Genomic DNA, 53843 nt, shown 5'->3' with positions numbered 1-53843 from the left:
GGGAGCCGGCAAGGGCACCCAGGCAAAGCGTCTCGAGAGCGAGCGCGGCATGGTGCAGCTCTCGACCGGCGACATGCTGCGCGCCGCGGTCAAGGCGGGCACGCCCACCGGGCTCCAGGCCAAGGCGGTCATGGACGCGGGCGAGCTCGTGTCGGACGCGATCGTCTCGGGCATCATCGGCGAGCGGCTCGACATGGAAGATACGCTGAAGGGCGCGATCTTCGACGGCTATCCGCGCACCGTGGCCCAGGCCGAATCGCTGGATACGCTGCTTTCGGAGCGCGGCCGCCGGCTCGACTATGTGATCGAGCTCGAAGTGGACGAGGATGCGCTGGTCGAGCGCGTCGAGGGCCGCTTCACCTGCGCGAATTGCGGCGAGGGCTATCACGACAAGTTCAAGCAGCCCAAGGTTGCGGGCACGTGCGACGTGTGCGGCCATCACGAGTTCAAGCGCCGCCCGGACGACAATGCCGAGACGGTGCGCACCCGTATGGCCGAGTATCGCGCCAAGACCGCGCCGATCCTGCCCTTCTACGAGGCCAAGGGCCTGGTGCGGAAGGTCGACGGCATGGCCGACATCGCCGAGGTCGGCGCGCAGATCGACGCGATCCTCGACGGCAAGGAGTAGGCCGGGGCCATGGGCCCCGATCGAGGTTCCGATTTCCTTCGCCGTCCCCGCGAAGGCGGGGATCCGGGGCCGGGGGTGGAATGCGTGCGGCAGGTCCGCCCCTCTCCGCAGGCGGTTCGCCCGATGGCGTGGATATCCCGCGCTACCCTGGATCCCCGCCTTCGCGGGGAATGAGGTGGTATGTTGATCGTGCCGAGGCCCCGATGCCTCCGCTTCCTCAAGGGGAGGCGCGCGAGATTCCGCCTTTGTAATATATTGTTGCCCTAACCCCCGCTTAAGCCGAGGCTGGGACGATCCCGCCTTGCTCCGGCATTCCGGCCGGGCGGGGGATCGGTCCGTCAATGCTGCCCAAGCGCGCCCTGTTGCGAGCCGCCCGGTGGACCGGCCTCTCGATGCTCGCCCGCCGCGCGACCGGCGCCCAGCTGCGCATCCTGTGCTATCACGGCCTCTGGCTGGCGCCCGGCGCCCCGTTCGGCAGCTGCCTGTTCATGACGCCCGACCGGTTCGCGGCGCGCATGGCCCGGCTCGCGCGCTCGGGCTTGCCGGTGCTGCCGCTGGGCGAGGCGGTCGAGCGGCTCGCCGCCAATCGCCTGCCGCGCGCCGCGGTGGTGATCACGATCGACGATGGCTGGGCCTCGACTCACAGCCATATGCTGCCGGTGCTCGAGCGGCATCGCCTGCCGGCGACGCTCTATGCGACCACCTGGTATGCGGGGCGCGACTTGCCGGTGGTCAATGTCGCGCTCGACTATCTCATCGCCGCCTCGGGCCGGGCCGCCGAGGATCGCGGCGCGGTGGTCCGCCGGATCGAGGCGCTGCCCGAGCCCGAGCGGCTCGACGCGCTGCGCGCCTATGGCCGGGCGCTCGGCGTGGGCGAGGCCTGGCTCGAATGCCGGCAATTCCACCTCATGCGCCCGGCGGAGCTCGCCGATGCGCATGGCCGGGGGCTCGACATCCAGCTGCACACCCATCGGCACATCGACGTCGCCGGCCGCATCGGCCAGCTCGTGCCCGAGATCGCGGCGAATCGCGCGGCGCTGGTCGCCGCGACCGGTGGCGGCGCGCCCGAGCATTTCTGCTATCCGAGCGGCACCTTCCACCCGTCCGCGCCCGCGCTGCTCGCGGCGAGCGGCATCCGCTCCGCCACCCTGGTGACCGAGGGGCTCAACCCGCCCGGCGCCAGCCCCTATGCGCTGCGCCGGTTCGTCGATGGGCAGCATGTGCGGGCCAGCGCCTTCGATGCCTATCTCGACGGCACGCTCCACTATCTTTCCCGGGCGCGCATGGCGGCGGCCCGGATCGAGATCGAGGTGCCGCGCCGCGTCGCCGCCGCTTCTGGAATGCTGCTCTGCGCGCTATGATCGCCCTGCCTCGATGGGAGGAGGGAAGATGAACGCCCATTTGCCGATCGTGCTGGCGCTTGCCGCCGCCGTGCCGGTTGCCGGCCCCGCTATTGCCGGTGAAGTCACCGCTTCGACGGAAACCAGCTTCACCGTCACCGAAAAGGCCGTGATCGCCGCGCCGCCCGCCAGGGTGTGGACGGTGCTGATCGCGCCATCGGCCTGGTGGAGCGGCGAGCATAGCTGGTCGGGCAGCGCCGCCAATCTCTCGCTCGACCCGCGCCCCGGCGGCTGCTGGTGCGAGAAGCTGCCGGACGGCGGCGGCGTCGAGCATATGCGGGTGATCCTGGTCCGGCCCGGCAGGATGCTCCGCCTCAGCGGCGGGCTGGGGCCGCTACAGGCCTTTCCGGCCGGGGCGGTGATGACGGTCACGCTCGATCCCGCGGCGGACGGCAAGTCGACGACGGTCAGCGTCGAATATGCCGTGGCCGGGGCACCGGGCCTGGGCCGGATCGCCGCGCCGGTCGATGGTGTGCTCGCGGCCCAGGTCATCCGGCTGAAGGCCGCGGCCGAGCGCTGAGCCTCGCAACATTACGATTTTGTCATGCCCCGGTCACCGCCCAGGGCAGTGCCGGCGACTATCAGGGGGCCATGGCCGGCACGCCCCCGCCGGTCATGCATCAGAGGTCAACCGCATGCGGTTTGCCCCGATGCTCTTCCCGGCGCCGGCCTGGTCGTTCCTCCCCCTGCGACCCACGCCGTGCCATGGTCCGGATCAGCCCCCTTCCGGACCGGGCTCGCCGGGAAGAGCGCCTGGGACACCGGTGCGCCCTGAAGTCGCCGATGCTGCCCTGGCATCGACGCTCGGCCGGCGGACGCCCCCTTGTCCGTCGGCCACCCCTGATGCCGGGTCGGGCGGAGGACGGACGTGACGCACCATATCCTGATCGTCGAGGATGACGCTGCCGCCGTGGACTTCGTGACCCAGGGGCTCGCCGATGCCGGTTTCGAAGTGGAAGCGTGCGGCGATGGCGAGGCCGGCCTTTCCCGCGCCGCCGAGGGCGATTTCGACCTCTGGATCTTCGATCGCATGCTTCCCGGCATGGACGGCCTGTCGATGCTCGGCGTGCTGCGCGAGCGGGGGCTGCGGACGCCGGCGATCATGCTTTCCGCGCTGGGCACGGTCGACGACAAGGTCGGCGGGCTCGCGGCGGGCGCCGACGACTATCTCGCCAAGCCTTTCTCCTTCGCCGAGCTGCGGGCGCGCATCGCCGCGCTGCTGCGCCGGGCCGACCGGGCCGAGGCGGATGCCAAGGCGACGCGGATCGTGGTGGGCGATCTCGAGATCGACCTGCTCAGCCGCACCGTCGCCCGCGCCGGCCGCGCCGTGCCGCTGGTGGCCCGCGAGTTCCACCTGCTCGAATATCTCGCCCGCCATGCCGGCGAGGTCGTCACTCGCACCATGATGCTGGAGCATGTGTGGAACTGCCGCTTCGATCCCGGTTCGAACGTGGTCGATGTCCATATCGGCCGCCTGCGCCGCAAGCTGGAGGAAGGGGAGGCCCCGATCCTCCACACCGTTCGCGGCGCGGGGTATCGCCTGGCCGCGGAAGGATAGGGGGATCCTCCTCCCGGTGCATGGCGGGGGCGGCGCATCCGGCTTGCAATGTTGGATTCCGCCTGTTCTGCTGCGCCCGCCTGGCGCGGTGGGTTCGGCCGGTCGGCCGGCGCTGCCGCGTGCATGCGGGATAGACAAGAGAGTCAACAAAAGCTTCAACCATCCGGTTGAACATGACGCCCGCAAGGCGGGCCGGGGCATCGGCTTGGCGGAAGCGTCGGATTCGTGTATGACTCCATTTCCGGCGAAAGCCTTTCCCACAGCGCTTGACTCTGCGCTGGTGGACGCATATGTCGCGCATCTTCCGAAACACCGGTGTCCGGCGGCGTGCTTGTGCGCTCGTCGTGCCGCCGCATTTCGGGATCAACGCTACGAGATGGGGTGCGAGCTGCCATGCGGCGCCCCGTGGAGCTGGGAGAACAAATTTCATGGCTCGTATTGCGGGTGTCAACATCCCGACCAACAAGCGCGTCGTCATCGCGCTGCAGTACATCCACGGCATTGGCGCGACCAAGGCCAAGGAGATCACCGCCAAGCTGAACATCGCGCCGGAGCGCCGCGTTCAGGACCTGTCGGACCAGGAAGTGCTGCAGATCCGCGAGGCGATCGACGCCGGCTACACCGTGGAAGGCGACCTGCGTCGCGAAACCGCGATGAACATCAAGCGCCTGATGGACCTGGCCTGCTATCGCGGCCTGCGTCACCGCAAGGGTCTGCCGGTCCGTGGCCAGCGCACGCACACCAATGCGCGCACCCGCAAGGGCAAGGCCAAGCCGATCGCCGGCAAGAAGAAGTAAGCGCTAGGTCGGAAGGGACAAGAAAATGGCACGTGAACCGCAGCGCCTTCGCCGTCGCGAGCGCAAGAACATCACCGCCGGCGTCGCCCATGTGAACGCCAGCTTCAACAACACGATGATCACCATCACCGACGCGCAGGGCAATGCCATCTCGTGGTCGTCGGCCGGCATGATGGGCTTCAAGGGCTCGCGCAAGTCGACCCCGTACGCCGCCCAGGTCGCCGCCGAGGACGCGGGCCGCAAGGCCGCCGAGCACGGCGTGCGCACCCTCGAGGTGGAAGTGAAGGGCCCGGGTTCGGGCCGCGAGTCGGCGCTCCGCGCGCTGCAGGCGGTCGGCTTCCAGATCACGTCGATCCGTGACGTGACGCCGATCCCGCACAACGGCGTTCGTCCGTCGAAGCGCCGTCGCGTCTGATCGTTCCTGCTTGTCGCCGCGGGCCCAGAGGCGGGCTCGCGGTCCTGCAGTAATTACCTGGCGGGACGCGCCTCTGGTCCCGCCCAACATGAGGAAAGCCCGTGTCGGTCAACGCTAAGAACTGGCAGGAACTCAAGAAGCCCAACGGCCTCGAGAAGAAGCCCGGTGGCGATCCCAAGCGCAAGTCGACCTTCGTGGCGGAGCCGCTCGAGCGCGGTTTCGGCCTGACGCTCGGCAACGCGCTGCGCCGCGTGCTGCTCTCGTCGCTGCAGGGCGCCGCGGTCACTTCGATCAAGATCGAGAACGTCCTCCACGAGTTCAGCTCGCTGGCGGGCGTGCGCGAGGACGTGACGGACATCGTCCTCAACGTCAAGCAGATCGCGATCCGCATGCAGGGCGAAGGCCCGAAGCGCCTCCAGCTCTCGGCCACCGGCCCGGCTGAGGTGAAGGCCGGCGACATCGCCGTCTCGGGCGACATCGAGGTGATGAACCCCGATCTCGTCATCTGCCACCTGGACGATGGCGCGACGCTCAACATGGAGCTGACCGCCGACACCGGCAAGGGCTATGTCCCCGCCGCGTCGAACCGTCCGGCGGATGCGCCGATCGGCCTGATCCCGGTCGACGCGCTGTACAGCCCGGTCCGCCAGGTTTCGTACAAGGTCGAGAACACCCGCGTCGGCCAGGAGCTCGACTACGACAAGCTCACGCTGTCGATCGAGACCGACGGCACGATCACCCCGGAAGACGCCGTGGCCTATGCCGCGCGCATCCTCCAGGACCAGCTGGCGCTGTTCGTCCATTTCGACGATTCGGCGATCACCCGCTCGGCTCCGATCGGCATGGCGGCCGCGGCTCCGGCGGCGGAAGGCGCTGCGGGCGACGCTTCGCAGATCAACCGCTACCTGCTGAAGAAGGTCGACGAGCTGGAGCTTTCGGTCCGCTCGGCCAACTGCCTCAAGAACGACAACATCATCTATATCGGCGATCTGGTCCAGAAGACCGAGGCCGAGATGCTGCGCACGCCGAACTTCGGCCGCAAGTCGCTCAACGAGATCAAGGAAGTCCTGTCGTCGATGGGCCTGCGCCTCGGCATGGAAATCCCGGGCTGGCCGCCCGAGAACATCGAGGAAATGGCCAAGAAGCTCGAGCAGGAGATCATGGGCTAAGGCCTGGGATCCTTCGCAAGAACAGGGAAGGGCTCCGCGGCGACGCGGGGCCCTTCTCCGTCCGGCGGGTGCGTCTTGCCCTTTGCGCCGCATGGCCTATCCTCCAGCCATGGGCGGGCTCCGTATCTTCCTCTTGCTGGTTATCGCCGCTGTGCTGGTCGAGGCGCTGTACCGCTGGGGTACCGGGCTGGCGATGGATTTGCCCTGGCTCGTCTGGCGCGCGCTGTTCTTCTCGATGCTCTTCGCGGTGCAGATGTGGATCGGTCACCGCGAGGCCCGGCGCGAGCGCGCCGGGGGCAGGGCGCATCAGGGCCTCCTGCTGCCGATCTTCCTGCTGCTGCTCGGTGGCGCGGGAACCGTGGCTTCGGTCTGGCGGATGATCCTCACCGTCCGCACCGGCCGGGTTCTCCTCACCTCGGTGCCGGCGGATACCTATGCCAGCCTGTCGGACAATCCCTGGGGCTATTGGGTGGCAATGGGGGTCGGTATGTTGGGCATCGCGATGTTCCTGCTGCTTTTCCTGGGCGGCGTGGCTTTCGTCTGGCAGTTCTTCGCGCAGCGTCGCGGGCCAGCGGGTGCTTGACGAATCGGTCGAATTCGTCTCTTAGGCGCGACTTCACGCAAATCGTGACACGGGTTTTGGGCGGCGGCCCTTATCGCTGCCTGGCTTGGGGTACCTGAGACGGCCCCCAGACGAACGGAAGGAAGAAGACAATGCGTCATCGCGTTGGCGGCCGCAAGCTGCAGCGTACCTCGGCCCATCGCGCGGCCCTGTTCCGCAACATGAGCGCCGCGCTCATCAAGCACGAGCAGATCACCACTACCCTCGCCAAGGCGAAGGAGCTTCGTCCGTATGTGGAGAAGCTGATCACCCTCGCCAAGAAGGGTGGCCTGTCGAACCGCCGCCTGGCGCATGCCCGCCTGCTCGACGACGCCCAGCTGGTGAAGCTGTTCGACGTCCTGTCGGCCCGCTATGCGGACCGCAACGGCGGCTATACCCGCATCATCAAGACCGGCCCGCGCGCCTCGGACGCGTCGCCGATGGCGATCATCGAGTTCGTCGATCGCGACGTCTCGGCCAAGGGCCAGGATTCGGGCCCGGTGCTCGCCGACGAGGATTTCGACGCCGTCGCCTGATCGGCCTCGATATCGAGACAGGAAAGGGCGGTCGCACCCGGTGCGGCCGCCCTTTCTCGTTTCAGGCCCGAAAGTTTTCCTGCACTCCTTTCGGCCCATCCGGATTCCCATATCCGGGGCATGCGCAGGAACCCTTCCCGAACCAATATGGGCGCGTGGCTCTCGGCGGCCGCGGCGCTGGCGCCGGCCCTGGGCACCTTGATCTGGGCCGTTTCGGAGACTTCGAACCTCGGTTTCGCTTGAGTGCCGGCACCGGCGCGCTAGCCTGGGGTCTTTCCCATTCGGAGGCCCCATGCGCCGCGCCCTCATCCTGCCGCTGCTCCTCGCAGCCCCCGCATTCGCCCAGACAAAGCCGGAGACCAAAGTGACCAAGCTCGCCTATCCCGAAACCCGCCGCGTCGACGTGGCGGACGAACAGTTCGGGATAAAGGTCGCCGATCCCTATCGCTGGCTCGAGAACGACGTGCGCAACGACAAGGAAGTCGCCGCCTGGGTCGATGCCGAGAACAAGGTGACCAACGCCTATCTCGCGACGCTGCCGGGCCGGGAATGGTTCAAGGCGCGCATCAAGCAGCTCTTCGACTATGAGCGCTTCGGCGCGCCGCAGAAGAAGGGCGGCCGCTATTTCTACCTGCACAATTCGGGATTGCAGAATCAGGCGGTGCTGTTCGTCCGCGACAAGCTCGACGGGGCGGGCCGCGTGCTGATCGACCCCAATGGCTGGTCAAAGGACGGCGCGACCGCGCTTTCCGAATGGGCGCCCTCGGAGGACGGCAGGTATCTGCTCTATGCGATCCAGGACGGCGGTACCGACTGGCGCACCGCCAAGGTGCTCGACGTCGCCACCGGCAAGGAGACCGGCGACAGCGTCCATGGCATGAAGTTCACCTTGAGCGCGGTCTGGGCCAAGGACGGCAGCGGCTTCTATTATTCGCGCTATCCGGACGTCGCCGCCGACGCGAAATACCAGGCGCTGAACGAGAACCACAAGATCTACTTCCACAAGCTCGGCACGCCCGACAGCGCCGACACGCTGGTGTTCGAGACGCCCGATCATCCCAAGTGGAGCCACTACGCCCAGATCACCGACGATGGCCGCTGGATGGTGATCACCACCGGCGAAGGCACTGACGACCGCTACCAGATCACGCTGATCGACCTGAAGGACCCGGCGCGCAAGCCGCGGGTGATCGTGCCGGGGCTGGAGAACAGCTGGGGCCTGGCCGGCAATGTCGGCACGAAATTCTACTGGGTCACCAACAAGGGCGCGCCCAAGCTCAAGATCGTGACCATGGACGTGGCGGCGGCGAACCCGGCCGCGACCACCGCCGACCTGGTGCCCGAGGACGCCGCCACCCTCGAGGGCGCCGCGATCGTCGGCGGCACGCTGGTGGCGAGCTATCTGGTCGACGCCAAGACGGAAGTGCGCCGCTACAAGCTCGACGGCGGCGTGATCGGCCCGGTCAAGCTTCCCGGCGTCGGCACCGCCTCGGGCTTTGGCGGCGAGCCCGACGATCCCGAGACCTTCTATGCCTATACGAGCTTCAACGAGCCGACGACCATCTATCGCTACGACCTGGCGACCGGCACCAGCACGCCCTGGGCGCGCCCCAAGCTGCTGTTCAAGCCCGAGGACTATAAGGTCGAGCAGCGTTTCTTCGCGTCGAAGGACGGGACGAAGGTGCCGATGTTCATCGTCCGCAAGAAGAGCGTGACCGGCCCGGCGCCGACGCTGCTCTGGGGCTATGGCGGCTTCAACGTCTCCTATGGCCCCAGCTTCTCGTCGTCGCGCCTCGCCTGGCTGGAGCAGGGCGGCGTGTTCGTCCTCGCCAACATTCGGGGCGGCGGCGAATATGGCAAGGCGTGGCACGATGGCGGCCGGCTCGCCAACAAGCAGAACGTGTTCGACGACTTTATCGGCGCGGGCGAATATCTGATCCGGGAAGGCATCACCGGGAAGCACCAGCTGGCGATCCAGGGCGGCTCGAACGGCGGGTTGCTGGTGGGCGCGGTGGTGAACCAGCGGCCAGACCTGTTCGCTGCCGCGATGCCGGCGGTGGGCGTGATGGACATGCTGCGCTTCGACCGCTTCACGGCCGGGCGCTATTGGGTGGACGATTATGGCTATCCGTCGAAGGAGGCCGATTTCAAGACGCTCTACGCCTATTCGCCCTATCACAACATCAGGTCCGGCGTGGCCTATCCGGCGATCCTGGCGACCACCGCCGACACCGACGATCGCGTCGTGCCCGGGCACACTTTCAAATATACCGCGGCGATCCAGCATGCGGACATCGGCGACAAGCCGCATCTGGTCCGCATCGAGACGCGCGCTGGGCATGGCTCGGGCAAGCCGACCGACAAGATCATCGAGGAAGCCGCCGATCTCTGGGCCTTCACGGCCAAATGGACCGGGCTGGAGGTGAAGAGCAAATAGGGGCGAAAGTCGCGTTCGCGTTTTCCCCGGGCGGCAAATCGGTTCAGCCGCGCGACAGGCTGGCGCGCATAGTTCTCGTTTCGTGAAAGTAACGGAGGGCGGCATGGGTATTCTGAAGCTTGCGGGCGGCGGGATCGCTGCGGTGGCGATGATCGGGCTGGCGATGCCGGCTCAGGCGCAGGAGCGCTGGCGCCCGTCGCGCGAGAAGCACAAGGACAAGTTCGATGTGGGCGACGCGATCGTCGGCGGCCTGGTGGTCGGCGGCGTGCTCGCGCTGATCTCGAGCGGCAAGAAGAAGTCGCACGGCACCGAAGTGGCCGAGGAGCGGGTGCCGATCGATACCGGCCCGGTCGACGGCGGCCGTTATGGCGAGGCGCCGCCGCCCGCCGCCGGCCCGATCGCCGAGACGCCGGCGCCGAATTCCGCGCAATTCGACGGACTCTATGACGAGGACGCCGCCGCCGATCGCTGCGCGGTGGAAGCGGAAAGCCTGGGCGAGCGCTATGCCCGACTCGCGCAGGTCTCCACGGTCACCAGCACCGTCTGGAACGGCAAGAGCTGGGTGATCAAGGGACAGGTGGAGCTGGCCGACGGCTATCGCGACGCCACCCGGGAGAGCCATGGCTTCCGCTGCGCCCTGCGCCGCGGCAGCAGCCCGATCGTGACGATCGAGGGGCTGCAGTCGCTCTAGGGAGCCATCGCGGTTCGCTTGCTTCAAATGTCGATCCGCCCTGGCGGGGCAGGTGCCAGGTCATTCGGTGGAGGTGCAGGGGATGCTGTCGCGCGCGCTGCTGGGAATTTGGCTGGTGCTGGCCCCGGTGGCAGCGCAGGCGCAGGCATCGGGACAGGCGCTCGACGCCACGGCCCGTGCCGAGGGCGAGAAATTCCTCGCCGAGGAGAAGGGCGCCGGGCTGACGATCGGCGTGCTCCGTGACGGCAAGGCGCATTTCCACGGCTTCGGCGAAATGGCGAAGGGCAGTGGCGCGCCGGGCAAGGATACCGCGTTCGAGATCGGATCGATCGCCAAGACGATGAGCGGGCTGCTGCTCGCTCGCGCGGTGCTGGCGGGCAAGGCCGGCCTGGCCGACGATGTCCGCAAATATCTGGATGGCGCCTATCCGGGGCTGGCGTTCGAGGGCGAGCCGGTGCGGCTGGTGCACCTCGCCAACATGACCTCGGGCCTGCCCGACAATCTGCCCGACCTGTCGAAGCTCGACCCCGATCCCGGCCGCTTCAAGCATGCCGAGGCGCTGAAGGCCTATGGCCGCGCGCAGTTTCTCAAGGACTTGCGCACCGTCTCGCCGGCCAGCAGGCCGGGTGAGAATGTCGCCCATTCGAATGTCGCCGCGCAACTGCTCATCGTGGCGCTCGAGCGGATCTACGGCATGCCCTATGACCGGATCCTGGCCCGCGAGATCGAGGGGCCGCTCGGCTTTGGGGCGAAGGACGCCGCGACCGGCCATGATGCCGAGGGCAGGGTGGCCGCGGTGCTGCCGCGCGACCAGTTCGGCTATCGCTATTCGGCGGCGGACATGCTGCGCTATGCCGCGCTCCAGCTCGACGAGCGCGATCCCGCGGTGGCGCTCAGCCACAAGGGCAGCTGGTTCACGCTCGACAAGCAGACCTGGGTGGGCCTTGGCTGGATCGTCTCGCAGCTGCCCGAAGGCGGGCGCCAGCTGCGCTATTCGGGCGGCACCTGGGGCTTTGCCAGCGTGATGATGCTCTGGCCCGAGAAGAAGCTGGCGGTGATCCTGCTGGCGAACAAGGCCAGCGATACTGCCCAGGGCCGCCTTGGCGAGATCGGCGGCCGGCTCGCGGCCGGTGCCGGTATCGAGCACGAACCCTGAGGCGCATCGGCATTCAACCGATCCCCCCTTCGGGAGAGGAATGTGGACGACATCCCGCATCACGGAACGTCGACCCAACCCGGCGAATAAACTTATGCATAATCGCGCGCCGGCCTTTCCCCCGGCGCCGGTTCTGGCTAAGCGCGCTGGGCATGGACCAGCATGCAGATTCCATCCTCATCGTCGATTTCGGCAGCCAGGTTACCCAGCTGATCGCACGCCGCGTGCGCGAGGCGGGCGTCTATAGCGAGATCGCGCCCTTCACCACCGCCGCCGAGGCCTTTGCCCGGATGCAGCCCAAGGGGATCATCCTCTCCGGCTCGCCCGCCTCGGTGCTCGACGAAGGTAGCCCCCGGGTGCCGCAGGAGATTTTCGACAGCGGCCTGCCGGTGCTGGGCATCTGCTATGGCCAGCAGGTGATGATGCACCAGCTCGGCGGCACGGTGCAGCTCGGCGACAGCGGCGAGTTCGGCCGCGCCTTTATCGAGATCGACGATGGCTGCGTGCTGTTCGACGGCATGTGGCACGAGGGCGAGAACCATCAGGTGTGGATGAGCCATGGCGACAAGGTCACCAACCTTGCCCCCGGCTTCCGCCCGGTCGCGCACAGCACCGGGGCCCCGTTCGCGGTGATCGCCGACGACGCGCGGCGCTATTATGCGATGCAGTTCCACCCCGAGGTGGTCCATACCCCCGACGGCGCCAAGCTGCTGGCCAATTTCGTCCGCCATGTCTGCGGCTTGCAGGGCGACTGGACGATGGCCGAGTTCCGCCAGACCAAGATCGCCGAGATCCGCGCCCAGGTGGGCGGCGGCAAGGTGATCTGCGGGCTTTCGGGCGGCGTCGACAGCGCGGTGGCCGCGGTGCTGATCCACGAGGCGATCGGCGACCAGCTCACCTGCGTGTTCGTCGATCACGGGCTGATGCGCTCGGGCGAGGCCGAGCAGGTCGTCGGCCTGTTCCGCAACCATTACAACATCCCGCTCGTCCATGTGGACGCCGAGACGCTGTTCCTCACGGGCCTGGCCGGGGTCACCGATCCCGAGGCCAAGCGCAAGTTCATCGGCAAGACCTTCATCGACGTATTCGAGGAGGAGGCGCGGAAGATCGGCGGCGCCGATTTCCTGGCACAGGGCACGCTCTATCCGGATGTGATCGAGAGCGTGAGCTTCACCGGCGGGCCTTCGGTGACGATCAAGAGCCACCACAATGTCGGCGGCCTGCCCGAGCGGATGAACATGAAGCTCGTCGAGCCGCTGCGCGAGCTGTTCAAGGACGAAGTCCGCGCGCTGGGCCGGGAACTGGGGCTGCCCGAGCAGTTCGTCGGCCGCCATCCCTTTCCGGGGCCGGGCCTGGCGATCCGCATCCCGGGCGAAGTGACCCGGGAGCGCTGCGACATCCTGCGCAAGGCGGATGCCATCTATCTGGAGGAGATCCGCAACGCCGGGCTCTATGATGCGATCTGGCAGGCCTTTGCGGTGCTGACGCCGGTGCGCACGGTCGGCGTGATGGGCGATGGCCGCACCTATGATTCGGTGCTGGCGCTGCGCGCGGTGACTTCGATCGACGGCATGACCGCGGAGGCGTTCGAATTTCCGGGCGGCTTCCTCCCCCGCGTGGCGACGCGCATCGTCAACGAGGTGCGCGGCGTGAACCGGGTCGTGTACGACTATACTTCCAAGCCGCCGGGGACGATCGAGTGGGAGTGATTCCGGCTCGTCCAGATGCCGCTGCCCCCAATGTCGGAATGCGATACGGCCCTTGAAGTAAAGGGGTGAAATGCCGGTATTCCTCGCATCCGCCGGTGCGTGGCATACAGCCCCGGCGCGCCCGGGCCGTATGGCCTAGGCCGGATCGACATTTAGTGGGAAGGGGCCTGCCAGTCCCCCGGCGAAGGCCGGAAAAAGCCTCGATGCATCTGGCCAGGCACGAGAATCTCTCGAACGGCGTCGCAACCGGGCCCCGGCCTTTGCCGGGGAACGGCTTTTCCCCCGCCGGCAAGGCGCGCTCGATACGGATCCCAAATGCCGATCCGCCCTAACGCTGCACCAGCGCCGCGACGTACAGTCCGAGCGCGACGACGGAGCTCAGGGTGCGGACATGGTTCCACATCGTCCAGTCCCTGAGGTAGCGCGCCCAGGTGGCGGCCGAGCCGGGACCGTTGCCGGCCGCGGCCAGTGCGTCGTTGAACGGCACGTTGAAGAACATCGTCACGCCGAACATGCCGAGCAGGTAGATCGTGCCGCCCGCGATCATCGCCGGCGCCCCCGGCTCGCCCCAGCGCAGCGCCCCGGCCACCGCGATCAGGCCCGCCGCGACGGTGGTCGCGAGGAACAGCGGCAGGAAGGACGAGCGCACTATGTCGACATTGATCGCGTTCATCGCCGCCATACCTGAGGCCGGGGCAATCCGGCCGAGCGCCGCCATGACGAAGGTCGAGAAGGCAAAATAGACCCCCGCCATCAGCCCGGTGCCGATTGCCGAGAACCAGAGCAGTCCGGGAACGAGAAAGGTTCGCATGATCCAGGCCCTTTGATTGAATACGAGGATCTATCGTATTTGCTAAAACCGATAATATCTCGTATCTGATCCGTCAAGCGGGCATGACGGGAAGTGGAATGGGGCGAAGGCCGGCAGGGACGGAACGGGAGGCGGCACCGCCCGCGGCGCGGGCGCGAATGGTGCCCACGCAGAAGCGCAGCCGCGAACGGTTCGAGCGCATCCTGGAATGCGCCGCTGCGGTCATGGCGGAGAAGGGCAGCGAGGCCTTTCGGATGAGCGATATCGTCGAGCGCACCGGCATACCCTTCGGCTCGCTCTATCAGTATTTCCCGGACAAGGCGGCGATCATCGGCACGCTGGCCGAGCGCTGCAACGCGATCGGCCGCGCCTGCGTGGCGCGCGATCTCGCCACGGTGAAGACCATGGCTGACCTGCATCCGGCGCTGGGCGATATCGTCGACAGCTATTATCGCATGTTCATGGACGAACCGATGATGCGCGACATCTGGCAGGCGACTCAGGCCGATCGCGCCTTGCAGAAGCTCGACGAGGAGGATGGCGCCGTCCTCGCCGGCCTGCTCGCCGAGGCGGTGCGGCCGATCGCGGGCGGGGCGAGCCCGGCGGCGATCGCGCGTTATGCCCAGCTGGTGATGACGCTGATCGCCGCGGCGGTGCGCCATGCGATCACCTTGCCGCCTGCCGAGGGGAGGCGGGTGCTCGCCCTGTTCAAGCAGCTGTTGCCTGCCGACCTCGCGGCGCTCACTACGGCATGAGCATGGGGGAAACGCTTTCGCCGCAGCAGGTCCGCCGCATCTTCCTGGCGGCGCAGGGCTTCGGCGCGCGCCGGCCCGGCAGCGTGGGGGCCGCGCATCTCCGCCGCACCGTGGACCGGCTGGGTCTCCATCAGATCGACAGCGTCAACGTATTGACGCGGATGCACTATCTGCCCGCCTTTTCGCGGCTGGGCGGGTATGACCGGGCTCTGCTCGAGCGCGATGCCTGGGGGCCGCGGCGCGGGCGCAGGCTCTTTGAATATTGGGCGCACGAGGCGTCGCTGCTGCCGGTGGATCTCCATCCCTATTTCCGCTGGCGGATGGCCCGGGCCGAGCGCGGCGAGATCGGCTGGCGCCAGCTGCGCCTGTTCGCCCGCGAACGCAATGCCGAGGCCAGGGCGGTGCGCGATCGCATCGCCGGCGAAGGGCCGCTCGCCGCGTCCGAGTTCGAGAATGGCAGCTCGAAAAGCGGCTGGTGGGAATGGAGCGAGACCAAGCTCGCGCTGGAATGGCTGTTCTGGTCGGGCCAGATCACCACCGCCACGCGGCGCGGCAGCTTCGAGCGGGTCTATGACCTGAGCGAGCGCGTGATCCCGCGCGCGGTCTACGACTTGCCCGCGCCGGATGCCGCGACCGCCCAGCGCGTGCTGATCGAGCGTAGCGCCCGTGCGCTCGGCGTGGCGACCGCGACCGATCTGCGCGACTATTTCCGGCTCAAGCCCGAAGAGGCGAAGGGCGCCATCCCCGAGCTGGAGGAGGAAGGCACGCTGATCCCGGTCCAGGTGAAGGGCTGGACGCAAAAGGCCTGGCTGCACCGCGATGCGCGCGTGCCGCGCCGGGTGCGCGGCGACGCCCTGCTGGCCCCTTTCGATCCGCTGATCTGGGAACGCGCCCGCACCGAGCGCCTGTTCGACTTCCGCTACCGGATCGAGATCTACGTCCCGGCCGACAAGCGGACCCATGGCTATTTCGTGCTGCCCTTCCTGATGGACGAGGCGCTCACCGCGCGCGTTGACCTCAAGGCTGATCGCCAAGGCGGCCGGCTGCTCGCGCACCGAGTGACGCTGGAGCCGCACGCGCCGCGCGATACCGAGGAGCGGCTGGCGGTCGAACTCACCCGCATGGCGCACTGGCTCGGCCTGGGCGAAGTGCGTATCGGCGAGACGATCAGGGGAAGCCGATGACCGACGATCCGCCGCGTTGCGCCTGGGCGGTGAGCGATCCGCTCAACCGCGCCTATCACGATGCCGAATGGGGCGTGCCGATCCGCGATTCACGCGAATTGTGGGAGGCGCTGATGCTCGAGGGCTTCCAGGCCGGGCTCGCCTGGATCGTCATCCTGCGCAAGCGCGAAGCCTTTCGCGCGGCGTTCGCCGGCTTCGATCCGGTGAAGGTCGCCGCCTTCGGGCCCGAGGATGTCGAGCGGCTGATGGCGAATCCCGGCATCGTCCGCGCCCGGGCCAAGATCGAAGCGACGATCAAGGGCGCGCGGATCTGGTGCGAGATGCAGGCGCGCGGCGAGGATTTCGCCGCATTCTGCTGGGGCTTCACCGGCGGCGCGCCGATCCAGAGCCCGGGGCACGGCTTCGTCGCCACCACGCCGCTTTCCGAGGCGATCTCCAGGGAGCTGAAGCGCCGCGGCTTCAAGTTCGTCGGGCCGACGATCGTCCATGCCTGGATGCAGGCGGTGGGGCTGGTGAACGATCATCAACAGGGCTGTTTCCGCCGCGCTCCCGTCGCCGCGCTCGCCTGAGGCCATTGCGGGCACCGCGGGATAATGAGAAAATGCCCGCGAACCGGGTGGGGAAGAGACGATGACGACCAAGCCGCTGCCATGGACGCTCGTGGCGCTGGGCCTGCTCGCCGCCTGCGCGCCCGAGCCCGAAAAGCCGATGGAGAAGGATGCGGCGGCGAATGCGGCCGAGATCATCGTCCCGCCCGCAGGCAATGCCGAGGCCAATGCCGCGAGCGCGCGCGCGGAGGCGCCGGGCATCGGCGTTCGGCTGGCGCCCGAGGAACTGACGCTGGTGCAGCCCGACGGATCCTCCCGCCATGTGCGCTTCGGCATGGCCAGGGCCGATGCGGTGCGGATGCTCGCCGGCGCGCTGGGCAGCCCGATCGAGGAAGCGGGCAACCAGGATTGCGGCGCCGGCCCGCTCGGCTCCGCGGCCTTTCGCGACGGGCTCTCGCTCTATTTCCAGGACGGCAAGTTCGCCGGCTGGGACCTGGACGGGCGCGAGGCGGCCGGGTTCGCCACGGCCAAGGGCATCGGCATCGGCACCAGCCGCAAGGAGCTGGAGGCGGCCGGCACGGTGGATGTCGGCGAGACCTCGATCGGCAACGAGTTCATGATGGGCGCGCTTTCCGGCCTGCTCAGCTCGCCGGCGCCCGACGGCAAGGTGACCAATCTCTGGGCCGGCGTCACCTGCATCGCGCGATGAGCGTCGAGAGGCTGCTGATCGAGATCGTCGGCTGGACAGGGGCAGCATTGATCCTGGCCGCCTATCTGCTGCTCTCTTCCGGCAGGCTGACCGGCCGTTCGCGCGCCTATCAGTGGATGAACGTCGTCGGCGCGGGCTGTTTCGTGATCAACAGCGGCTGGAACGGCGCCATCCCCTCGGCGACCTTGAACGTGATCTGGATGCTGATCGGCGCGGTGACGCTGTGGCACATCGCGCGGCGGGCGGCATGATCCGGCGGGCAGGTGCCGAGGATGCGGGGGCGGTCATCGCGCTGTGGCGGGATTGCGGGCTCACGCGGCCGTGGAACGATCCCGGGCAGGATTTCGCCCGCGCGCTCGCGGCGGAATCCGCGGCGATCCTGGTCGCGCAGGAGGAGGGCGGCGAGATCATGGGTAGCGTGATGCTGGGCGACGACGGCCATCGCGGCTGGGTCTATTATCTCGCGGTCGCACCCGCCGCCCGCGGCATCGGGCTGGGCCGCGCGCTGATGGCGGAGGCGGAGGCCTGGCTGCGCGCGCGCGGCTGCCCGAAGATCCAGCTGATGGTGCGCGAAGGCAATGCGGAGGCGCTCGGCTTCTATGAAGCGCTCGGGCTGGAGCGGCAGGGCGTGGTCACGCTCGGTCGTTTCCTGAATGACCAGGCGGGGCGGCATTCCTCTCCCTCCGGGGCGGATTGGTCGGATCTCGATCCGTCCTAAAGCATCTCGCCGGGCAGGACGCTCGCCTGCCGGATCCACGCGGTCAGTCGCGCTTCGTCGATCGCGTCCTCCTCGCGGATGTCGAGATAGCGCACGTCCTGCTGTTTCGATGGACCGGGCGGCACCGGATCGAGCGCAGTGCCGCGGAAGAAGGTGAGCTTCACATATCGGTCGAAGCAGTGGAAGGCGAGGAACCAGCCTTCCCGATCGGGCGCGCCGTAGAAGGGCGTGTTCCATTTCACGGCCTTGCGCACGCCGGGCACGGCGCCCGCCACGAGATCGTCGATCGCGCGCCCGATCCGCTGCTTCCAGCCGGGCATCGCGGCGATATAGGCCTGCACCGGCGCATCGCCTTCGCCCTTGGGAATCTGGGGATTGCCGCCGGACAGGAGCTTCGGCGCGGTCATGCTCCCTGCTCGTTGGTCGGGCGCGGGCCTCTCGGCAGTGAGAGAAGCGCGGCGCAATAGATGCCAATGGCAATCAGGAACAGCAGGAAGGCGGCGACCACCGGCCCTCCGATGGTGTCGTCGAAGTTCGAAAACCCTGCCAGCGTGAGCAGGAACACGGCGCCCGCCCACAAGACCAGCAGCGCCACGGGAAGGAACAGCAGGTGCGGGAGCCAGGGCATGGACGTGCGCTTGGACCAGCGCCAGAACAGGGCCGCGACCGCGATCGGGCCATAGGTGACGATGAGTTCCCCCGCGATCCAGCCCGCCACCGTCGCGGGCGAGGCATGGGCGAGATAGAGGCTGGCCGCCGACATCGCATGCCGTGCGCACAGCAGCGTCGCAAGGATCGCCGCCGTCAGCGCCAGCTTGTCGAACCGATTCATCGCGCTGTTCTCTCGGCATCAATCCGGGCGACCAGCCTAGCGCATGCCCCCCGCGATCGAAAGCCAACTGTTTTCCGCCGCGAAGCGCGCTATCGCATGGCCGGAACCATGAGCAGGCGAGGGCGCGACGTGACGGTCACCATGTACGGCATCAAGAATTGCGACACGATCAAGAAGGCGCGCGCCTGGATGGACGAGCATGGCATCGCCTATGCCTTTCACGACTATAAGGCATCGGGGATCGACGCGGCCCGGCTCGCGCGCTGGAGCGGTATCGCCGGCTGGGAAGTGCTGCTCAACCGGGCGGGCACCACGTTCCGCAAGCTGCCCGATGCCGATCGCGAGGGCGTCGATGCCGGCAAGGCGGCGGCGCTGATGCTGGCCCAGCCCTCGATGATCAAGCGCCCCGTGCTCGAATATCCGGGCGGGATCCTGGTCGGCTTCAAGCCGGAGAACTACGCCCGGGCGCTGCTCTGACCGGCGCACGCGGGCCGCGCGCGTTCACGCCTCCCAGCTGAACACTTCCTCGAGCGGCTTGCCGAACACCTGGGCGATGCGGAACGCGGCTTCGAGCGACGGCGAATATTTGCCCTGCTCGATCGCCGCGATCGTCTGGCGCGTGAGGCCGATCTTCTCGCCCAGTTCGGCCTGGGTCATCTCTCCGGCGAGGAAGCGCAGGGTGCGCACCTGGTTGACGACGCGTCCCGGGGACATGGCTCAATACCCCCTGCGATAGCCGGCGATCTGCGCGGCATAATGGACGATCTCCGCGATCACGATCGCGCCCATGATGGCATAGGCCATGTCGATCCTGTCGAAGCCCAGATGCACGCTTCCCGCAACGCAGAACACCAGCGCGATCAGCACGGGATAGGCAAGGGCATAGGCGCGCCGGGAGATGTCGCGGTCACGCTCGTCGCTGCCGGCACTGGCATCGGCGGGAGCGAGCGCCGCGGTGACGATCGCCGCACCCGTGGCGAGGATCGTCTGGACGATCACCGCGGCAATGAAGCCGGTGAAATAGACGGCGCCGTGCAGCTTGCCGCCGGTCGCCAGCATGAAGCCGAAATAGCCGCCCCACACCAGCACGGTGGTGATCACCGAGATCCAGGCGATCTTTTCCTTGAATGGCATAATTCACCTCGAGTTCGAAATTAATACCTCAATGTTAGATATTATAGACATTGAGTCAAGTGATTCGAACTTTCACTTTTGCCATTGCCGCGCGGGCCGGGATGGGAGGGCGGCGACGGGAAATGAGGATGGCCGGGGGTGAAAAATCGCGAAGGGGGTGAGTGGGCGAGGCGGCTCGCCGGACGCCGTTACACTGGCGACCCTCGTCGCAACCCGCTAGACCCGCCGCCATGTCGCACGTCACCATGGATACGGCCACGAGCCGCGCAAACCCGACCCCCGCTCCGATGAAGCGGCTTACCGTCCCGGCGATTCGCGATCGCAAGGGCAAGGATCCGATCGTGATGCTCACTGCCTACACGACGCGGATGGCGCAGCTGCTCGACCCGCATTGCGATGTGCTGCTGGTGGGGGACAGCCTGGCCCAGGTGATCTACGGCCTGCCTTCCACCCTGCCGGTGACGCTGGAGATGATGATCGCGCATGGTGCCGCGGTGGTGCGCGGCAGCTGGCATTCGCTGGTCGTGGTCGATATGCCCTTCGGCAGCTATGAGCAGGGCCCGGAACAGGCCTTTGCCTCCGCCGCGCGCGTGCTCGCCGAGACCGGGGCGGCCGGCGTGAAGATGGAGGGCGGCGAGACGCTGGCCCCGACGGTCGAGTTCCTGACCAAGCGCGGCATTCCCGTGGTCGGCCATGTCGGCCTCACGCCCCAGGCGGTCAACGCGCTTGGCGGCTATGGCGCGCGCGGCCGGAGCAACGCGGAACATGCCCAGATCCTCGACGATGCGCGGGCGATCGCCGCGGCCGGTGCCTTCGGCCTGGTGGTGGAGGGCGTGGTCGAGACGCTGGCCCGGGAAATCACCGCGGCGGTCTCGTGCCCGGTGATCGGCATCGGCGCCTCGGCCGAGTGCGACGGCCAGGTGCTGGTGATCGACGACATGCTCGGCATGTTCGAGCGGACCGCCCGGTTCGTGAAGAAATATGACGATCTTGCCGGCCGTATTTCCGCCGCGGTTGAAACCTATGCCGCCGATGTTCGGTCGCGGGCCTTCCCGGGGCCCGATCAGGTCTATGCGCCGCGGGATTGACGGGCTACCGAGCGCTCTGGTGATTCCCGCACGGCACGATCAGGTTCGCGCCCGCAAGAGACGCATGGAGTAGATTTTGGCGCTTCCCCCCTCCGGCACGACAGACGAAGCCTTCCTGCGCGAAGTCGACGAGGAATATCGCCGTTCGCAGATGCTCGGCATCTGGCAGAAATATGGGCGGCTGATCATCGGCGCCGTCGTGGTCGCGTTCGCCGCGCTCGGCGGCTTCCTGTTCTGGCAGCATCAGACCGATTCCGCCGCGGGCGCCAAGGGCGAGCAATATGACGCGGCCCTGCGCAACATCGAGCAGAACCAGCTCGACAAGGCGAACCCCGAGCTCGCCAAGCTCGCGGCCAGCGGCACCAACGGCTATGCCGCGATGTCGTCGATCATCGAGGGCAACCTGCTGCTGCAGAAGAAGGACGCGAAGGGCGCCGCCGCCAAGTTCGCGGCGGTTGCCGGCAATGGCGGCTTCGCCAAGCCGTTCCGCGACTACGCGCTGCTGCGCCAGACCGCGGTGGAATATGACACGCTGAAGCCGGAAGTGGTGGTCTCGCGTCTCCAGGGTCTCGCCAAGCCGGCTTCGGCCTGGTTCGGCAGCGCCGGCGAAATGGTCGCGGCCGCGCAGATCAAGCTCGGCAAGCGCGCCGAGGCGGGCAAGCTCCTCCAGCAGATCGCCCAGGGCGGGGACAATGTGCCGGATACGACGCGGCAACGCGCGGTTCAGCTGGCGAGCGTATTGGGGATCGACGTCCTCGATCAGTCGAAGGAAAAGCAGGCTAAATGAACAATAAGCTGAGGGTGGCTGGGGCCCTTGCGGCACTCGCGCTGGTTAGCGGCTGCGGGGTAATCAAGGGGCAGGGCAAGAAGACGCCTGTGCTCGGCGAGCGCGTTCCCATCCTGATGTCCGAAAACGACATCACCAGCGACAAGTCGCTGGCGAATGTCGATGTGCTCGTGCCGGAAGCGACGGCGAACGAGGACTGGAACCAGCCGGGCGGCAATGCCGCCAAGTCGATGGGCCATCTCGCCTTGTCCGCCACGCCGTCGCAGGTGTGGAGCCAGCAGATCGCCAAGACCTCCAAGAAGGAGCGCCTCGCCGCTTCGCCGGTGGTCGCGGGCGGCAAGCTGTTCGTGATGGATACCGACGGCCAGGTCCATGCGCTGGACGCCGCCACCGGCGCCGAGCTGTGGCGCGCCGCGACGGTGAAGGCCGATGGCAACAAGACCGCGCGCTTCGGCGGCGGCGTCAGCGTCTCGGGCGAGCATGTCTTCGCCACCAACGGCCTGGGGGACGTGGTGGCGCTCAAGGTTGCCGATGGTAGCGAGCTGTGGCGCAAGCGCCCCGGCGGCCCGCTGCGCGGCGCGCCGACGCTCGCCAACGGCAATGCCTATGTCGTCACGCAGGACAACCAGCTCTTCGTGATGAAGCAGGAGAATGGCGACGTCAGCTGGACCGCTTCGGCCAGCCTCGAATCGCAGGGCGTGTTCGGCGTCGCGGCGCCCGCCTCGGCGCAGGGCACCGTGATCGCGGGCTTCTCGTCGGGCGAGCTCAACGCCTATCGCTACGAGAATGGCCGCTCGCTGTGGAGCGACGTGCTGTCGCGCAGCAGCATGACCACGTCGGTCTCCTCGCTGTCGGACATCGACGCCGAGCCGGTGATCGACCAGGGCCGCGTCTATGCCGTGGGGCAGGGCGGGCGCATGGTCGCGATGGACATCGCCACCGGCAACCGCATGTGGGAGCAGAACATCGCCGGCATCTCCACCCCCTGGGTGGCGGGCGAATGGCTGTTCGTGGTGACCGACGACGCCCGGCTGCTGTGCCTCTCGCGCACCAGCGGCAAGGTGCGCTGGATCGCGCCGCTCAAGCGCTACAAGAACGACAAGAAGCCCAAGGATCCGTGGAACTGGATCGGCCCCGTCCTGGCCGGCGGCAAGCTGATCCTGGGCAGCACGCGCGGCGAGCTGGTCTTCGTCTCGCCGGCCGACGGCAGCGTGAGCTCGACGATCGAGCTGAAGGCGCCGATCTCGCTCCAGCCGGTGGTGGCGAACCACATGCTCTACATCCTGGACGACAAGGGACGCCTGACCGCGTTCCGCTGATATCTGTCCCGGCCATGGCAGGCGGGCGGGGCCGCAAGGCCTCGCCCGTTGCTTTTTGCGTTCCGTGCCGTTTTGCTTGACCGAACACCCCGTCGATAAGAGTCTTCACGCCATGCCACTGCCCATCGTCGCCATCATCGGCCGGCCGAATGTCGGCAAATCGACGCTGTTCAACCGGCTGGTCGGCAAGAAGCTCGCGCTGGTCGATGATCAGCCGGGCGTGACCCGCGATCGCCGCGAGGGCGATGCGAACCTGCTCGGGCTCGAATTCCGCATCATCGACACGGCGGGCTATGAGGACGAGGACGCGGCGACGCTGCCCGGCCGGATGCGCCAGCAGACCGAGGCGGCGGTGCAGGAAGCCGATGTCGCGCTGTTCCTGGTCGATGCTCGTGCCGGCGTGACGCCGCTCGACGAGGAGATCGCCCGCTGGCTGCGCTCGACCGACCGGCCGATCATACTCGTCGCCAACAAGGCCGAGGGCCGCGCGGGCGAGACCGGCGTGATCGAGGCGATGGCGCTCGGCTTTGGCGATCCGGTGCAGCTCTCGGCCGAGCATGGCGAGGGCATGGGCGACCTGTTCGAGGCGCTGCTGCCGCATGTCGAGCGCGAGGAAGAGGAAGTCGAGGAAGAGGATCCCGACAACCCCAATGCCCCGCTCAAGCTGGCGATCGTCGGCCGGCCGAACGCGGGCAAGTCGACGCTGGTGAACCGTTTCCTTGGCGAGGACCGGATGATCACCGGGCCCGAGGCCGGGATCACGCGCGATTCGATCGCGATCGATTGGGAATGGGAGGATTTCGACGGCAATATGCGCCCGGTCCGCCTGATCGATACGGCGGGGCTGCGCAAGAAGGCGCGCGTCGAGGAGAAGCTGGAGAAGCTCTCCGTCGCCGACACGCTGCGTTCGATCGACTTCGCCGAAGTGGTGGTGCTGCTGCTCGACGCCACGCGCGGGCTCGAGGTCCAGGACCTCAAGATCGCCGATCGCGTGCTCCAGGAGGGGCGCGCGCTGATCATCGCGCTCAACAAATGGGACGTGGCCGAAAACGCCTCAAGCCTGTTCAACGGCGTGAAGGGCGCGCTGGACGAAGGGCTGGCGCAAGTGAAGGGCGTGCCGCTGCTGACGGTCTCCGCGGCGACGGGGAAGGGGCTCGACACGCTGATCGACGTTGCCTTCAAGACGCGCGAGGCCTGGTCGCGCCGCGTCTCCACCGGCCAGCTCAATCGCTGGTTCGAGCGCGCGATCGAGGCGAATCCGCCGCCCGCGCCCGGCGGCAAGCGAATCAAGCCGCGCTACGTCACCCAGAACAAGACGCGCCCGCCCAGCTTCGTGCTGTTCGGCACCCGCGTCGACCTGCTGCCGATGAGCTATCAGCGCTATCTGATCAACGGCCTGCGCCGCGAATTCGATTTCGGCGCGGTGCCGGTGCGGCTGACGCTGCGCGCGCCGAAGAATCCGTTCGATCGCGATAAGGAATGAGAATCCAATCGCTTCCGTAACGATCCTGACCCCAAATCAACCCTGTGTTTACACACGGGCGATACCTTTCGGAACGCTCTGGAGGGTGCGGAGTAGGGGAAAGAAGCGATGACCGGCAACGAGCAGCTGGTGAACTGGGACAGTTTTGCGCAGGCGCGGGCCGAGCTCGGCGCCAATTTCGTGCGCATTCTCGGCTATTTTCGCGAAGACGGCGTCAAGTCCGTTGCGCGAATCGAGGAAGCCATGCGTGCGAACAATGCCGCGTCGATGGTGATTCCCGCGCATACGCTGAAGGGCGAATCGCGCCAGTTCGGCGCCGATCCGCTGGCGGACCTGGCCGAGACGATCGAAATGAGCGCGCGCCTGTGCATCGAGCGGCAGGACACGCCGACCGATGTGCTCGAACATGTCGTGCAGCTGCGCCCGCTCTTCGAGGCGACGCTGGCGCTGCTCGAGCGCGAATCCAACCCGCTGGTGGAGCGCCGCCCGGTGTTCGGCCGGCGCTCGCTCGCGGGCTGACGGCCGGGGCCTGGGTTGAGAACCCAGGCAAGTCTTTGAGAATATTTCCGTCATCCCCGCCTGCGCCGGGATGACCAGGGAAGCAAGGCCCTGGTCCGGCTTTGATCCTAGCTCGCCTCGGCCGCCTCGCTGTTGAGCTGGATATAGTTTTCCAGCCCCATGCGGGCGATCATGTCGAACTGCTTCTCCAGCGTATCGACATGCTCTTCCTCGCTTTCGAGGATATGGGCGAACAGATCGCGCGACACATAGTCGCGCACGCTCTCGCAATGCTGGATCGCGTCGCGCAGCAGCGGGATCGCCTCCATCTCCACCGCCAGATCGGCCTTGAGGATCTCCTCCACCGTCTCGCCGATGCGCAGGCGGCCGAGCAGCTGGAAATTGGGCAGGCCGTCGAGGAACAGGATGCGCTCCGCCAGCTTGTCGGCGTGCTTCATCTCGTCGATCGATTCGTGGCGCTCGAGCTCGGCCAGCTTGGTGACGCCCCAATTGTCGAGGAGCCGGTAGTGCAGCCAATATTGGTTGATCGCGGTGAGCTCGTTCTTGAGCGCCTCGTTGAGAAAATCGAGGACCTTGGGGTCGCCCTTCATTGCCGCCACCTGTGCTTGTAATTGGATTTCGGGCGGCAGAATAGGCGCGGAACGCCGAGTTGGACAGTCAGAAAATGGCGGATTTCTGGGGTTTTTGGCTGTTGCGAACGTTACGCAGCAGCACGTTCCTGGGCGATGATCTCACGTGCGAACGGCACGCATTGCCCGCACTTGGCCTGGCATCCGAGCGCCCGATATGCCTGGCAGGCACTGGTAGCGCCTTCGCGCGCGGCCTCGCGCACGTCACGTTCCCGAAGAGCATTGCAAACGCAAACGACCATCAGACCCTCACAACTCTCGCGGAAAGAGGTAGGGCTATTGACACTGATTCGCAAGACTATTGCGAGGCACTCGCATTACTATCCGGCGCGGGTCCCTGGATCGGCTGGAAGCTCCCGCGCGCCAGGCTGCGCCACAGCCATTCGAACGGGCCGAATCGGAAATGGTCGAGCCAGGCCCTGGACCAGAGCAGGATCAGCGCCCAGATCGCGAAGACCACCAGATAGAGCTGCCAGCGCGTCAGCTGCCCGTACCAGCCCAGGCCATAGCCATAGAAGAGCGTGGTGCAGATCAGGCTGGTGGCGAGATAGTTGGTGAAGGCCATGCGCCCTGCCGCGGCGAGGCGGGCGGTCAGCGCGCCGCCCGGGCGGGCGAGGAGCAGGATCAGGCAGATCCATCCCGCGATCATCGGCGGGCGGACTAGCGCGGTCAGGGGCAGCATCGCCGCGACCACGCGCATGTCGAAGCCGGAACGCCATTGCCACCATGCCAGGGCGGCATAGGCGGGCAGGCCGATGCCCCAGCAGACGATCAGCCAGCGGCGATAGCGCGCCCGCGTCCAGGCGCCGCGCAGCATGCCGCTGCGCAGCGCCGCCATGCCGAACAGCATATAGCCGAGCGTTTCCGGCCCGAAGAAGACGAACAGCGCGAACAGGGCGCCCCCGTCCTCGCGCACCCGATCGGCGAGGATCGCGCCATAGCCGCCCCGGTGCAGGGCGAGATCGCGGGCGATGTCGGCAGGGGCGGGAACGCCGAAGGCCTGGGCATAGTGGCGGAGCTCGGCGCCATGGGGGGCGCTCGCCTGCAGCTGGACGATGCCCAGCGGAATGGTCGCGAACAGGACCGCGCCGACCAGGGCGAGCATGGTGCCGAGCACGAGCAGGCGCGGCACGGGCAGGCCGCGCATCGCATAGGCGATCATGCCGATCATCGCGTAGTGGGCGAGGATGTCGCCGTGCCAGACCAGGAAGAGATGGGCGATGCCGAAGACGAGCAGCCAGGCCATGCGCCGGTAATGCGCGCCGGCGGGGCTGCGCCCGCCTGCCTCGGCCCGCTCGATCACCAGCAGCATCGACGCGCCGAACAGGAAGGAGAAGAGCCCGCGCATCCGCCCGTCGAACAGGACGAAGTTGATCGCCCAGGCCGCCAGGTCGGCGCCGTGCCAGCCGCCATAGGCGCGCGGGTTCACATAAGCGGCCTCGGGCATGGCGAAGGAAAGGATGTTGAGCAGCAATATGCCCAGCACCGCCACGCCGCGGACCATATCGAGGGAAGCGAGCCGGGCGCCCGCGGCGGGAGGGGACATTCAGCGCCGCGCGGCGACCAGTGCGATCGGGATGCCGACCAGCACGATGTGGCAGAAGAGCTGGGTCGCGACCGTCCGCGGGTCGAGATGCGGGAAGATGCCGGGCCAGCGCAGCGGCAGCACGATCAGGTTCATCACCGCCCAGCTGGCGACGCCATAGCCGATGCCCGCGGCCAGGCGCCGTGCCTTGAGCAGGGGCAGCCGGTCGGCGGCGAGGACGAACAGCGCCGCCATCACCGCCATGATGGCAAAATGCACCGCCAGCCCCAGCGCCGCGCCGGCCGTGCCCCAGCCGCTCGCGCCGGGAAAGGGGCCGCTGGCGACGCCGCGCAGCATGCCGTCGGGCGTCCGCCCGGCCTGGAGCGCGAGGATCGCCGCCGCGGCGATGTCGAGCGTGCCGGCGACCAGCGTCGCCACCAGGATCCGGCGTCCGGCATCGGCCATGTCTCGTCTCCTCCCGCGCTCCCGGCCCGACGCTACAGCCAGGAGCTGATCTCCTCCAGCGGCTTCTTCCGGCTGCCCGCCACCGGGATCGTCGCGCCGGCCGCCGGATGGCCGGCCACGATCAGCATCAGCGCCTTCTCGCTGTCCGGCCGGCGGCAGACGCGGTTGAGGAAGCGCATCGGCCTGGGGGTGTGGACCAGGGTGGCGACGCCGGCGGCGTGCAGCGTGGCGAGCAGGATGCCGGTGGCGATGCCGACGCTTTCGGTGACGTAATAGTTGCGCGGCACGGCTTCCTCATCGGCCAGGCGCCGGGCGAAGACCGCGATCAGCCAGGGCGCCGCCTCGAGAAAGGGCTTGTCGGCCCCGGTGCCGAGCGGGCGCACCGCGTCGAGCCAGGATCCCGGCGCGCGATTGCCATAGAACTGGCGCTCCTCCTCCTCGGCGGCGACGCGGATCGTCGCCTTGGCCTCCGCCCCCTCGATCGCGCAGAAATGCCAGGGCTGGCGGTTGGCGCCGCTCGGCGCCGAGCCGGCGGCCCGCAGCGCCGCCTCGATCACCTCGCGGGGAACGGGCCGCTCGTCAAAGGCGCGGCAGCTGCGGCGGAGGGCGATTTCCGCAAGGAACGCCCGGGCCCGCGCGATCCGTACGTCGTCGCTCAGTTCCGGATAGGGCTGCCACGGCAGCGCTTCGTGCTCGGCCATGGACGCTCCCCCTGATTCGACGATGCCACCGGTGTCTCGGGCCGGGCAATCCGGTTTTCCCCGTAGCGCTCAGCGATTTTCCCGGCGGATCACCAGCTTCAGGCCCGACCAGACCGCATCGACCGCGCAGACCTTGATATCGACCAGTCCCATGGGCAGCGCGACCGCGCGGATCACGTCCTCGGTAATGTCGGTCTCCACCCGGGCGGCTTTCTTGGGCCAGGAGACCCAGATGAAGCCGTTCCGGTCGATCAGGGCGAGCAGCGCCTCCAATTCCCGCTCGAGCCGCGCCCGCTCGGTGACGAAGACATGCGCCGCCTGCAGCCCGGCACAGGCGGCTGCATATTCCTCGATCCCCAGCCCGGCGGGATCGATCTCGGCGCGCACGCTGCCCGGCATGTCGCGGAACCAGCAGCGCATGCCGGGCTTGAGCCCCAGTTTCTTCGCCAGCGGCGTGCCGGAATAGCCAACGGTCATCATGACCTCCCTCATTGCCGGCCCGGCATGCACCTACTTCATGCCAGGGCCGCGTCTTCCCCCATCAGTTCCGGGAAGAACGCTTCGTGCGCCGCCTTGAGATCGGCCAGGCTCACGCAGAAATCGCCCTCTTCCAGCTCGAAGATGATCCGGTCCTTGATCGTGCGGCCGATCGGATCGGCGACCAGCCCGGCCTTGTCCGCCGCGACGAGGAAGTCGGCAAGGCAGGTGTCGCAGATCGTGACGACATACAGGCCCTGGTCCTCACCGAAGAACGAGCCGGCGATGCCGAAGGGCTGGGGCTGGTCGATGATCGCGCCGATGCCGGAGGCCATCGCCATCTCGGCGATCGCGACCGCCAGGCCGCCGTCCGACACGTCATGGCAGGCGGTGATCGCGCCGGTGCAGATGCCCGAGCGGATAAAGGCGCCGGTGCGGCGCTCCATCATCAGATCGACCTCGGGGGCCGGCCCCTCCTCGCGGCCGTGCAGCTCGCGCAGCCACAGCGACTGGCCGAGATGGCCCGAACGCTCGCCCACGGCGAGGATGATGTCGCCGGTGCCCTTGAAGGCGATGGTCGCGCTCTTCGAATAATCCTTGAGCAGGCCGATCGCGCCGATCGCCGGGGTCGGCAGGATCGCCGAGCCGCCGCCGGTCGCCTTGCTCTCATTGTAGAGCGAGACGTTGCCCGAGACGATCGGGAAGTCGAGCGCGCGGCACGCCTCCGACATGCCTTCGAGGCAGCCGACGATCTGGCCCATGATCTCCGGGCGCTGCGGATTGGCGAAGTTGAGGCAGTTGGTCACCGCCAGCGGCGTCGCGCCGACGGCGGAGAGGTTGCGCCATGCCTCGGCGATCGCCTGCTTGCCGCCCTCCACCGGGTCGGCGAAGCAATAGCGCGGGGTGCAGTCGGTGGTGATCGCCAGGCCCTTGCCCGAGCCATGGACGCGGACCACCGCCGCATCGCCGCCCGGCCGCTGCGTGGTGTCAGCGCCGACCATGTGGTCGTACTGCTCCCAGATCCAGCGGCGGCTGGCCAGGTCGGGCGTGCCGACCAGCTTGAGCAGGTCGGCGGCCGGATCCACGCTTTCGGGAACATCGGTCAGCGCGGCCGGCTTCGGCGTCGGCACGTGCGGACGGTCGTAGAGCGGGGCTTCGTCGGCGAGCGGGGCGAGCGGAATGTCGGCGACGACATCGCCCTGCCACTTCAGCACCATGCGGCCGGTGTCCGTCACATGGCCGATCACGGCGAAATCGAGCTCCCACTTGCGGAAGATCGCTTCGGCAAAGGCTTCGCGGCCGGGCTTGAGCACCATGAGCATGCGCTCCTGGCTCTCCGACAGCATCATCTCGTACGGCGTCATGCCGGTCTCGCGCTGGGGCACGTCGTCCATGATCAGCTCGATGCCGACGCCGCCCTTGCTCGCCATCTCGACCGAGGAGGAAGTGAGGCCGGCTGCGCCCATGTCCTGGATCGCGACGATCGCATCCGAGGACATCAGCTCGAGGCACGCCTCGATCAGCAGCTTCTCGGTGAAGGGATCGCCGACCTGGACGGTGGGGCGCTTCTCCTCGCTGTCCTCGCCGAAATCGGCCGAGGCCATGGTTGCGCCGTGAATGCCGTCGCGGCCGGTCTTGCTGCCCACATAGACGATCGGATTGCCGACGCCCGAGGCGGCCGAATAGAAGATCTTGTCGGTATCGGCGATGCCGACGGTCATCGCATTGACCAGGATGTTGCCGTCATAGGCCTTGTGGAAATTGACCTCGCCGCCGACGGTGGGAACGCCCACGCAATTGCCATAGCCGCCGATGCCATGGACCACGCCGGCGATGAGGTGCTTCATCTTGGGGTGATCGGGCCGGCCGAAGCGCAGCGCGTTCATGTTGGCGATCGGGCGCGCGCCCATGGTGAACACGTCGCGCAGGATGCCGCCCACGCCGGTCGCCGCGCCCTGATAGGGCTCGATGTAGGACGGGTGGTTGTGGCTCTCCATCTTGAAGATCGCGGCCTGGCCGTCGCCGATATCGACCACGCCGGCATTCTCGCCCGGGCCGCAGATCACCTGGGGCCCCTCGGTCGGCAGCTTCTTCAGATGGATGCGGCTGGACTTGTAGCTGCAATGCTCGGACCACATCACCGAGAAGATGCCGAGCTCGGTCAGGTTGGGCTCGCGGCCCATCGCCTTCAGGACGCGCTCATATTCCTCGGGGGTGAAGCCGTGCTCGGCGACGATCTCGGACGTGATCTGGGTCATGGGCGCAGCCCATAGCGAGGGCATGTGCCCGCGTCACCCCCGGGCGGGGAAGGTGCGAAAATCTTGACTCTCTTGACGCGCCCGGGTGCGCGAACGGCGCGGAAGGTCGCAAAGGCCCCGACGTCATCGCGCGCGGCGGCTCTCCGGTGCGCCCGTGGCGCGCGAGGAGCGGGGAAGGGGCGGGGCGTTCGCATCGCGGCCGAGCCAAGCGGATGGAATCCTACATTAAAAGACCGAATCGTCGGAATATGCGGGGGTTGGAGATTAACCATTGGAGGCGTAGCAAGGCGAACGGAGTGGAGCCTTGGGTGTAGCGTGACGAATCACTGGATAGATCGCGTGGCGGCGCCGCCGCCCGGGCGCGTGCCGATGGGCTGGGCGAACGCGCTGCACGTCGTGCCGGACGGTGCGCCCGCCGTGCTCGCGCCGATGCCCGCCGCCTGGGAATGCGACCTTTCCGACGATTCGCTGCGCTGGACGCCCGGAGTGTTCGCGATCTTCGGCCTGCCGCCCGATCGCCCGGTGCGGCGCGAAGAGGTGGTCGCCATGTACAGCCCGGAATCGCGGGCGGAGCTGGCCAGGCTACGGTCGGAGGCGATCGCCAATTGCGGCAGCTTCACCTTCGAGGCGGAGATCCGCCGGCCGGACGGCGAGATGCGCTGGATGCGCGTGACCGCCGATGTCGAGGTGCGCGACGGCCGCGCGGCCTATCTCTATGGCCTGAAGCAGGACATCACCCATCTGCGACGGGGCTAGCCAGTCCTCCCGGGAGGGGGAGCTCGCCTAGGGCAAAATCCGATCAACTCTTTGATTTAATTAACTATTTCTGTGACTCCTTTCGTCATCCCCGCCCTTGCGGGGATGACGGTACAGGCTGGATAGCGGCGCGAGTGGACAGGATCCTGACCCTAAGCCAGCGGCAGGAACATCTCCGTCACCGCCTCGCCGGCCGGCACGTCCGGGAAGAAGCGCAGGCGCTGGACGAACATCGGGAAGTCGCGCGGCTCCTCGCCGCTGCGGGGCAGCCAGTCGGCATAGAGGAAATGGGCTGGCGCGCGCAGATCGTCGCCCGGGCCGGTGATCCGCATCATCGCGCAGCGGCCGGCGGGGACCAAGCCCTCGATCACCCCGGCATGATTGGGTGCGACGCGCGGAGCGGCGCAGGCGATGTCGAGGCGATATTCCGCGGGCGGCACGCTGTCCGGATCATTGTGGAGGATGTTGAAGGTGGCGCTCCTTGCCGGCGGCAGCGCGTTGGCGCGGCGCCAGTCGATGAAGCGGCGGATCGTGTCGCCGATCGCTCCCGGATCGCCGCGATGCTCGATCAGCGCCACCGCCGTGGCGGGGAAATCGACGATGGCCACATCGGCATCGGTATAGGTCGGTGTCATGTGCTGGCTCCTTGCCTGTGCGAGCGGCGCGAGGGCCGCGTTCCAGGGAGCCCATTCCGGCCGGGCGCGGAATTCGCTCGGGCTCTGTCCGGTCCGCTTCCGGAACGCGCGCGCAAAGGCCTCCGGCCCGCCGAACCCCGAATCGAGCGCGATGTCGAGCACCGGGTCGGTTCGATAGGCGAGGGCGAGCGAGGCCCGCTTGATGCGGGCGAGCTGGACGTAGCGGTGGACGCTGATCCCGAAGAGTTCGGCGAACTGGCGATGGAAATGGAAGGGCGAGAAGGCCGCGACGGCCGCCAGCGTCTCGGTGCCGAGATCCGCATCGAGATGCGCGTCGACATGATCGAGCACGCGGCGCATGCGGGCGAGATAGCGCTGGCGGGCGTCGGGCTTCACGGTTCCTGGTCTCCCTGGCGCCGCTGTGCCGCAGGCCGGGCGAGTCGCGCCTGACCGATCCTGCGGAACTGGTTGGGCCCCAAGCACTCCCATTCTTCTTTCGTCACTCCGGCCTTGCGCCGGAGCCCCGCCGCCTTGCTCACGAAAGGAGAAGCGGGACCCCGGCTCAAGGCCGGGGTGACGAAGGAAGAATATGAGTCCTCAACCTAGGCCGCCGAGGCGACCGGCAGCGAGGACGTCACCACGCGATCCTTGCCGGCATGTTTCGCCGCATAGAGGAGATCGTCGGCAAGGCGCAGCGCGTCGGCGTGATCGCCTGCGACCGGCGCGACGCCGGCCGAGAAGCTGATCCTGCCGATCGGCAGGTCCGTGGTCTGGTCGCGCAGCAGCCGCTCGCGCAGCCGGGTACGGCAGCCGTCGAGCATGTCGGCGGCCTCCTCCGCATCGGCCCCCTCGAACAGGCAGACGAACTCCTCGCCGCCATAGCGCGCGACCGTCACCCGGCGGCCCAGGTCCTCGCGCAGGAAGCGCGCGACGAAGCGAAGCACCCGGTCGCCGGTATGGTGGCCATGCCGGTCGTTGATCGCCTTGAAATTGTCGATGTCGCACAGCGCCAGGGCGAAGGGCGCGGCATCGGGCCGCGCCAGCATCTCCTCCATCCGCGCGAAGAAGCCGCGGCGATTGGGCAGGCCGGTGAGATGGTCCTCCTCCGCCTCGCGCACCGCGCGCTCGAGATCGGCGCGCAGGCGCCGCGTGTCCTCGCGCGTGCGCTCGAGCCGGCCGCCGATCCTGCGAGTCGTCTCAGCCACTTCGAGCGTGACTTCGAGCAGCCGGCGATAGGCCTCGCCCGGCTCGCTGCCCATCTGGTCCGCCGCCTCGCCGAGCGCGGTGGAATAGGCGCTGGTCGAGGCGGTGGCGTCACCCACCGCGGCGAGGCAGTCGGCGACCTTGCTCTCCAGCTCGCGGGTGAGCTTGTCGAGCTTGTCGGGCGTCTCGCTCGCCGCGCAGCGCTCGACGATCCGCTCGACGTCGCGGTCGGTCAGCTTGCCCTTGGCGTTGAGCAGTTCCTGCGCGGCGCGCACCAGCGGCGCCTCCAGGCCGTCGAGGAAACGGCCGGCGAAATCGAAATTGGTCGTGCTGGGCTCCAGGCCGTGCTGGAACAGGAAGGCGCCGATCTGCTCGTAGCGCAGCCGGTGGAGCGCGGTCCGGTCGGGCGCGGCCCAGGGATCCTCGCCTTCGCCGCGGCGGAACCAGGAGACGAGCCGATCGAGCGGCGAGTGGAGGGAGACGGGCGCGTTCATGCGCGGGCCCCGCCGGTCCATGCGGCGATCCGCGCGGCGTTCCTGCCCGCGCGATGCCCATCGATGCTTGGCCTTGTTCGCATTTCCCGCCCCCGTTCTCGACGGAATCGTTACGGGAACGATCGTAATATTCGCGTTAATCCGGAGTGGAATTCGCCAAAACGGGTAATATGGGTGGTGGCGGGTTGGGGACTTACGCCCTCCATCGCCATCCCGGCGCAGGCGGGGATCCAGGGCCAGGAGCAAGAGGCGCGAGGCCCGCTTTGCCGTTTCCGGCAAGCCTGCGCGTGATTGCATCGATTGTCCCGAACTACCCTGGATCCCCGCCCGCGCGGGGATGACGGATATGGCCTCAGATGCCTTGGGTCTTCGCCCTACAGGATCTCGCGCACCCGCTCCGGCGGGCGGCCCAGGCGAACGCCCTTGTCGGTGGCCACCAGCGGCCGCTCGATCAGGATCGGATTGGCCGCCATCGCATCGAGGATCGCGTCGTCGTCCGCGCCCTTCAGCGGCCTGGCGGCGTCCTCGGCGATGCGCAGGCCCTCGCGCGCGGTCATGCCGGCGCGCCGGTACAGGTCCTGCAGCGTCTCGCGGCTCGGCGGGGTCTTGAGATATTCGACCACCTCGACCGCGAGGCCCGGCGTTCCGTTCAGGATCGCCAGCGCCTCGCGCGACTTGGAGCAGCGGGGATTGTGATAGATGGTGGCCTTCACGATTGCGCGTCGTCCTGCCGGGCCAGCCATTCCTCCAGCCACTTGATCGTATATTCGCCCTTCTGGAATTCGGGGTCGTCGAGCAGCGCCTGGTGGAGCGGGATGGTGGTCTTCATCCCGTCGATCACGAACTCCTCCAGCGCCCGGCGCAGGCGGCGCAGCGCGCCCTGGCGAGTGGTACCGTAGACGATCAGCTTGGCGATCATCGAGTCGTAATAGGGCGGCACCTTGTAGCCGGCATAGAGGCCCGAATCGACGCGGACGTTCATGCCGCCCGGCGCGTGATAGCCCTTCACCAGGCCCGGCGAGGGCGCGAAGGTGCGCGGATCCTCGGCGTTGATGCGGCACTCGATCGCATGGCCGCGGAAGACCACGTCCTCCTGGCGCAGCGTCAGGCCGTGCCCTTCGGCGACGCGGATCTGTTCGCGGACCAGGTCGAGGCCGGTGATCGCCTCGGTCACCGGATGCTCCACCTGCAGGCGGGTGTTCATCTCGATGAAGTAGAACTCGCCGTCTTCCCACAGGAACTCGATGGTGCCGGCGCCGCGATAGCCCATATCGGCCATCGCCCTGGCGCAGATCCCGCCGATGCGCTCGCGCTCCTCGGCCGAGAGCACGGGCGAGGGAGCTTCCTCGAGCACTTTCTGGTGGCGGCGCTGGAGCGAGCAGTCGCGCTCGCCCAGATGGATGGCGTTGCCATTGCCGTCGCCGAACACCTGCACCTCGATATGGCGCGGGTTGCCGAGATATTTCTCCAGATAGACGGTGGCGTCGCCGAAGGCGGCCTTCGCCTCGCTGCCCGCCTGGAGCATCTGCGCCTCGAGATCGGCGGGGTTGGTCACGACCTTCATGCCGCGCCCGCCGCCGCCCGAGGCGGCCTTGATGATCACCGGATAGCCCGCCGCCTCGGCGATGCGCTTGGCTTCCTCGACATCGCTGATCGCGCCGTCCGAACCGGGGACGAGCGGCAGGCCGAGCGCGCCGGCGGTGCGCTTCGCCTCGATCTTGTCGCCCATCGTGCGGATGTGCTCGGGCTTGGGCCCGACGAAGATGATGCCGTGCGCCTCGACGATCTCGGCGAACTTGGCGTTCTCCGAAAGGAAGCCATAGCCCGGATGGATCGCGTCGGCGCCCGAGATCTCGGCGGCGGCGATGATCCGGTCGATCTTCAGATAGCTCTCCGCTGCGGCCGGCGGGCCGATGCAGATCGCCTCGTCGGCCAGGCGGACGTGCATCGCGTCCGAATCGGCGGTGGAGTGCACCGCGACGGTCTTGATGCCCATCTCGTGGCAGGCACGATGGATGCGCAGCGCGATCTCGCCGCGATTGGCGATCAGGAGCTTCTTAATTTCAGGCATGGTGCCGCGTTACTCGACGACGACGAGGGGCTGGTCGAACTCGACCGGCTGGCCGTTGTCGACCAGGATCGCCTTGACCGTGCCGGCCGAGGTGGCGTGGATCGGGTTCATCACCTTCATCGCCTCGATGATCAGCAGCGTGTCGCCGGCCTTCACCGCCTGGCCGATCGCGACGAAGTTCGCCGCTTCCGGATTCGGCGCCAGATAGGCGGTGCCGACCATCGGCGACTTGACTGCGTTCAGCGCGGCGACGGGCGCGGCCTCGACGGCGGCGGCGACCGGCGCGGCGGCGGCCGGAGCGGCTACCGGAGCGGCCATCGGCGCCTGCATGATGGCGGGCGCGGCCTGCACGGTGCGCGCGACGCGGACCTTGCGATCGCCGTCCTCGACTTCGATCTCGGTGAGATTGGTGTCGTCCAGCACGGCGGCGAGCTGCCGCACCAGGTCGATGTCGACCTGCATTGCGCCCGTCTTGTCGTTCTTTTCTGCCATTTGATCTCGTCTTCCGATGAAACGGCGCCCTTTGTCAGAGGAGCGCGGCGGCTTCAAGCGCAAGCATGTAGGACAGCGCCCCGAAACCGGCGATGGTTCCCCTGGCGGCCATGCCGACATAGCTGTGGTGGCGATACTCCTCCCGCGCGACCGGGTTGGAGATATGTACTTCGAGCACCGGCGTCCGGATCGAGCGGATCGCGTCGTAGAGCGCGAGGCTGGTATGGGTGAACGCGCCCGCGTTGAGCAGCACGGCCCTGGCGCCGCGGGCCTGGGCCTCGTGGAGCCAGTCGATCAGATGGCCCTCGTGATTCGACTGGCGCAGGTCGATCTCCAGCCCCAGTTCCTTCGCCCGGTCTTCCAAGCGGCCCGCGATGTCGTCGAGCGTGTCCGAACCGTAGATCTCCGGCTCGCGCAGTCCCAGCAGGTTGAGGTTGGGACCGTTGAGGACGTAGATCATGTCGGCCAAGGCCAAGCCTTTCGGTTGCGGGCGCGGGAGCGGCTTCCCTATATGAGCCCGCGCTCCCGATCAAATTTCCAAGGACAGTCCATGCATATCGACGGCACCGTCTCCATCACCGTCAACGGCGAGCACAGGCGGGTGACCGCCGGCCTGACCATCGCCCAGCTGGCCGAGGAGCTGGGGCTGGTGCCCGCCAAGCTGGCGGTGGAGCGCAACCTGGAAGTGGTGCCGCGCTCGACGCTCGACCAGGTGATCGTCGAGGATGGCGACGAGCTGGAGATCGTGCATTTCGTCGGCGGCGGCGACCATCCGGTCGCGGGGGGCGAGGTCGACCATGGCCGGCCCGTCGACGAGGACACATGGACGGTCGCCGGCAAGACCTTCCGCTCGCGGCTGATCGTCGGCACCGGCAAATACAAGGATTTCGAGCAGAATGCCGCCGCCGTCGCCGCGAGCGGCGCCGAGATCGTCACGGTGGCGGTGCGCCGCGTGAACGTCAGCGATCCCAATGCGCCGATGCTCACCGACTATATCGATCCCAGGAAGATCACCTATCTTCCCAACACCGCCGGCTGCTTCGACGCCGAATCGGCGATCCGCACGCTGCGGCTGGCGCGCGAGGCGGGCGGCTGGGAGCTGGTGAAGCTCGAGGTGCTGGGCGAGGCGCGGACCCTTTATCCCGACATGGTCGAGACGCTGCGGGCCACGGAGATACTCGCGAACGAAGGCTTCAAGCCGATGGTCTATTGCGTCGACGATCCCATTGCCGCCAAGCGGCTGGAGGATGCCGGCGCGGTGGCGATCATGCCGCTTGGCGCGCCGATCGGCTCCGGCCTTGGCATCCAGAACCAGGTGACGATCCGGCTGATCGTCGAAGGCGCCAAGGTGCCGGTGCTGGTCGATGCCGGCGTCGGTTCGGCGAGCGACGCGGCGGTGGGCATGGAGCTGGGCTGCGACGGCATCCTGATGAACACCGCGATCGCCGAGGCCAAGGACCCGATCCTGATGGCGGCGGCGATGAAGGCGGCGGTGGAAGCCGGGCGGCTCTCCTATCGCGCCGGGCGGATGGCCAAGCGCCGCTATGCCGATCCGTCGAGCCCACTGGCGGGGCTGATCTGATGCGGAGCCTGCTCGCTCTGATGGCATTGGCGCTAGCCGGCTGCGGCCAGCCGAAGGTCGTGTTCGAAAACACGACCACGGTGCCCGAACACCTCAATGATACGGCCGGCTCCGATGCGGCGCACTGATCGGGCCGCGATCCTCCTGGCGCTCGGCGCGCTTTCCGCCTGCCACCCCAGGCCCGCCGCCGTACCCAAGGAATCGCGCGCCATCTCCGCCGAGCCGGTGACGCTCACCGCGGCGGATGGCGTGAAGGTGTTCGGCGTCCATACCAGCGTCGAGAAGCCCAAGGCGCTGATCCTGCTCTTTCACCAGGCAGGCTCGGGCAAGGACGAATATGCGACCATCGCCCCGAGGCTGGCGACCTGGGGCTATAGCTCGCTGCGCATCGACCAGCGCGCCGGCGGCGACCTGTTCGGCGGCAATGCGACGGTGAAGGCGCTGGGCCGCTCGACGAGCTATTATCAGGCCAAGCCGGACCTGGTGGCGGCGCTGGCCTGGGCGAAGGACCGGAAGCTGCCGGTGATCCTGTGGGGCAGCAGCTATTCGGCGTCGCTCGTCTTCCTGCTCGCCGCCGACTATCCCGATCAGGTGAAGGCCGTGATGGCGTTCTCGCCCGGCGAGTATTTCGACAACAAGACGATGGTGCGCACGGCTGCCGCGAACGTGAAGGCGCCGGTGTTCGCCACCTCGGCGCAGGACGGGCGGGAGATCGACGCGGTGCGCGACATCCTGGCCGCGGTGCCCGGGCAGAAGGAGCAGTTCGTGCCCAAGCAGGGCGGGGCGCATGGTTCCTCCACGCTGCTGCGCGCGAAGAATCCCGAGGGCGCCGAGCCCGCCTGGACCGCGGTGATCGCCTTCCTGCAGAAGGTGGCGCCGTAAGGGGCTTATGTCATGCGGACTTCGGGCCCAGGCCGGGACTCGATCGGCAAGCCCCGACATTCCCGTTTCTCCGCCATCATCCCCGTTTCTCCACCGACATCCCTGCGCAGGCGGGGATGACGGGTGCGGTTTCAACGGAAGCCGGTTGCGCGGGATTTGTGGGAGGCGGGAGACCTAATGCGGCCGCCGCACCAGCCATACCGATCGGCCCCCGGTCGCCGCGTCCTCGGGCGCATGGGCGACTTCGAACAGGCCGGTCCTCGCGAACACGGCGCGATATTCCGCCGGGCCGGCGCTGGCATGATAGAGCGGCTCGCCGAACTGGCAGCCCATCGCGGTGCCGCGTTCCGGCCCGCTGTTGAACAGCAGCGCGCCGCCGGGCGACAGCCAGGGCGCCAGCCGCTCGAGCAGGGCGAGCTGGTCGTCGGCGGGAAGATGGAAAAGGCTGTCCCAGGCGATGATCCCGCCGAACATGCCGTCCAGCGCCACGCCGCGCATGTCCGCCGCGATCCAGCGCTCGCGCGGGAAGCGGGTGCGGCAGAGCGCGATCATCTTCGCCGAGACGTCGACGCCGGTGATCGGATGATGCGCATCGTGCAGATAGCGCGCGATCGGCTCGCCCGCGCCGCAGCCGAGATCGAGGACCGGCGCGCCCTTCGGCACGCCCAGCAGGAAGCGGTCCAGCCATGGCCGCTCGGTGAAGCGCTTGCGCCGCGCATGGTCGAAGGCATGCGCATGACGTTCATAATGCTCGGCAATCCGCTCTGGCATGACGGAACCCATATCCGGCGCGGACCGTTGTTTCAGTCTACGGATCACCGGCGCGGCCAAGCGCCGATCCGCGGCCAGGAGGTTGAAATCATGGGTGAACTTACCGACAAGATCAAGGGCAACGTCAACGAGCTGGTCGGCAAGGCCAAGCAGGCGATGGCGGGCGATGCCGACGATCCCAACCGCACCCGCGCGGACGACAAGCTCGCCGCCGAGGGCAAGGTCCAGGAGCTGAAGGGCAAGGGCCAGCAGCTCATGGGCAAGGTGAAGGGCGCGCTCGGCGACGACATCTGATCCCTTGGGGGATGCTCAGGGGAGGCCGTTCCGGGCGACCGGGACGGCCTCTTCGCGTGCGCGGGATTCGGGGATAGGATGCGGCATGGTTTCGAAGACCAGCCTCACCGAGAGTGTCCGCCGGCACCGCGTCGAGGAAGTGCGCGCGGGGCTGGCGGCCAGGCCCGACCTGCTCGGCCATCGCGATGCGCGCGGGCGGAACTGGCTGCACCTGGCCTGCGCGACGCCGGGCACCGGCATCGCCATGGCCGAGCTGCTGCTCGCGCTCGGCCTGGGGCTCGACGATGCCGCGTTCACCGAAGGCGAATGGCGCGCGACGCCCCTGTGGTTCGCGGTCGCGCATGGCGGGAACCATCCGCTCGCCGCGCATCTGCTGGAGGCAGGCTGCGACTCGAATCATTGCCTGTTCGCCGCCGCCTGGAACGAGGATCGCGCGACGATCCGGCTGCTGCTCGCATATGGCGCGGATATCGAGGAAGGCGCCGGACGCGGCGAGACGCCGTTGCTGGGCGCCGTGGGCTGGAGCAGGTTCGGGCCGGCGGAGGAGCTGCTGATCGGCGGCGCCGATCCCGATGCGCGGGACGGGAAGGGCCGGACGGCGCTGCACTTGATGCTGAAGAAGGGCAGCGCGGCGGAGCATTTCGCCATGTTCGTCCGCGCCGGCGCGCGCGGGGACATTCCCGACGACAAGGGGCAAACCGCGGCGGCGATATTGGGGCGCAAGCGCGATCCGGCCTGGTGGGAGATCGCGGAGGGGCTCGCGACCGGCTGATCTTCCTTGGCGCTTATCCCCTTGAGACCGGGAGTGGCCCAATCGCCGTCCTCCCCGCCTCCCTCTGTCGTCATCCCCGCGAAGGCGGCGATGACGGAAACAGTGTCAAAAGGCCTGTTCGACTTCTCGTCCTGGATCCCGATCCCGGGCCCGCTGCTCAGTCCGGGACGTAGAACGACCAGAGATCGCTTTGCAGCTTGTGCGCGGCGAAGCGCACCGGGCGGGTCCTCGGGCCGATTTCGCAGATCATGTGCGAGAGTATGTCCATCGGCACCAGCGGATCCGGCAGGCGCACGGTCTCGGCATTGATCCAGCGCCATTCCTCCTGCCAGACCCGGCGGTTCTGGATGGTCAGATTGTCGCCCTTCTGCCCGACGTGCAGGTGCCGCCAGCCCATATACTCGCCTCTTCGCTTGTCCTGCCCGCATTATAGCGGCGGCAGGGCGGCCAAGGCCGTGGGCCGGCGGGATTATTTGCTCCTGAGGCCCGAGACGGTGAGCCCCGGGGTGATGAACTCGATATCGGTCTTGAGGTGGAGCAGGCGCAGGCCGGGCCGGGCGAGGGCGCGGTCCAGCGCGGGGGCGAACTGCGCGGTCGCCTCCACTGTCTCGGCCCAGCCGCCATAGGCACGGGCGAGCGCGGCGAAATCCGGATTGCGCAGCGTCGTGCCCGAGAGGCGCGCGGGATATTCGCGCTCCTGGTGCATGCGGATCGTGCCATAGGCCGCATTGTCGACCAGGAGGACGATCAGGTCGGCGCCGTGCTGGACGGCGGTGGCGAGCTCCTGGCCGTTCATCAGGAAGTCGCCATCGCCCGCGAGCGCGACCACCGCGCGATCCGGGAAGCGCAGCGCCGCCGCCACGGCGGCAGGCACGCCATAGCCCATTGCGCCGGCGGTGGGAGCGAGCTGCGAGGGCTGGGGGCCATAGGGCCAGTAGCGGTGCCACCAGCTCGAGAAATTGCCGGCGCCGTTGCAGAGGATCGTGTCCGCCGGCATCGCCGCGCGCATCGCCGCGACGCATTGGCCGAGGTCGAGGGCAACGCCCTCGCGCGGCTTCGGCGTCGACCATTCGACCCAGTCGGCATGGGCCGCCTCGGCGTCGAAGCGGGGCAGCTCGGCTTCCTCCTCGGCCGCCAGCGTCGCCGCGAACTCGAAGGGGCGGGCGCAGATCGGCAGGTCGGCCAGATAGACGCGGTTGAGCTCGCCTGGATCGGGATGGACATGGACCAGCGTCTGGCCCGGATGGTCGGGCGTGATCAGCGCATAGCCGTCGGTCGTCGCCTCGCCGAGGCGGGCGCCGACGACGAGCAGCAGATCGGCTTCCCTGATCCGCTGGACCAGCTTCGGATTCGGGCCATAGCCGAGATTGCCGGCCCAGGCGGGCGAGCTGTTCAGGATCGCGTCCTGCCGGCGGAAGGCGCCGGCCACGGGCAGGCCGATCCGCTCGGCGAACCTGGCGAATTCCTCGCCGGTCTCGCCGTCCCAGCCGGCGCCGCCGACGATCGCGACCGGCCGCTTCGCCTTGCGCAGCTCGTCATAGAGCAGGTCGATCTCGACGAAATCGGGCGACTGGAGCGGCGGCGCGAGGGCGGGCCGGTCCAGCGCCTCGACTTCGTCGCACAGCATGTCTTCGGGCAGCGCGATCACCACGGGCCCCGGCCGGCCCGACGTCGCGACGGCCCAGGCGCGCGCGACATATTCCGGGATGCGGCGCGCATCCTCGATCCGCGTCGCCCATTTGGCGAGCGGAGCGAACATCGCGGGCAGGTCGACTTCCTGGAAGCCCTCGCGGTCGCGCATGCCGCGGTCGACATCGCCGACGAACAGGATCATCGGCTGCGAATCCTGCATGGCGACGTGCACGCCGATCGAGGCGTTGGTCGCGCCCGGCCCGCGCGTCACGAAGGCGATGCCGGGCCGGCCGGTCATCGCGCCGTCGGCACAGGCCATGAAGCCGACGCCGCCTTCCTGGCGACAGGTGACCACGTCGATCGCGGGCACGTCGTGCAGCGCGTCCAGCACGGCGAGGAAGCTCTCGCCCGGCACGTGGAAGATGCGGTCGCAGCCTTGCGCGACCAGATTGTCGACGAGGATCCGGCCCCCGGTTCGTTTCGCGGTCATGGCCCATGTCTAGACCGGGCGGGGCGGGGAGCGTAACCCCTGGCGCCATGCTGATCATTGGCAATCATGTGTCGCCCTATGCCCGCAAGGTATTCGTCGCCCTCGATCACAAGGGCGTCGATTATGAGATGGACCCGATCGTGCCCTTCTACGGCACCGAGGAATTCACTCGGGTGAGCCCCTTGCGCCGCATCCCGGTGCTGATCGACGGCGCGCTGGTGCTCAACGATTCGACCGTGATCGCGGAATATGTCGACGAGCGCTGGCCCGCGCCGCCGCTGATGCCCCGGGGCGCCGCCGATCGTGCGAAGGCGCGCTGGATGGAGGAATATGCCGACAGCCGGCTCGGCGACCTGATCATCTGGCGGCTCTTCTACCAGAAGACGATCGTCCCCTATGTCTGGAAGCGCGAGCCCGACCACGCCCTGATCGCGCAGGTGACGACGCGCGACCTGCCCGAGGCGCTCGACTGGATCGAGGCGCGGGCGCCGGCGGACGGCTTTCTGTTCGACCATGTCTGCACCGCGGACTTCACTTATGCGTGCTTCTTCCGCAACGCCTCGCTCGCCGGGTTCGAGATCGACGCGGCGCGCTGGCCGCGCACGGCGGGCTGGCTGGAGCGGGTGCGGGCGGTGCCGGCCTTTGCCGGGACGATGAAGTTCGAAGCCGCGATCGTCGGGGTGCGCTCGCCGGATCGGCCGGACGCGCTGCGCGCGGCGGGGGCCAGGGTGGCCGAACAGAGCTATGGCGGGCGCGCGCCGCACCGCTCGATCATGCTGGACGACGGGCCCTAGGCGCTCATTGCCGGAGCCACAGGACGACCAGCGCGATCGCGGCGGCCAGTTGCGCGGCCGCGATCAGCAGGAGCCGGGTGGAGAAGGGCTGCTTCCGGGTCTTGTGGCGGAACAGCCGCCGCGCCGCGAACGCGCCCGGCGTGCCGCCCAGCAGCGCGAGCCGGAGCAGTTGCGCCTCCGGGACGCGGCGCATGCCGGCGGCGGCACGGCGCTTGTCCTGCCGGAAGCGCAGCATCGTCCACAGGTTCACCGCGACGATCCAGGCGAGAAGAAGTGCGAGCATGCGGCGCTATCGCAGCGGAACCGCAAACGGAAAAGGGCCGCGCAGTCGCCCGCGCGGCCCCTTCCTGCTCGGATCGGAAGATCAGAAGCGGACGCCGAGGCCGGCGAGCACCTGGTGACGCTCCACGTCCTGGCTGTAGTTCGAGTAGCGATACTCGACCTTGCCGTAGAGACGCTGGCCGAAGGCGTGCTCGACGCCGGCGCCCAGGCGGAAGCCGTCCAGATTGTCGGAGACGCGGACATTGCCGGTCTCGCCGGTGATGCGGCCGTTGGTGTAGCCGCCCTTGGCGTAGATCAGGGTGGTCGGGGTGACGGCGACGCCGGCGCGGACGCCCGCATACAGGTCACGGCCGGCCTTCACGGTGACGCCGGCATCGGTGGCCTTGGTGGTCGAGCCGGTCACTTCGGCGTCCACGCCGAACACGGCCTTGCCGCGCTGCAGGTCATAGCCGATGGCGCCGCCATAGACGAAACCCGACTTGCCGTCGCCATCGCCGTTCACGCGGTCCCAGCCGCCGATCACTTCGGCGCGCGGACCCTGGAAGGTGCCATCCTGCGCGAGGGCGGGGGTTGCGGTGGCCGCCACGAGGGCGAGCGCGGTCGTTGCGAGAATTCGCATTTCTTTTCCTACCTTTGGACTTTGATACTCAGGTTCGGATGGCCATCCGGGCCTCTACGTAGGCCTCCGATTCCGCAGTGCAATATGGCAATTTAATTACAATCCTGCCGTGTTGCCTTTGCGCCACACCGCCGGATTCGATCATCTCCTGTTCAGGTTGGATGGCGGGCGGCCCCGGCCTTTGCTGCGGCGCAGCGAAGTTGAAAGTCCATTCAGGTTCGCTTGACCCGGGCTTCCGCGCCGGACTATCGCCCCGGGCGAAGTCAGGAGAGAATCGCGGATGAAGAAGCTCTACCCCAACGCCACGGCAGCGCTGGAAGGGCTGCTGTTCGACGGCATGACGATCTGCGCGGGCGGTTTCGGCCTGTGCGGCATTCCCGAGCGGCTGATCGACGCGATCCGCGACGCGGGGACCAGGGACCTCACCATCGCCTCGAACAATGCCGGCATCGACGGCGAGGGGCTGGGCAAGCTGCTGCGGACCCGCCAGGTGAAGAAGATGATCTCCTCCTATGTCGGCGAGAACAAGGAGTTCGAGCGGCAATATCTGAGCGGCGAGCTCGAGGTGGAATTCTGCCCCCAGGGCACGCTGGCCGAGCGCTGCCGCGCGGGCGGGGCGGGGATCCCGGGTTTCTACACCAAGACCGGCGTCGGCACGCTGGTGGCCGAGGGCAAGGAAGTGAAGCTGTTCGACGGCGAGGAATATATCCTCGAGCGGGGCATCCGCAGCGACCTGTCGATCATCAAGGGCTGGAAGGCCGATGAGAGCGGCAACCTGATCTTCCGCAAGACCGCGCGCAACTTCAACCAGCCGATGGCGACCGCGGGGCGCATCTGCGTGGCCGAGGTGGAGGAAGTGGTGCCGGTCGGCAGCCTCGATCCCGATCAGATCCACCTGCCGGGCATCTATGTGAAGCGCATGATCATCGGTGCGCCCTATGACAAGAAGATCGAGTTCCGGACCACCCGGCCCCGCCCAGAGACGCTGGGGGCGGCGTGAACCGGGTCTGCGCGATCGCGGGCCTGGCGCTCGCCGCGGGCAGCCTTTCGGGCTGCATCGCCGCGGCGGCGGTGCCGCTGGGCGCCGCGGCGGGCGTGATCAAGACCTCGCAGGATCACAAGCGCAAGAAGGACAAGGCCGAGCGGCCGGCGCCGCAGCCGGGCCAGGTGTTCGAGACCGAGGACGGCAAGAAGGTCCAGCTCACCAACCTGACCAGGCTGCCGCCGCCGAGCGGCGTTCCGGCCGCGCCGGCGCCGGCGCCGGTGGCCGCGCCGGGCGGCGTGCCGCCCGAGATGCAGTTCCTCTATGGCTCGGGCGAGGCTTCGGCGCTCAGCCTGCAGGCCTATGCGGCGCTGTGGAACTATATCCATGGCGAGCTGCGCTTCCGCCGCGACAAGAGCCAGGTCACCTCGGTCGTGATGACGCGCGATTCGACGCTGACCTCGCCCCGGTTCGAGACCTGCGGCAAGCGTCCGCTGGCCGTGGTGTTCGACGTGGACGAGACGGTGCTGCTCAACCTGGGCTTCGAGAGCGACGCCGCCCGGCGCGGGCCCGGCTATGACCAGGGCCGCTGGACGCGCTGGGAAGAGACCGGGGCCGACAAGGTGGAGGCGGTGCCCGGCGCCGCCGAGACGATCGCGGCGATCCGCGGCGACGGCATCACCGTGATCTACAACACCAATCGCTCGGCGAGCACCGCCGCCTTCACGATCCAGGCGCTGGACCATGCCGGGCTGGGGCCGGTGACGCTTGGCGACACGCTGATCCTGCGCGACGACGCCGCGCCCGGCGGCAAGGACGAGCGGCGCTGGAAGATCGCCGAGCGCTATTGCATCGTCGCGATGGGCGGCGACCAGCTGGGCGATTTCAGCGACCTGTTCAACGCCAGGGAGCTGTCGGTTACCGCCCGCCGCAACACCACCGCCAACACGCTGATCGCGCCGCTCTGGGGGCATGGCTGGTTCATCCTGCCCAACCCCGTCTATGGCAGCGGCCTGAAGGGCGGGATGGACGACGTGTTCCCCAAGGACAAGCAATGGGCCGATCCGGCCGAGGAGAAGAAATAATGGCCTGGACCCGCGATGAGATGGCGGCGCGCGCCGCGAAGGAGCTGCGCGACGGCTTCTACGTCAATCTCGGCATCGGTATCCCCACGCTGGTGGCGAACCATATTCCGGAAGGCGTGGAGGTCACGCTCCAGTCGGAGAACGGCATGCTCGGCATCGGGCCGTTCCCCTATGACGACGAAGTCGATCCCGACCTGATCAATGCCGGCAAGCAGACGATCAGCGAGCTGCCCCAGTCGGTCTATTTCGGATCGGAGCAGAGCTTCGCGATGATCCGTGGCGGCCATATCGACCTGACCGTGCTGGGGGCGATGGAGATCAGCGAGGGCGGCGACATCGCCAACTGGATGATCCCGGGCAAGATGATCAAGGGCATGGGCGGCGCGATGGACCTGGTCGCCGGCGTGAAGAAGATCATCGTGGTGATGGAGCACAACTCCAAGAACGGCGATCCCAAGTTCGTGCCGAGCTGCGAGCTGCCGCTCACCGGCAGGAACGTGGTCGACATGATCATCACCGATCTTGCGGTGTTCCAGCGTGCGGACCATGATTCGCCCTTCCGCCTGGTCGAGCTGGCGCCCGGCGTCACCGAAGCGGAAGTCGCGGAGAAGACGACGGCGAAATATGAGGTGGCGCTCGTCGCCGCCTGAGTGGCGGCAAGGCGACATGACCGCGAATTAATCTTCGCGTGACTGGCGGGGGCGGAAACAAAAGCGTAGCATTCTTCGATGCTAGCATGGTTCCGCCGCCGCTATCTCGACCTGCTGGGCTCGATCTACATCTATAACGAGCATCGCGGGTACACGAGCATCGACCGGGTGCTCGAGGCGGTGAAGGCGCGCGCGCCCGACGACCATGCGCTGATCGCCGCGATCGAGAAGCACCGGGCCGACGAGCGCAAGCACTATGTGATGTTCAAGCGCTGGTTCGAGCTGCAGGGCAAGATGCCGCTCCAGGTCGACCGGACGTGCGGGCATATCGACCGGTTCGTCGAGATCATGTTCCGCCGCACGATCGACGAGCTCGATACCCAGGCGGTGATCGACGACGATGCGCAGTTCGAGAAGCTGTGCCGGGTGATCTCCCTCACCGAGCAGCGTGGCTACAAGCAGGTCGACGTGCTGCTCCGGCACCCGCTGGTGCGGCACGACAAGGTGCTGATGAAGATCTTTCGGGTCATCGAGAAGGACGAGCCGAGCCACTGGGCACCCTATGACGGCTGGCTCAGGGCGAACGGCAAGCGCGATCCCCGCTGGTGGGAGCGGGCGATCGACGGGTTCATCCATTCCGAGCTGCTGTTCCTCAAGCTGCCGGTGCTGTTCCTCAATCCCGGCGTGAAGCGCCGCACCGAATGGGCCGATGCGGGCGAACCCGCCGAGGCCCGGGCCTCCACCGTCCCCAGCCTGGCCTGAATCTCCCCGCTTTCGACGTGCATGCGTGCGGCATGGTCGCCCGCATGTCCGGATTCGTCGCATCGCTGCGGCGCCGCATGACCATCCGGTGCATGGGGGCTCGCCGCAGCACAAGGTCGCACTGCTGCAACCTGCCGGAGAGGGTGTGCCGGGATATCGGCGCACGGGCGTAACGGGGTTTGTGCATGCGTAGGATGGTCTGCGGCCTGACCGGGCTGATCGTGTTTCTCGTGGCCTTGGATCTGCCGGCCGATCTGGAGACGGCGCGCGACCGCGAGGCGGGGGCCTCGCATTTCTCGACGCACTGGACCGCGCCGTCCTGCCGCTACCTCGTGTCGGACTGGCGGCGCGGCTGAGGCTCGTCTATCGGGCGCGCATGCACATTCTCCTGACAGGCTCGTCCGGCTGGCTCGGCCGGTTCCTCGCACCGATGCTGCGCGCGGAGGGGCATGTCGTGACCGGGCTCGACATCGCGCCCGGCGCGGACACCGACGTGATCGGATCGGTGGCGGATCGCGCCTTGATCGACCGGGTCTTCGCCGAACGCGGGATCGAGGCGGTGATCCATGGCGGAGCGCTGCACAAGCCCGATATCGCGCGCTATCCGGCCCAGGCGTTCGTCGATGTCAACGTCACCGGCACGCTGAACCTGCTCGAGGCGGCGGCCCGTGCCGGGCATGACCGGTTCGTCTTCACGTCCACCACTTCGCTGATGATCAGCCAGGCGATCCGCGAAGAGGCGGGGGACATGGCGATCTGGCTCGACGAGGATGCGGGGCCGATCGAGCCGCGCAACATCTATGGCGTCACCAAGCTCGCCGCCGAGCAGCTTTGCCGCCTGGCCTGGCTGAACGACGGGCTCAATTGCGTCGTGCTGCGCACCAGCCGCTTCTTCCCGGAGGAGGACGACACCGATCGGGGCCTCTCCGGCGAGAACATGAAGGCGAACGAGCTGCTGTATCGCCGGCTGACCGCGGAGGATGCCGCGCGGGCCCATCTGCGCGCGCTCGAACAGGCGCCGGAGATCGGCTTCGACGTCTTCATCGTCTCCGCGCCGACGCCCTTCGCGCGGGCGGACTGCACCGCGCTCAAGGCCGATGCCGGCGCCGTGATCGCGCGCTATTTCCCCGATGCGCCGGAGCTGTACCGGGCGCGGGGCTGGGCGCTCCCGGAGCGCATCGGCCGCGTCTACGACGCCGCCCGCGCCGAGCGCCGCCTCGGCTTCCGGTGCGAGACCGGGTTCGCGGAAGTCCTGGAGGCGCTGCGGGCGGGACGACCGCTGCCCTTCGCGCACGATCCGGCCTATGTCTCGCCGAAGGAAATGGCGGGCGCCGGCTGACCCGGAAGGCGGGGGCAGGCTTCGTCGCGACTCTGTAACGAAACTAGGCTCTGGATCGCCCCGGGGAATCCGGGGGGAATCCGATGCGGCGTGCGGTGAAGCTGTTCGAGGCGCTGGTGGCGATCGCCATCGTGCTGGCGGCCGGGCTGTTCGTCGGCTCCGAGTGGATCATCGGGCGCAACCATGCCGTGCCGGACGACAGAGTCGCCATTCCCCGCGATCCCGCCGCGATCGCCGAGGGGGGCAGGCTCGCCAGGCTGGCGGGCTGTCGCGGCTGCCATGGGCCGAACGGCGAGGGGCGCGTCTGGACCAGCGACCGGCTGACCGGCACGATCGCCCCGCCGGCGCTTGCCCGCAAGCTCGCGGGCTATTCGGACGCCGAGCTCGTCCGGCTGATCCGCTACGGCGTGAAGCGCGACGGCAGCACGCTCTTCCGCATGCCCAGCCGGGCGCTTGGCAGCTGGGCCGATGACGATCTCGGCCGGATCATCGCCTGGCTGCGCACGCTGAAGCCGGGGGCGGGGGATTCGCGCGTCGAGACCAGCTACGGCCCGCTGCCGCGCCTGGGCATGCTGACCGGCAGCTTCGAGGAGAGCGTTCGCCATGTCCGGCTCGCCCCCGCGCATCGGCCGCCCGAGACTGGCCGCTATGTCTACGACACCGCCTGTGCCGCGTGCCACCGGCTGGGCGACGACCATGTGCCGGGCGACGGGCCGGTCGCCCCCGCGCTCGCGCCCCGGGCCGCCGGCCAGGGTCCCGCCGCCTTCCACAGGCTGCTGCGCACCGGGATGGAGAGGCATGGGCGCGATCGCGGCCCGATATCGGCCGTCGCGCGGGACGCCGTGCATGCGCTCGGCGACATGGAGATCGCGGCGCTGCATGCCTATCTCAGGGGCGAGGCGGCGCGGTTGGGCCGCTGACCGGAGAATAGTTCAACTATGCGACGGAAAATTGCACGAACGCTTGCCTGTGCGCAAGAATCGACTAAAGCGCCCGCATGACCGCTCAACCGCGTACCCTTTACGAGAAGATCTGGGCCGACCATGTGGTCGAGCGCCGGGACGACGGAACCTGCCTGATCTATATCGACCGCCACCTCGTCCATGAGGTGACCAGCCCCCAGGCCTTTGCCGGCCTGCGCGCGGCGGGGCGGCCGGTGCGCCGCCCGGACCTTACCCTTGCGGTTCCCGACCATAACCTGCCGACCACGCCACGCGTGGACGCGGCGGGGCGGATGCAGCCGATCGCCGATCCGGCGAGCGCCGGCCAGCTCGCCGCGCTTCGGGCGAACGTGGCGGAGTTCGGCGTGCCCTATATCGACGCGCTCGATGCGCGGCAGGGCATCGTGCACGTGATCGGGCCGGAACAGGGCTTCACCCTGCCCGGCGCGACGCTGGTGTGCGGCGACAGCCATACGTCCGCGCACGGCGCGCTCGGCGCCCTGGCCTTCGGCATCGGCACCAGCGAGGTGGAGCATGTCCTCGCCACGCAGACGCTGTTGCTGAAACAGTCGAGGACGCTCGAGATCCGCGTCGATGGGGCGCTCGGCTTCGGCGTGAGCCCCAAGGATGTCGTGCTGGCGATCATCGGCCGGATCGGCGCGGCCGGCGGCACCGGCTATGTCATCGAGTTCACGGGCGACGTGATCCGGGACATGTCGATCGAGGGGCGGCTGACCGTCTCGAACATGTCGATCGAAGGCGGCGCCCGCTCGGGCCTGATCGCGCCCGACGAGACGACCTATGCCTATCTCAAGGGGCGCCCGATGGCTCCGGCCGGCGCGGCTTGGGAGCGCGCGGTCGCCTATTGGAAGACGCTGCCGACCGATGCCGGCGCCGTGTACGACAAGAGCGTGGTCCTGCAGGCCAGCGACATCGCGCCCTCGCTTACCTGGGGCACCAGCCCGGAGGACGTGGTGCCGATCACCGGCGCCGTGCCCGATCCGGAGAGCTTCGCGGACCCCGCCAAGCGCGCCGCCGCGCGGAAGTCGCTCGATTATATGGGGCTGACCCCGGGCATGCGGATGGAGGATGTTCCGATCGAGCATGTCTTCATCGGTTCGTGCACCAACAGCCGGATCGAGGATCTGCGCGCCGCCGCGGCGGTGGTGAAGGGCCATCACGTCGCCGACCGCATCCGCCAGGCGCTGATCGTGCCGGGCTCCGGCCTGGTCAAGCGCCAGGCCGAGGCGGAGGGGCTGGACCGCATCTTCCGCGAGGCCGGGTTCGAATGGCGCGAGCCGGGCTGCTCGATGTGTCTCGCGATGAACCCCGACAAGGTTCCCAGCGGCGAACGTTGTGCTTCCACCTCGAACCGTAATTTCGTAGGGAGGCAGGGTCCGGGGGCGCGGACGCACCTGCTTTCACCCGCAATGGCGGCGGCAGCGGCGATCCGGGGGCGCCTCACCGATGTCAGGGAGCTGATGTCGGAGGATGCGTAAGGGGATGTTTTATGAAGCGGGCGCTAGTCGCGTTGATTGCGGGTACGGTGCTGAGCGGCCTGGCCGCGGCCTATGCGGCCACGGGCAAGGTGGGCGAGGCCAGGGCGGAGATCACGGCCACCCGCTGATCGGGGAGGTTGTGTAGAGTGGAAGCCGTTCGCAAGGTCGAGGGGCGCGCCTATCCGTGGGGCGCGAGCAACATCGACACCGACATCATCATTCCCGCGCACTGGCTGAAGACCACCACGCGCGAGGGGCTGGGCAAGGGCGCCTTCGAGAGCGTGCGCGCGCAGCCGGGCAATGTCTTCGACGATCCGCGCTATGCCGGTGCGCCCGTGCTCGTCGCCGGCGACAATTTCGGCTGCGGATCGAGCCGCGAGCATGCCGCCTGGGCGCTCGCCGATCTGGGCGTCAAGGCCGTGATCGCGCCGAGCTTCTCGGACATCTTCTCGGGCAATGCCTTCAAGAACGGCATCGTGCCGGTGGTGCTGCCCCAGGACGCGGTCGATCGGCTGGTCGAGGTCGCGAGGACCGACGAGATCACCATCGATTTGGAGACGATGACCGTCACCACGCCGTTCCAGGATCGCTTCGCCTTCGATCTCGACCCGTTCCGCCGCCAATGCCTGATGGAAGGGCTGGACGAGATCGGCATGACGCTGGCACAAGATACCGCGATTTCGAAATTCGAAGCCGGGATGGCAAAGGATCGCCCCTGGCTCGCGGTGGAGACGGCGAATGAAGGCATTGCTCTCGAAGCAACCGGGCGGACCTGATACTCTAATCCTGGAGGATCTGCCCGATCCGGCAGCGGGGAAGGGGCAGGTCGTGGTCGCGGTGAAGGCCTGTGCGATCAACTATCCCGATTTCCTGATCATCGAGGACAAATACCAGTTCAAGCCGCCGCGCCCCTTCGCGCCGGGCGGCGAGATCGCCGGCGTGATCGAAAGCGTGGGCGAGGGCGTGACCGATTGGGCGGTGGGCGACCGGGTGATCGCGGTGACCGGCCATGGCGGGCTGGTGGAAAAGATCGCGATCGAGGCCTTCCGCCTGTTCCGCCTGCCCGAGGGCCGCAGCTTCGAAGAGGGCGCGGCGCTGCTGCTCACCTATGCGACGACGATCCACGCGCTGCTCGATCGCGGGCATCTGCGCGAGGGGCATAATCTGCTGGTGCTGGGCGCGGCGGGCGGCGTGGGCCTGGCGGCGGTCGAGCTCGGCAAGGCGTTCGGCGCGCGGGTGGTGGCGGCGGTCTCCTCGGAGGAGAAGGCGGCGGCGGCCAGGGCGGCGGGCGCGGACGAGGCGCTGGTCTATGGCCGCGCGCCGTTCGACAAGGACCAGTCCAAGGCGCTGGCCGAACAGTTCAAGGCGGCGCTGGGCCCGCAGGGCGCCGATGTGATCTACGATCCGGTGGGCGGCGACTATGCCGAGCCGGCGCTGCGCGCGATCGGCTGGGAAGGGCGCTATCTGGTGGTCGGTTTCCCGGCGGGCATCCCCAGGCTGCCGCTCAACCTCACCCTGCTCAAGAGCTGCGACGTGTGCGGCGTGTTCTGGGGCGCCTTCGCGGCGCGCGATCCCAGGGCCAATGCGGCGCATGTCGGCCAGCTGTTCCGGCTGTGGGGCGAGGGCAGGATCGCGCCCAGGGTTACCGAGACCTTCGCGCTGGCCGATGGCGGCAAGGCGATCGCCAAGATGGCCGCGCGCCAGGTGATCGGGAAGGTCGTGGTGACGATCTAGGCACTCCCCTCCCTGGAAGGGAGGGGAGTGCCTAGATCGTCAC

General features: G+C 68.1%; 65 protein-coding genes (1 of these 65 running past the window's edge). 42 read left to right on the top strand and 23 right to left on the bottom strand.

The window, feature by feature from the left end; genetic code table 11:
* The 13 genes from OMP43_RS14780 to guaA form a co-directional block, all read left to right on the top strand.
* A protein-coding gene (locus OMP43_RS14780; RefSeq protein WP_280280298.1) for an adenylate kinase crosses the window boundary here: on the top strand, nt 1-628 show its 3' portion. It extends 26 nt beyond the left edge of the window; the window shows 628 of its 654 coding nt (coding positions 27-654); its start codon lies beyond the left edge, outside the window; its stop codon occupies nt 626-628.
* A gap of 341 nt (nt 629-969) precedes the next feature.
* Nucleotides 970-1989: a polysaccharide deacetylase family protein gene (locus OMP43_RS14775; RefSeq protein ID WP_280280297.1), complete on the top strand. Its 1020-nt coding sequence runs from the start codon at nt 970-972 to the stop codon at nt 1987-1989.
* Nucleotides 1990-2017: 28 nt separating this feature from the next.
* Nucleotides 2018-2548 carry an SRPBCC domain-containing protein gene (locus OMP43_RS14770; RefSeq protein ID WP_280280296.1) on the top strand — a complete coding sequence of 177 codons (531 nt, stop codon included), beginning with the start codon at nt 2018-2020 and terminating at the stop codon, nt 2546-2548.
* A 348-nt stretch (nt 2549-2896) separates the two neighbouring features.
* Nucleotides 2897-3586, top strand: coding sequence for a response regulator transcription factor (locus tag OMP43_RS14765; RefSeq protein ID WP_280280295.1), 690 nt, complete (start codon nt 2897-2899; stop codon nt 3584-3586).
* 428 nt (nt 3587-4014) lie between these two features.
* The gene (rpsM, locus tag OMP43_RS14760) at nt 4015-4383 is read left to right on the top strand and encodes a 30S ribosomal protein S13 (protein WP_280280294.1); all 369 of its coding nucleotides are present in this window, start codon (nt 4015-4017) and stop codon (nt 4381-4383) included.
* Nucleotides 4384-4408: 25 nt separating this feature from the next.
* On the top strand, nt 4409-4798 hold the full coding sequence (rpsK, locus tag OMP43_RS14755; RefSeq protein WP_157025218.1) for a 30S ribosomal protein S11: 390 nt from the start codon (nt 4409-4411) through the stop codon (nt 4796-4798).
* A 101-nt stretch (nt 4799-4899) separates the two neighbouring features.
* The gene (locus tag OMP43_RS14750) at nt 4900-5967 is read left to right on the top strand and encodes a DNA-directed RNA polymerase subunit alpha (protein ID WP_086128667.1); all 1068 of its coding nucleotides are present in this window, start codon (nt 4900-4902) and stop codon (nt 5965-5967) included.
* Between the two features lie 91 nt (nt 5968-6058).
* On the top strand, nt 6059-6550 hold the full coding sequence (locus OMP43_RS14745) for a hypothetical protein (protein WP_280280293.1): 492 nt from the start codon (nt 6059-6061) through the stop codon (nt 6548-6550).
* 131 nt (nt 6551-6681) lie between these two features.
* Nucleotides 6682-7104, top strand: a complete 423-nt coding sequence (gene rplQ, locus OMP43_RS14740) for a 50S ribosomal protein L17 (RefSeq protein ID WP_280280292.1) — start codon at nt 6682-6684, stop codon at nt 7102-7104.
* Between the two features lie 292 nt (nt 7105-7396).
* Nucleotides 7397-9541: a prolyl oligopeptidase family serine peptidase gene (locus OMP43_RS14735; protein WP_280280291.1), complete on the top strand. Its 2145-nt coding sequence runs from the start codon at nt 7397-7399 to the stop codon at nt 9539-9541.
* A gap of 103 nt (nt 9542-9644) precedes the next feature.
* Nucleotides 9645-10232 carry a hypothetical protein gene (locus tag OMP43_RS14730; RefSeq protein WP_280280290.1) on the top strand — a complete coding sequence of 196 codons (588 nt, stop codon included), beginning with the start codon at nt 9645-9647 and terminating at the stop codon, nt 10230-10232.
* 52 nt (nt 10233-10284) lie between these two features.
* A complete protein-coding gene (locus tag OMP43_RS14725; RefSeq protein WP_280280289.1) occupies nt 10285-11388 on the top strand; it encodes a serine hydrolase domain-containing protein in 1104 nt (367 codons plus the stop codon).
* A gap of 152 nt (nt 11389-11540) precedes the next feature.
* Complete coding sequence (gene guaA / locus OMP43_RS14720) at nt 11541-13097, top strand: glutamine-hydrolyzing GMP synthase (protein ID WP_280280288.1); 1557 nt, start codon at nt 11541-11543, stop codon at nt 13095-13097.
* A gap of 328 nt (nt 13098-13425) precedes the next feature.
* Here guaA and OMP43_RS14715 read toward each other — a convergent pair whose 3' ends face one another.
* Nucleotides 13426-13908 carry an anthrone oxygenase family protein gene (locus OMP43_RS14715; RefSeq protein ID WP_280280287.1) on the bottom strand — a complete coding sequence of 161 codons (483 nt, stop codon included), beginning with the start codon at nt 13906-13908 and terminating at the stop codon, nt 13426-13428.
* A gap of 161 nt (nt 13909-14069) precedes the next feature.
* Between OMP43_RS14715 and OMP43_RS14710 the strand changes: the two genes are divergently transcribed.
* The 6 genes from OMP43_RS14710 (at nt 14070) to OMP43_RS14685 (ending at nt 17822) form a co-directional block, all read left to right on the top strand.
* Entirely contained in the window at nt 14070-14663 is a 594-nt protein-coding gene (locus OMP43_RS14710; protein WP_280280286.1) for a TetR family transcriptional regulator, read from the top strand.
* A gap of 2 nt (nt 14664-14665) precedes the next feature.
* Nucleotides 14666-15847, top strand: coding sequence for a crosslink repair DNA glycosylase YcaQ family protein (locus tag OMP43_RS14705; protein WP_280280285.1), 1182 nt, complete (start codon nt 14666-14668; stop codon nt 15845-15847).
* A complete protein-coding gene (locus OMP43_RS14700; protein WP_280280284.1) occupies nt 15844-16416 on the top strand; it encodes a DNA-3-methyladenine glycosylase I in 573 nt (190 codons plus the stop codon). Before OMP43_RS14705 ends, OMP43_RS14700 begins: the two co-directional genes overlap by 4 nt.
* 61 nt (nt 16417-16477) lie before the next feature.
* Complete coding sequence (locus OMP43_RS14695; RefSeq protein WP_280280283.1) at nt 16478-17104, top strand: hypothetical protein; 627 nt, start codon at nt 16478-16480, stop codon at nt 17102-17104.
* Nucleotides 17101-17355 carry a hypothetical protein gene (locus OMP43_RS14690; RefSeq protein WP_280280282.1) on the top strand — a complete coding sequence of 85 codons (255 nt, stop codon included), beginning with the start codon at nt 17101-17103 and terminating at the stop codon, nt 17353-17355. The genes OMP43_RS14695 and OMP43_RS14690 overlap by 4 nt, the downstream gene beginning before the upstream one ends.
* A complete protein-coding gene (locus OMP43_RS14685) occupies nt 17352-17822 on the top strand; it encodes a GNAT family acetyltransferase (RefSeq protein WP_280280281.1) in 471 nt (156 codons plus the stop codon). Before OMP43_RS14690 ends, OMP43_RS14685 begins: the two co-directional genes overlap by 4 nt.
* Here the strand turns inward: OMP43_RS14685 and OMP43_RS14680 are convergent.
* Nucleotides 17819-18229, bottom strand: a complete 411-nt coding sequence (locus OMP43_RS14680; RefSeq protein WP_280280280.1) for a DUF1801 domain-containing protein — start codon at nt 18227-18229, stop codon at nt 17819-17821. The genes OMP43_RS14685 and OMP43_RS14680 overlap by 4 nt on opposite strands.
* A complete protein-coding gene (locus OMP43_RS14675; protein ID WP_280280279.1) occupies nt 18226-18654 on the bottom strand; it encodes a hypothetical protein in 429 nt (142 codons plus the stop codon). Before OMP43_RS14675 ends, OMP43_RS14680 begins: the two co-directional genes overlap by 4 nt.
* 129 nt (nt 18655-18783) lie before the next feature.
* Here OMP43_RS14675 and OMP43_RS14670 point away from each other — a divergent pair, with 129 nt between their 5' ends.
* A complete protein-coding gene (locus OMP43_RS14670; RefSeq protein WP_280280414.1) occupies nt 18784-19131 on the top strand; it encodes an ArsC family reductase in 348 nt (115 codons plus the stop codon).
* 24 nt (nt 19132-19155) lie between these two features.
* Here the strand turns inward: OMP43_RS14670 and OMP43_RS14665 are convergent, their stop codons facing one another.
* Nucleotides 19156-19368 carry a helix-turn-helix transcriptional regulator gene (locus OMP43_RS14665; RefSeq protein WP_280280278.1) on the bottom strand — a complete coding sequence of 71 codons (213 nt, stop codon included), beginning with the start codon at nt 19366-19368 and terminating at the stop codon, nt 19156-19158.
* A 3-nt stretch (nt 19369-19371) separates the two neighbouring features.
* Nucleotides 19372-19788: a hypothetical protein gene (locus OMP43_RS14660; RefSeq protein WP_280280277.1), complete on the bottom strand. Its 417-nt coding sequence runs from the start codon at nt 19786-19788 to the stop codon at nt 19372-19374.
* Nucleotides 19789-20018: 230 nt separating this feature from the next.
* Between OMP43_RS14660 and panB the strand changes: the two genes are divergently transcribed.
* From panB to OMP43_RS14635, 5 genes are all read left to right on the top strand, one after another.
* Nucleotides 20019-20876 (top strand): 3-methyl-2-oxobutanoate hydroxymethyltransferase, encoded by an 858-nt coding sequence (gene panB / locus OMP43_RS14655; protein WP_280280276.1) that lies wholly within the window; start codon nt 20019-20021, stop codon nt 20874-20876.
* Nucleotides 20877-20952: 76 nt separating this feature from the next.
* On the top strand, nt 20953-21663 hold the full coding sequence (locus OMP43_RS14650; RefSeq protein WP_280280275.1) for a tetratricopeptide repeat protein: 711 nt from the start codon (nt 20953-20955) through the stop codon (nt 21661-21663).
* Nucleotides 21660-22982 (top strand): PQQ-binding-like beta-propeller repeat protein, encoded by a 1323-nt coding sequence (locus OMP43_RS14645; RefSeq protein WP_280280274.1) that lies wholly within the window; start codon nt 21660-21662, stop codon nt 22980-22982. Before OMP43_RS14650 ends, OMP43_RS14645 begins: the two co-directional genes overlap by 4 nt.
* A gap of 112 nt (nt 22983-23094) precedes the next feature.
* Nucleotides 23095-24465 carry a ribosome biogenesis GTPase Der gene (der, locus tag OMP43_RS14640; RefSeq protein WP_280280273.1) on the top strand — a complete coding sequence of 457 codons (1371 nt, stop codon included), beginning with the start codon at nt 23095-23097 and terminating at the stop codon, nt 24463-24465.
* A 108-nt stretch (nt 24466-24573) separates the two neighbouring features.
* Nucleotides 24574-24984 carry an Hpt domain-containing protein gene (locus OMP43_RS14635; protein ID WP_086128690.1) on the top strand — a complete coding sequence of 137 codons (411 nt, stop codon included), beginning with the start codon at nt 24574-24576 and terminating at the stop codon, nt 24982-24984.
* Between the two features lie 107 nt (nt 24985-25091).
* On the opposite strand, the gene bfr is transcribed toward OMP43_RS14635, so the two are convergent.
* From bfr to purL, 7 genes are all read right to left on the bottom strand, one after another.
* A complete protein-coding gene (gene bfr / locus OMP43_RS14630; protein ID WP_280280272.1) occupies nt 25092-25574 on the bottom strand; it encodes a bacterioferritin in 483 nt (160 codons plus the stop codon).
* A 110-nt stretch (nt 25575-25684) separates the two neighbouring features.
* Complete coding sequence (locus OMP43_RS14625; RefSeq protein WP_086128692.1) at nt 25685-25855, bottom strand: (2Fe-2S)-binding protein; 171 nt, start codon at nt 25853-25855, stop codon at nt 25685-25687.
* Between the two features lie 56 nt (nt 25856-25911).
* Nucleotides 25912-27159 carry a DUF418 domain-containing protein gene (locus OMP43_RS14620; RefSeq protein ID WP_280280271.1) on the bottom strand — a complete coding sequence of 416 codons (1248 nt, stop codon included), beginning with the start codon at nt 27157-27159 and terminating at the stop codon, nt 25912-25914.
* Nucleotides 27160-27603 (bottom strand): hypothetical protein, encoded by a 444-nt coding sequence (locus OMP43_RS14615; protein ID WP_280280270.1) that lies wholly within the window; start codon nt 27601-27603, stop codon nt 27160-27162.
* Between the two features lie 32 nt (nt 27604-27635).
* Entirely contained in the window at nt 27636-28304 is a 669-nt protein-coding gene (locus OMP43_RS14610; protein WP_280280269.1) for a nitroreductase family protein, read from the bottom strand.
* A gap of 69 nt (nt 28305-28373) precedes the next feature.
* On the bottom strand, nt 28374-28781 hold the full coding sequence (locus tag OMP43_RS14605) for a hypothetical protein (protein ID WP_280280268.1): 408 nt from the start codon (nt 28779-28781) through the stop codon (nt 28374-28376).
* 38 nt (nt 28782-28819) lie between these two features.
* A complete protein-coding gene (purL, locus tag OMP43_RS14600) occupies nt 28820-31039 on the bottom strand; it encodes a phosphoribosylformylglycinamidine synthase subunit PurL (protein ID WP_280280267.1) in 2220 nt (739 codons plus the stop codon).
* Between the two features lie 339 nt (nt 31040-31378).
* Here purL and OMP43_RS14595 point away from each other — a divergent pair, with 339 nt between their 5' ends.
* Entirely contained in the window at nt 31379-31795 is a 417-nt protein-coding gene (locus OMP43_RS14595; RefSeq protein ID WP_280280266.1) for a PAS domain-containing protein, read from the top strand.
* A 152-nt stretch (nt 31796-31947) separates the two neighbouring features.
* Here the strand turns inward: OMP43_RS14595 and OMP43_RS14590 are convergent, their stop codons facing one another.
* The 6 genes from OMP43_RS14590 to aroQ form a co-directional block, all read right to left on the bottom strand.
* Nucleotides 31948-32826: an AraC family transcriptional regulator gene (locus OMP43_RS14590; RefSeq protein ID WP_280280265.1), complete on the bottom strand. Its 879-nt coding sequence runs from the start codon at nt 32824-32826 to the stop codon at nt 31948-31950.
* 206 nt (nt 32827-33032) lie between these two features.
* Nucleotides 33033-34127, bottom strand: a complete 1095-nt coding sequence (locus OMP43_RS14585; RefSeq protein ID WP_280280264.1) for a GGDEF domain-containing protein — start codon at nt 34125-34127, stop codon at nt 33033-33035.
* Nucleotides 34128-34501: 374 nt separating this feature from the next.
* Nucleotides 34502-34840, bottom strand: a complete 339-nt coding sequence (gene arsC / locus OMP43_RS14580; RefSeq protein ID WP_280280263.1) for an arsenate reductase (glutaredoxin) — start codon at nt 34838-34840, stop codon at nt 34502-34504.
* Complete coding sequence (gene accC / locus OMP43_RS14575; RefSeq protein ID WP_280280262.1) at nt 34837-36198, bottom strand: acetyl-CoA carboxylase biotin carboxylase subunit; 1362 nt, start codon at nt 36196-36198, stop codon at nt 34837-34839. The genes arsC and accC overlap by 4 nt, the downstream gene beginning before the upstream one ends.
* Before the next feature lie 9 nt (nt 36199-36207).
* Nucleotides 36208-36690: an acetyl-CoA carboxylase biotin carboxyl carrier protein gene (gene accB, locus OMP43_RS14570; RefSeq protein ID WP_280280261.1), complete on the bottom strand. Its 483-nt coding sequence runs from the start codon at nt 36688-36690 to the stop codon at nt 36208-36210.
* Nucleotides 36691-36724: 34 nt separating this feature from the next.
* A complete protein-coding gene (gene aroQ, locus OMP43_RS14565) occupies nt 36725-37159 on the bottom strand; it encodes a type II 3-dehydroquinate dehydratase (RefSeq protein ID WP_280280260.1) in 435 nt (144 codons plus the stop codon).
* Between the two features lie 81 nt (nt 37160-37240).
* On the opposite strand from aroQ, the gene thiS reads away from it, so the two are divergent.
* The 3 genes from thiS to OMP43_RS14550 are packed head-to-tail and all read left to right on the top strand — an operon-like array spanning nt 37241 to nt 39154.
* Nucleotides 37241-38272, top strand: coding sequence for a sulfur carrier protein ThiS (gene thiS, locus OMP43_RS14560; RefSeq protein WP_280280259.1), 1032 nt, complete (start codon nt 37241-37243; stop codon nt 38270-38272).
* Nucleotides 38272-38400, top strand: a complete 129-nt coding sequence (locus OMP43_RS14555) for a hypothetical protein (RefSeq protein WP_280280258.1) — start codon at nt 38272-38274, stop codon at nt 38398-38400. Before thiS ends, OMP43_RS14555 begins: the two co-directional genes overlap by 1 nt.
* Entirely contained in the window at nt 38387-39154 is a 768-nt protein-coding gene (locus OMP43_RS14550; protein WP_280280257.1) for an alpha/beta hydrolase, read from the top strand. The genes OMP43_RS14555 and OMP43_RS14550 overlap by 14 nt, the downstream gene beginning before the upstream one ends.
* 174 nt (nt 39155-39328) lie before the next feature.
* Here the strand turns inward: OMP43_RS14550 and OMP43_RS14545 are convergent, their stop codons facing one another.
* On the bottom strand, nt 39329-39925 hold the full coding sequence (locus OMP43_RS14545) for a class I SAM-dependent methyltransferase (RefSeq protein WP_280280256.1): 597 nt from the start codon (nt 39923-39925) through the stop codon (nt 39329-39331).
* A 90-nt stretch (nt 39926-40015) separates the two neighbouring features.
* Here OMP43_RS14545 and OMP43_RS14540 point away from each other — a divergent pair, with 90 nt between their 5' ends.
* Both OMP43_RS14540 and OMP43_RS14535 read left to right on the top strand, forming a co-directional pair.
* The gene (locus OMP43_RS14540; RefSeq protein WP_280280255.1) at nt 40016-40219 is read left to right on the top strand and encodes a CsbD family protein; all 204 of its coding nucleotides are present in this window, start codon (nt 40016-40018) and stop codon (nt 40217-40219) included.
* 85 nt (nt 40220-40304) lie between these two features.
* Complete coding sequence (locus OMP43_RS14535; protein ID WP_280280254.1) at nt 40305-40991, top strand: ankyrin repeat domain-containing protein; 687 nt, start codon at nt 40305-40307, stop codon at nt 40989-40991.
* A 157-nt stretch (nt 40992-41148) separates the two neighbouring features.
* Here OMP43_RS14535 and OMP43_RS14530 read toward each other — a convergent pair whose 3' ends face one another.
* Nucleotides 41149-41388, bottom strand: coding sequence for a hypothetical protein (locus tag OMP43_RS14530; RefSeq protein ID WP_280280253.1), 240 nt, complete (start codon nt 41386-41388; stop codon nt 41149-41151).
* A 72-nt stretch (nt 41389-41460) separates the two neighbouring features.
* Nucleotides 41461-43113: a thiamine pyrophosphate-binding protein gene (locus OMP43_RS14525; protein WP_280280252.1), complete on the bottom strand. Its 1653-nt coding sequence runs from the start codon at nt 43111-43113 to the stop codon at nt 41461-41463.
* 47 nt (nt 43114-43160) lie between these two features.
* Between OMP43_RS14525 and OMP43_RS14520 the strand changes: the two genes are divergently transcribed.
* Nucleotides 43161-43907 (top strand): glutathione S-transferase family protein, encoded by a 747-nt coding sequence (locus OMP43_RS14520; RefSeq protein ID WP_280280251.1) that lies wholly within the window; start codon nt 43161-43163, stop codon nt 43905-43907.
* Between the two features lie 4 nt (nt 43908-43911).
* Here the strand turns inward: OMP43_RS14520 and OMP43_RS14515 are convergent, their stop codons facing one another.
* Together OMP43_RS14515 and OMP43_RS14510 are read right to left on the bottom strand one after the other, a co-directional pair.
* Nucleotides 43912-44190, bottom strand: a complete 279-nt coding sequence (locus OMP43_RS14515; protein ID WP_280280250.1) for a DUF1294 domain-containing protein — start codon at nt 44188-44190, stop codon at nt 43912-43914.
* Between the two features lie 81 nt (nt 44191-44271).
* Complete coding sequence (locus OMP43_RS14510) at nt 44272-44808, bottom strand: porin family protein (protein ID WP_280280249.1); 537 nt, start codon at nt 44806-44808, stop codon at nt 44272-44274.
* A 280-nt stretch (nt 44809-45088) separates the two neighbouring features.
* Here OMP43_RS14510 and OMP43_RS14505 point away from each other — a divergent pair, with 280 nt between their 5' ends.
* The 10 genes from OMP43_RS14505 to OMP43_RS14460 all read left to right on the top strand — a co-directional run bounded on the left by OMP43_RS14505 (nt 45089) and on the right by OMP43_RS14460 (nt 53800).
* Entirely contained in the window at nt 45089-45808 is a 720-nt protein-coding gene (locus tag OMP43_RS14505) for a CoA transferase subunit A (RefSeq protein ID WP_280280248.1), read from the top strand.
* Nucleotides 45805-46875 (top strand): HAD family acid phosphatase, encoded by a 1071-nt coding sequence (locus tag OMP43_RS14500; RefSeq protein ID WP_280280247.1) that lies wholly within the window; start codon nt 45805-45807, stop codon nt 46873-46875. The genes OMP43_RS14505 and OMP43_RS14500 overlap by 4 nt, the downstream gene beginning before the upstream one ends.
* A complete protein-coding gene (locus tag OMP43_RS14495; protein ID WP_280280246.1) occupies nt 46875-47525 on the top strand; it encodes a 3-oxoacid CoA-transferase subunit B in 651 nt (216 codons plus the stop codon). The genes OMP43_RS14500 and OMP43_RS14495 overlap by 1 nt, the downstream gene beginning before the upstream one ends.
* 78 nt (nt 47526-47603) lie before the next feature.
* Complete coding sequence (locus tag OMP43_RS14490) at nt 47604-48287, top strand: ferritin-like domain-containing protein (RefSeq protein ID WP_280280245.1); 684 nt, start codon at nt 47604-47606, stop codon at nt 48285-48287.
* Between the two features lie 185 nt (nt 48288-48472).
* Nucleotides 48473-48643 carry a hypothetical protein gene (locus tag OMP43_RS14485; RefSeq protein WP_280280244.1) on the top strand — a complete coding sequence of 57 codons (171 nt, stop codon included), beginning with the start codon at nt 48473-48475 and terminating at the stop codon, nt 48641-48643.
* A gap of 20 nt (nt 48644-48663) precedes the next feature.
* A complete protein-coding gene (locus tag OMP43_RS14480) occupies nt 48664-49626 on the top strand; it encodes an NAD(P)-dependent oxidoreductase (protein WP_280280243.1) in 963 nt (320 codons plus the stop codon).
* 83 nt (nt 49627-49709) lie between these two features.
* Nucleotides 49710-50546, top strand: coding sequence for a c-type cytochrome (locus OMP43_RS14475; RefSeq protein WP_280280242.1), 837 nt, complete (start codon nt 49710-49712; stop codon nt 50544-50546).
* Nucleotides 50547-50623: 77 nt separating this feature from the next.
* Nucleotides 50624-52066 (top strand): 3-isopropylmalate dehydratase large subunit, encoded by a 1443-nt coding sequence (leuC, locus tag OMP43_RS14470; protein ID WP_280280241.1) that lies wholly within the window; start codon nt 50624-50626, stop codon nt 52064-52066.
* Nucleotides 52067-52212: 146 nt separating this feature from the next.
* A complete protein-coding gene (leuD, locus tag OMP43_RS14465) occupies nt 52213-52842 on the top strand; it encodes a 3-isopropylmalate dehydratase small subunit (RefSeq protein ID WP_280280240.1) in 630 nt (209 codons plus the stop codon).
* Nucleotides 52805-53800 (top strand): NADPH:quinone oxidoreductase family protein, encoded by a 996-nt coding sequence (locus tag OMP43_RS14460; protein WP_280280239.1) that lies wholly within the window; start codon nt 52805-52807, stop codon nt 53798-53800. The genes leuD and OMP43_RS14460 overlap by 38 nt, the downstream gene beginning before the upstream one ends.
* The last annotated feature ends 43 nt before the right edge of the window (nt 53801-53843 follow it).

The organism is Sphingomonas sp. CBMAI 2297, assembly GCF_029870595.1.
Taxonomy (GTDB): Bacteria; Pseudomonadota; Alphaproteobacteria; order Sphingomonadales; family Sphingomonadaceae; genus Sphingomonas.
This window is presented reverse-complemented; position numbering and strand designations above follow the sequence as displayed.

Bases quoted from the DNA above. Each gene is read 5' to 3' on its own strand.
- OMP43_RS14775 (WP_280280297.1), top strand. From the start codon at position 970: ATGCTGCCCAAGCGCGCCCTGTTGCGAGCCGCCCGGTGGACCGGCCTC.
- OMP43_RS14770 (WP_280280296.1), top strand. From the start codon at position 2,018: ATGAACGCCCATTTGCCGATCGTGCTGGCGCTTGCCGCCGCCGTGCCG.
- rpsM (WP_280280294.1), top strand. From the start codon at position 4,015: ATGGCTCGTATTGCGGGTGTCAACATCCCGACCAACAAGCGCGTCGTC.
- rpsK (WP_157025218.1), top strand. From the start codon at position 4,409: ATGGCACGTGAACCGCAGCGCCTTCGCCGTCGCGAGCGCAAGAACATC.
- OMP43_RS14745 (WP_280280293.1), top strand. From the start codon at position 6,059: ATGGCCTATCCTCCAGCCATGGGCGGGCTCCGTATCTTCCTCTTGCTG.
- rplQ (WP_280280292.1), top strand. From the start codon at position 6,682: ATGCGTCATCGCGTTGGCGGCCGCAAGCTGCAGCGTACCTCGGCCCAT.
- OMP43_RS14735 (WP_280280291.1), top strand. From the start codon at position 7,397: ATGCGCCGCGCCCTCATCCTGCCGCTGCTCCTCGCAGCCCCCGCATTC.
- OMP43_RS14730 (WP_280280290.1), top strand. From the start codon at position 9,645: ATGGGTATTCTGAAGCTTGCGGGCGGCGGGATCGCTGCGGTGGCGATG.
- guaA (WP_280280288.1), top strand. From the start codon at position 11,541: ATGGACCAGCATGCAGATTCCATCCTCATCGTCGATTTCGGCAGCCAG.
- OMP43_RS14715 (WP_280280287.1), bottom strand. From the start codon at position 13,908: ATGCGAACCTTTCTCGTTCCCGGACTGCTCTGGTTCTCGGCAATCGGC.
- OMP43_RS14705 (WP_280280285.1), top strand. From the start codon at position 14,666: ATGGGGGAAACGCTTTCGCCGCAGCAGGTCCGCCGCATCTTCCTGGCG.
- OMP43_RS14700 (WP_280280284.1), top strand. From the start codon at position 15,844: ATGACCGACGATCCGCCGCGTTGCGCCTGGGCGGTGAGCGATCCGCTC.
- OMP43_RS14695 (WP_280280283.1), top strand. From the start codon at position 16,478: ATGACGACCAAGCCGCTGCCATGGACGCTCGTGGCGCTGGGCCTGCTC.
- OMP43_RS14690 (WP_280280282.1), top strand. From the start codon at position 17,101: ATGAGCGTCGAGAGGCTGCTGATCGAGATCGTCGGCTGGACAGGGGCA.
- OMP43_RS14685 (WP_280280281.1), top strand. From the start codon at position 17,352: ATGATCCGGCGGGCAGGTGCCGAGGATGCGGGGGCGGTCATCGCGCTG.
- OMP43_RS14680 (WP_280280280.1), bottom strand. From the start codon at position 18,229: ATGACCGCGCCGAAGCTCCTGTCCGGCGGCAATCCCCAGATTCCCAAG.
- OMP43_RS14675 (WP_280280279.1), bottom strand. From the start codon at position 18,654: ATGAATCGGTTCGACAAGCTGGCGCTGACGGCGGCGATCCTTGCGACG.
- OMP43_RS14665 (WP_280280278.1), bottom strand. From the start codon at position 19,368: ATGTCCCCGGGACGCGTCGTCAACCAGGTGCGCACCCTGCGCTTCCTC.
- OMP43_RS14660 (WP_280280277.1), bottom strand. From the start codon at position 19,788: ATGCCATTCAAGGAAAAGATCGCCTGGATCTCGGTGATCACCACCGTG.
- panB (WP_280280276.1), top strand. From the start codon at position 20,019: ATGTCGCACGTCACCATGGATACGGCCACGAGCCGCGCAAACCCGACC.
- OMP43_RS14645 (WP_280280274.1), top strand. From the start codon at position 21,660: ATGAACAATAAGCTGAGGGTGGCTGGGGCCCTTGCGGCACTCGCGCTG.
- der (WP_280280273.1), top strand. From the start codon at position 23,095: ATGCCACTGCCCATCGTCGCCATCATCGGCCGGCCGAATGTCGGCAAA.
- OMP43_RS14635 (WP_086128690.1), top strand. From the start codon at position 24,574: ATGACCGGCAACGAGCAGCTGGTGAACTGGGACAGTTTTGCGCAGGCG.
- bfr (WP_280280272.1), bottom strand. From the start codon at position 25,574: ATGAAGGGCGACCCCAAGGTCCTCGATTTTCTCAACGAGGCGCTCAAG.
- OMP43_RS14625 (WP_086128692.1), bottom strand. From the start codon at position 25,855: ATGGTCGTTTGCGTTTGCAATGCTCTTCGGGAACGTGACGTGCGCGAG.
- OMP43_RS14620 (WP_280280271.1), bottom strand. From the start codon at position 27,159: ATGTCCCCTCCCGCCGCGGGCGCCCGGCTCGCTTCCCTCGATATGGTC.
- OMP43_RS14615 (WP_280280270.1), bottom strand. From the start codon at position 27,603: ATGGCCGATGCCGGACGCCGGATCCTGGTGGCGACGCTGGTCGCCGGC.
- OMP43_RS14610 (WP_280280269.1), bottom strand. From the start codon at position 28,304: ATGGCCGAGCACGAAGCGCTGCCGTGGCAGCCCTATCCGGAACTGAGC.
- OMP43_RS14605 (WP_280280268.1), bottom strand. From the start codon at position 28,781: ATGACCGTTGGCTATTCCGGCACGCCGCTGGCGAAGAAACTGGGGCTC.
- purL (WP_280280267.1), bottom strand. From the start codon at position 31,039: ATGACCCAGATCACGTCCGAGATCGTCGCCGAGCACGGCTTCACCCCC.
- OMP43_RS14585 (WP_280280264.1), bottom strand. From the start codon at position 34,127: ATGAACGCGCCCGTCTCCCTCCACTCGCCGCTCGATCGGCTCGTCTCC.
- accC (WP_280280262.1), bottom strand. From the start codon at position 36,198: ATGCCTGAAATTAAGAAGCTCCTGATCGCCAATCGCGGCGAGATCGCG.
- accB (WP_280280261.1), bottom strand. From the start codon at position 36,690: ATGGCAGAAAAGAACGACAAGACGGGCGCAATGCAGGTCGACATCGAC.
- thiS (WP_280280259.1), top strand. From the start codon at position 37,241: ATGCATATCGACGGCACCGTCTCCATCACCGTCAACGGCGAGCACAGG.
- OMP43_RS14555 (WP_280280258.1), top strand. From the start codon at position 38,272: ATGCGGAGCCTGCTCGCTCTGATGGCATTGGCGCTAGCCGGCTGCGGC.
- OMP43_RS14550 (WP_280280257.1), top strand. From the start codon at position 38,387: ATGCGGCGCACTGATCGGGCCGCGATCCTCCTGGCGCTCGGCGCGCTT.
- OMP43_RS14545 (WP_280280256.1), bottom strand. From the start codon at position 39,925: ATGCCAGAGCGGATTGCCGAGCATTATGAACGTCATGCGCATGCCTTC.
- OMP43_RS14540 (WP_280280255.1), top strand. From the start codon at position 40,016: ATGGGTGAACTTACCGACAAGATCAAGGGCAACGTCAACGAGCTGGTC.
- OMP43_RS14535 (WP_280280254.1), top strand. From the start codon at position 40,305: ATGGTTTCGAAGACCAGCCTCACCGAGAGTGTCCGCCGGCACCGCGTC.
- OMP43_RS14530 (WP_280280253.1), bottom strand. From the start codon at position 41,388: ATGGGCTGGCGGCACCTGCACGTCGGGCAGAAGGGCGACAATCTGACC.
- OMP43_RS14525 (WP_280280252.1), bottom strand. From the start codon at position 43,113: ATGACCGCGAAACGAACCGGGGGCCGGATCCTCGTCGACAATCTGGTC.
- OMP43_RS14520 (WP_280280251.1), top strand. From the start codon at position 43,161: ATGCTGATCATTGGCAATCATGTGTCGCCCTATGCCCGCAAGGTATTC.
- OMP43_RS14515 (WP_280280250.1), bottom strand. From the start codon at position 44,190: ATGCTCGCACTTCTTCTCGCCTGGATCGTCGCGGTGAACCTGTGGACG.
- OMP43_RS14510 (WP_280280249.1), bottom strand. From the start codon at position 44,808: ATGCGAATTCTCGCAACGACCGCGCTCGCCCTCGTGGCGGCCACCGCA.
- OMP43_RS14505 (WP_280280248.1), top strand. From the start codon at position 45,089: ATGAAGAAGCTCTACCCCAACGCCACGGCAGCGCTGGAAGGGCTGCTG.
- OMP43_RS14495 (WP_280280246.1), top strand. From the start codon at position 46,875: ATGGCCTGGACCCGCGATGAGATGGCGGCGCGCGCCGCGAAGGAGCTG.
- OMP43_RS14490 (WP_280280245.1), top strand. From the start codon at position 47,604: ATGCTAGCATGGTTCCGCCGCCGCTATCTCGACCTGCTGGGCTCGATC.
- OMP43_RS14485 (WP_280280244.1), top strand. From the start codon at position 48,473: ATGCGTAGGATGGTCTGCGGCCTGACCGGGCTGATCGTGTTTCTCGTG.
- OMP43_RS14480 (WP_280280243.1), top strand. From the start codon at position 48,664: ATGCACATTCTCCTGACAGGCTCGTCCGGCTGGCTCGGCCGGTTCCTC.
- OMP43_RS14475 (WP_280280242.1), top strand. From the start codon at position 49,710: ATGCGGCGTGCGGTGAAGCTGTTCGAGGCGCTGGTGGCGATCGCCATC.
- leuC (WP_280280241.1), top strand. From the start codon at position 50,624: ATGACCGCTCAACCGCGTACCCTTTACGAGAAGATCTGGGCCGACCAT.
- OMP43_RS14460 (WP_280280239.1), top strand. From the start codon at position 52,805: ATGAAGGCATTGCTCTCGAAGCAACCGGGCGGACCTGATACTCTAATC.